Below are 57671 nucleotides of genomic sequence, written 5' to 3'. Positions count from 1 at the left end.
CGGTGGCAGCCTGGCTTGCCTCCAACCAGATGCCGCCTGCCGCCATCGCCTCGCTGGTGGCGACCGCCTATCTGCCGTGGAGCTTCAAGTTCATCGGTGCGGCGCTCATGGATCGTTATGCCTATCTGCCGATGGGGCGGCGGCGCGCCTGGCTGATCGGGTCGCAGGCCGTCATTCTGATCGGCCTCACCGTCGCCGCGATTGCTGCGCCGGAGCCGCAGGATCTCGGCCTCATCACCGTGCTCGGCGTGCTGATCTTCTCCGGCGGCGCCATTCAGGACGTGGCGGTCGATGGCCTCGCGGTCGATATCCTCCCGGATGAAGAGCAGGGAACGGCCAGCGCCTTCATGTTCGGCGGGCAGGCGCTGGGCATGGCCATTGGTGGCGCGATGGGGGGCTATCTGCTCCAGCATTATAGCGCGGCGATCGCCTTTGCCGCCTTCCTTCCCTTCAATGCCGGCTTCCTGCTGCTCGCTCTTGTGCTGCGCGAGCGGCCGGGCGAGAAGCTGCTGCCTTGGACAAAAGGCCGGGCCTCGGCCGAAGCGCTGAGCGCCCACGGCCTGCCTTGGCTGCGCATCCTCGCCATCACCTTCCGCTCGATGATCAAGCGCGACAGTCTGGTGCTGCTCGCCGCCAGCGTGCTCGGCCGCGCGGTGGGCGGGGCGTTCACCGCCTTCTGGCCGGTCTTCGCGACGACACAGGCGAATTTCAGCACCAGCAGCTATTCGGGGATGGTCGCCACGGTCGGCCTGCTGGTGTCCATCTCCTGCATGGGCGTCGGCTCCCTCCTCGTCGGGAAGATCGGCCCGCGCCGCGCCACGGTCATCACCTATGCCGGCTATGCGGTCATGTCGCTGGTCTTCCTGGTCTCGCCGGAGGTCGCGATGATCGGCACCGTCTTCGTGCTGCTCTCCATCGGGCGCGAGGCGACGGACATTCTGACGTCGATCAGCTCCAACCCGCTGCGGATGCGCCTGTCCGACAAGCGGGTCGGCGCCACCCAGTTCACGATCTATAATTCGCTGTCCAACCTGCCGGTCGCGCTGGGCGCCAGCCTTTATGCGTGGATCTATGGCGCGAGCGGCCTTGCCTGGCTGATGGTCATCCTGATCGCGATGACGGTGCTGAGCTGCATCATCTTCGCCATGCTGCGAATCGGTGAAGTGGCCGACACGCCCGCCTCCAATGAGGACGACCTCATCCCGGTGATTAACTAGCCGGCGAGGGACGGGCCCGCTAGATCGTCAGTCGGCCTCGCAAAATGTCCGGTAGGTATGCAGCTCATGCACGCCGGTAACGATGCCGAAGCGGTTCATATACTCTTCCGCCTCGCGCGCCGCCTCGCGGAAATCATAGGTCGCGCCGATGGGCTTGGTGTGTCGGAGCGCCGTTCCGTCGACGACGCCCGTCTTCCAGCCTTCTTTCTCCGCGAGCACCGGCCACACCGGGTCCAACCCCCAGCCATATTTCAGCGAGGGGAAGGGAAAGACGATGTCGAACACTTCGCGGCGAAAGGCGACCAAAGGGCCGACCTCCGTAAAGTTCGTCTCACGCACCAACACGCCCTTGCGCCGCCGCATGATGTCCCACCCCCAATAAGAGTAGGCGCGCTGCGCGGGGCCGCAGATCTTCAGCTCGGCATATTCGGCGAGCGCAAGGAAAGTGTCCATGAACTGGTCGGGCAGTTCGACATCGTCGTCGGTCATTACCACCCAGTCGAATTCGCTAAGGTCATGCCGCGCCAGGAGGACGTTGGTGTTGTCCAGCTTGCCGAGATTATCGACGCCCTTGCTGGCAAAGGTGATGCGGTGTCGCTCGCTCTGCATCCGAGCATAGATTTCGCCCAGCGATTGCGGCGAGCGGTTCGATTGAACGCCAACCACGAGAACCCGCAAGCTCGGCATGGACTGGAAGTGCTGGGAAGCCCGAAAGCGGGCAATTTTGGGATCGATGGCGCGATCGTGGAAAACGTCCACCACCCGGCCTGAGAGATTCCTCGCGGTTCGACTCGCCCGACCCTTGATCCTTTTCAAAATTGCCATGAACGCACTCCCGCAAACCGTCACTCGCCCTACGACATGGGAGTTGACGTTTTATTCACGGCAAAGCGCACAGGATCGTCAGCCCGCCTCGTAAAATGTCCGGTAGGTATGCAGCACATGCACGCCGGTGACGATGCCGAAGCGGTTCATATACTCTTCCGCTTCGCGCGCCGCCTCGCGGAAATCATAGGTCGCGCCGATGGGTTTGGTGTGCCGGAGCGCCGTGCCGTCGACGACCCCGGTCTTCCAGCCTTCCTTCTCCGCAAGCACCGGCCAGACGGTGTTGACGCCCCAACCGTATTTCAGCGAGGGGAAGGGAAAGACGATGTCGAACACCTCGCGGCGGAAGGCGACCAGCGGGCCGACCTCCGCAAAGTTCGTCTCGCGCACCAGCGCGCCCTTGCGACGGCGCATGATCTCGCGGCTCCAATAAGAATAGCCGCGCTGCGCGGGACCGCAGATCTTCAGCTCGGCATATTCGGCGAGCGCCAGGAAGGTGTCCATGAACTGGTCGGGCAGTTCGATATCGTCATCGGTCATCACCACCCAGTCGAACGCGTTGAGATCATGCCGCGCGAGGAGGACGTTGGTGTTGTCCAGCTTGCCGAGATTATCGACGCCCTTGCTGTCAAAGGTGATGCGGTGGCGCTCGCTCTGCATCCGGCCATAGATTTCGCCGAGCGATTGCGGCGAGCGGTTCGATTGAACGCCGACCACGAGAACCCGCAGGCTCGGCATGGACTGGAAGTGCTCGGAAGCCCGAAAGCGGGCGATTTTGGGATCGATCGCCCGATCGTGGAAAACATCCACCAACCGACCCGAAAGGTTCCTTGCGATCCGATTCGCCCGACCCTTGATCCTCTTCAAAATTGCCATGGACGCACTCCGCAAGCCGCCACTCACCTCTAAGCCATGGGAGTTGACGTTTTGTTTCACGGTAGGGCTCGCGGCCCTTATGCGATGGCCATCTCCGCGCCTTCCGTTTCCGCGATCCAGCCGCCACCGAGCACTCGGTCGCCATCGTAGAGCACTGCCGCCTGACCCGGCGCCACGCCAAATTCTTCGCTCTCGAAGATCAGCCGGTCGCCATCCAGGCGGGCGGGAACGGGACGGGCCATGGACCGCACCTTGGCGCTCAAGCTTCCACGGAACGTCCCGCCGAGCCAGTTGATCTCGTCAAGGCGCGCGGCGCGCACGGCCAGTGCCGCCTTCGGCCCGACGATCACCCGGCGCTGCGCTGCATCAAGCCGCACGACATAGAGCGGTTCTGCGAGGCCGCCGATCTCCAGCCCACGCCGCTGGCCGACTGTATAATGGATCAGGCCCTTGTGCGGCCCCAGCACGCGGCCATCGATATGGACGATCTCCCCCGCATCATCGGCTTCGGGCCGGATTTTCCGCACCACGCCGGCATAGTCGCCATCCGGCACGAAGCAGATGTCCTGACTGTCCGGCTTGAGCGCGACGCCCAGCCCCAGTTCTGCCGCGATCTGCCGGACGACCGGCTTTTCCATGCCGCCGAGGGGAAAGCGCAGATAATCGAGCTGATCCTGCGTCGTGGCGAACAGAAAATAGCTCTGGTCCCGCGCCGGATCGACAGCGCGATGCAACTCAGCCCCGGCCGGGCCTTCAACGCGCCGGACATAATGGCCGGTGGCCAGGCAATCAGCACCCAGATCGCGGGCCAGCGCGAACAGGTCGGTGAACTTGACGCCCATATTGCAGCGGACACACGGAATCGGCGTGCGGCCGGCCAGATACTCATCAGCGAAGCGGTCCATCACGCTTTCGCGGAAGCGGCTTTCATAATCGAAGACATAATGCGCGATGCCGAGCTTGTCCGCGACCGCCCGCGCATCGCGAATATCCTGCCCGGCGCAGCAGCTTCCCGTCCGCCCCACGGCGGCGCCATGATCGTATAGCTGCAGCGTGATGCCGATCGTTTCCGCGCCCGAGCGTGCGGCCAGCGCCGCGACGACGCTGGAATCCACGCCGCCGGACATGGCAACGACGATGCGCTTGCCCTGCAGAGGCGTTGGAAGCTGAAAAAGTCCGTCCATTGGCACCATATAAGCGCATTGGGGCGAAGCGACCAGCACCCGCAACCGGTGACCAGCGAGTAAAGACCGTCCGTCGCGGTCTATGCACCGGTAATCTCACCTAACAACCTGTCACCACGGCCTTTACGAGCGCTTATCTTTTGGCTGCTAGCAGGGTGGCCATGGACATAAGTGCCAACCTCGATGATCAGGCCTTGCCTGTCGCCCTGGCAAGTGGACGCAGCCCCCGGATTCCGGATCTGCGCCTGCTGCTCACGGTTCACGCCGCGCGCCAGGATACGACACCGACGGCCCGGGCCATTCGTGAAGCCGATCTTCCGGTCGTGCTTGCGGATGAGCCGTCACGGCTGAGCCTGATCTTTGCATCGAACACACCGAGCCCCGCAACGCTGAGACGCGCGGCGGGATCGTTCAATGCATCCGTGGCGGCATTCATGGCGGTGGGGACCAATGGTGAAGGCGCCGTTCACTCTGGCGGTTAGCCGGAGTGAAAAGCTTTGGGGTCAACATCATGAGCAAGAAGACCGTGTCAGACCGATCCCCGTCGGTGAATGAGGAAAGAATGATCGAGAACCAGAAGATTCGCCCTGCTCAAGTCGTCGGCCCTCTCGGTGAGCCGCTGACGCTTGACTCGCTGCCGCCGCCATCGACCACGCGTTGGGTCGTTCGGCGCAAGGCGGAAGTCGTGGCGGCCGTCAATGGCGGCCTGCTGACAGTGGACGAAGCCTGTGCGCGTTACGATCTGACGCTCGAGGAATTCGCCAGCTGGCAGCGCGCGGTGGACCGGTCCGGCATGCCGGGGCTGCGGGTCACGCGGATCCAGCATTACAAGTCGCTTTACGAGCGCCAACAGCGCTTCTGAGGCAGCGCGGGCTCTCTTCCGCGCTTCCCAAAGAAACAGGCCCGCCCGAGCCATCGGCGCGGGCCTTTCTTTATGGGCGCTTGTGGGACGACTTTGCTTTGAGGCGGCGCCAGCGGCGCCAAAGCCACGCGGCGGTCATCATCGCCAGTCCGGGCAGCCAGATCAGCAGCAGTTCGGAGTAGACCGTCTCCAGCCCGCGTGCCGAAAAAAAGCGCGCGCCGATCGGAGAGACGCGGATCGGCTGCCAGTCGAGGAACAGCCGCTGATGGTCGAACGGCCATAACAGCATCACGCCCTGCCCTCCGTCGGTCAGCATATCGAGCAGAGGATGGGACACTGCGCAGGCGAACAGAAAGGCAAAGGCCGCTGGACGTCGCGCGCGCGGCCAGACCAGCGCGATCAGGCCGACCACGCCGAATGCAAACGCCAGCGAATGGGTAAAGCCTCGATGCCCCCATTTGCTGGCATAGCCGATGCCGAGGGGAAAGCCGATCACATCGAGGTCCGGCAGGGCAGCGAGCGCACCCCCGATGATCGCAAGGGCTGGCGCAATCCGGCGCCGGCCCAGCGCACCGCCGGTGAATAGGGATATGGCGGCATGGCTGAAGATGGTCGGCATGTCGCCTCTCTGCGCGACTTTCGGCTGTCAGCCAACCGCCATCGTCGACGCTCAGTAGCCGACCGTTAGCCCCACGGACACATAACGGTCCCCGACATTGCCCTTCACGGCAACCCGGGGCAGCACCGGCATGGCGACGGTGCCATAGACGCGCGGCTCCTCGCCGCTGATCCGCGCGCCGATGCCGATGCGCAGGGACATGGGGATCTGGTATGCCGCTTCCACCCGGCCATAGGCTGCCGTGCCGCCATCGCGCAGATAGACCCCGGCGCCCGGCGTGAGGCTGAAGCCTGCAAAGTCCACCGCATAACCAGCACCCAATTCGGCACCCCAGCGCCCATTGGCGCGGGCATAATTGCCCTCCGCCCCAAGCCCTTCTGCCTGCGCGGGGACAGCAAGACCCGCCAGCGCAAGCGCTGTGCAGGATATCAGAACGGTGCGAACGGTCATCATCTTGAAAACTCCGGAAACTGGGCTCGCATTGGCTAGGCGTGCGGTTCCGCAGCAGCAACGTTGCAGGGACGAGCCGAGTCGCCGGCGCGGCGGACAGACTTCTGCGCCCCGCGAGCCATCGGGCACAGATCCCCGCGAAAAGTGGGAAGGCTCCGGGCACGCTTTTGCGTTGCAACCGTAATGATAGCCGTTACGCCTCAGGGTTCCGATGGCGATTAAAACGGGGAAAGCATGATCGAAGCAGGCCGCCTACAGCCCCACTCTCGCCAACACGTTGAGGCGGGGGCCGCGGGGAGCGCGCCGGCATGAAGGGCAATTACTGGCGCGCCGCCAAGGCCGCGAAAGCCTGCGTGATCGTCGACGCGGAAGACTATTTCCGGTTCGCGCGGCAGGCCATGATCCGCGCCCGCAAGCGCATCATGCTGGTCGGCTGGGATTTCGATGCGCGGATCGAACTGGCGCACCGGGAAGACGGGCAATCCGATGGTCCGGAACCGACCACCATCGGCGATCTCATATACTGGCTGGTCGAGACCAATCCCGAGCTCGAAGTCTATCTGCTACGCTGGGATCTCGGCGCCATTGGCTCGCTGTTCCGCGGCAAGACCATCTTCACCGTGGCCAAATGGGCCATCCATCCGCGCATCCATGTGAAGCTGGACGCTCATCACCCCACTGGCGGGTCGCATCATCAGAAGATCGTCGTGATCGACGATTGCTTCGCCTTTTGCGGCGGGATCGACATGACCGGCGACCGGTGGGACACGCGCGCGCATCGTGACGAGGAACCCGAGCGGCATCGCCCCGGCAAAGGGCCGGCCTACATGCCCTGGCACGATGCGACGACCGCGCTGCAGGGGCCGGCGGCGGCGGCGCTGGGCGAGCATTCGCGCGACCGCTGGAAGCGGGCGACGGGGCAGACCATTGCCGGCATCCGCAGCAAGCACGACGTCTGGCCGGAAGCGCTGCCCGTGCAATTCGAGGATGTGGAGGTTCTCATTGCCCGCACGGCACCCAAAATGCCGGACCAGCGCGAGGTGACCGAGATCGAGCAGCTTTATATCGAGCAGATCGGCCGCGCGAAGCGGTGGATCTATGCCGAAAGCCAGTATTTCGCCTCCCGCCGCATCGCCGAAGCCATGGCCCGGCGACTGGACGAGCCGGACGGGCCGGAGATCGTGATCGTCAATCCCGAGGCCGCGCAGGGCTGGCTCGAACCGCTGGCGATGGATACCGCGCGCGCCCGACTGGTGGCCGCGCTGCGGCGGCGCGACAAGCATGGCCGCTTCCGGCTCTACCATCCGGTCACCCGCGATCAGGAGCCGATCTACGTCCACGCCAAGGTGATGATCGTGGATGATATGATCCTGCGCGTCGGCTCATCCAACATGAATGCGCGCTCTCTGCGGCTCGACACGGAATGCGACGTGGCCGTGGACTGCTCCCGGCCGAGCAATTCTGGATGCAGCGCCGCCATCGCGGAGGTTCGCAACGATCTGCTGGCCGAGCATCTCGATGCCAGCATCGCACAGGTCGAGAAAAAGCTGGCCGCCAGCGGTTCGCTGATCGAGACGATCGAGGCGCTCCGCTTCAAGGGTCGGAAAAATGCGAAGAGCCGCCGGCGCACGCTGGTGCCCTATGAGATTCCCGATCTCACAGGCGTCGAGGCCTGGCTGGCGGACAACCAGATCCTCGACCCGGAAGGACCGGACGACATGTTCGAAGCCCTCAGCAACCGCGGCCTGCTGCGCCGCCTTTCCGGCTGGCGCCGTAGCAGGGGCTGAGCCTCCCCAACGATCAAGCAGGTAGCGCGGCACAGCCCGATTGTGGGCCTCACCCGGCTTGCTTCCGCGCGCGAAGGGCCTAAACCTGTAATCGATTGCGAAGACATTAGGGCAAGGAGAGGAACATGACAGGTTCGCGTGGAGAGGGCGCAAGTCGTCGGGCGCTTCTGCAAGGGCTTGTCGCCACCGGTGCCTTAGCCAGCGCGGGGCGACCGGCGCAGGCGAGTCCCGGAGCCGTCGGCGGGCGCGGTCCCATTTTTGCCGGCACAGGCATGGCGGATGTCGAGACCGCGAGCGGCCGGGTGCGCGGCTTCATGCGGGGCGGGATCACCATGTTTCGCGGTATCCCCTATGCCGACACGACCGGCGGCGCCAATCGCTTCCTCCCGCCCAAGCCAGCCAAGCCCTGGACCGGCGTGCGCAGCAGCCTCGCCTATGGGCCGATCTGCCCGCAGGACAAGGGCACCGGCCGCCAGAATGACGAAGAGGCCTTCATTTTCCAGTGGAATGACAGCTTCGACGGCGAGGATTGTCTGCGCATAAATATCTGGACGCCCGGCACGGACAATGCCCGACGCCCGGTGATGGTCTGGCTCCACGGCGGCGGATTTGTCGCCGGCTCCGGGCACGACATCCCCGCCTTTGAGGGCTATAATCTCGCCCAGCGCGGCGACGTGGTGGTCGTCACGCTCAATCACCGTCTCAACCTGCTCGGTTTTCTCGACCTTTCCTCCGTGGACCCGGCCTATGCGCAGTCCGGCAATGTCGGCATGCTGGATATCGTCGCGGCGCTGCAATGGGTGAAGCGCAATATCGAGGCCTTTGGCGGCGATCCCGATCGGGTCACGATCTTCGGCCAGTCCGGGGGCGGCGCCAAGGTTTCGACGTTGATGGCCATGCCCGCCGCGCGCGGCCTGTTTCACCGTGCGATTGTTCAGAGCGGGTCCTTTGCAAAGGCCACGCCCCACGCCCAGGCCCGTAAGCTGGGGGAACTCATGCTGGCGGAGTTGGGCATCGGCAAAACCGATCTGCGCGCTTTGTACTCCCTACCCTATGATCGCTTGCTGGCGGCGAGCTCGGCCATCTTCCGCCGGGAGAATCCGCCACTGCCCGAAGGCGGCTCCATGGAGGCTCGAACCCGCGGCCGCTACGGCTTTGCCCCGGTGGTCGATGGCGCGGTGCTGCCCGCCAATCCCGACGCCCCGCAGTCCCTTGCGCTGTCGGCTGATGTGCCGCTGATCGTCGGCACGACCCTCAACGAGTTCACCACCGGGATCAACCAGCCGGACTTTTTCACGATGAGCGAGGCGGAGCTGCTGAACCGGGCTGATCGATACACGGGAGGGCGCGGCGCGGCGGTGGTGGCCGCGTTTCGTCGGACGACGCCGGAGGCCCTGTCCTGCGACATCTGGTCACGCATCGCCACCGCACCGATCCGCCAGACCGCCATCGATCAGGCGAGCGGCAAGGCCGCGCTGCGTCGCGCCCCGGCATGGCTTTACAGCTTTGATCGGAGCACGCCCGTGCTGGACGGGCGTCCGCGCGCCTTCCACTGCGCGGAAATCCCCTATGTCTTCGCCAATGCCGAACGATGTGCCAGCATGACCGGCGGCGATGCCGAGGCCCTCAAGCTGGAGGCCGAGATGGCCGATGCGTGGATTGCTTTCGCGCGGACGGGCAACCCCAATCATGGCGGGCTGGCGCAATGGGACCCTGTGGTGGGCCGTGGCGCACAGACCATGCGGTTCGACACCGTCTCGGCCATGCGAACTGGTTGGGACGAGTCCGAGCTCGCCGCGATGAAAGGCTGACACCCACGCCCGGTCGACGGTAAGGAAAAGGGGGCGACCTTGCGATCGCCCCCGTCTGTGCTGTCCGACCCGTGAGAGCCGGAAGACGCTGTAGATGAAGCTATGGCTTATTTCTCCGGCGTCGCCAGAGCGCGGCGCAGGGCTTCGATGCGGGCCTTGTTGAATTGCTTGGCCTGCGGCGAGTCCGGTGCCATCGCGTCGAAGCCGTGATAGGCGGAGGGGACGACGAGCAACTCGGTCGGCACGCCGGCCTCGGTCAGGCGACGGGCATAGTCGATGTCTTCGCTCACGAAGAGATCGACACCGCCGACAGCGATGAACGCGGGCGGCAGACCCTTGAGCGAAGCAGCGCGCGCCGGCACGGCGGTGGCCGGCACCTTGTTCGTGCCCGGCTGCTGGCCGAGGAACGCCTTCCAGCCGAGCTGGTTCTGCTGCGCGTCCCAGCCGACTGTGGCGATGTGCGAAGGCACCTTCACCACGCCGCCGGTGCGGTCATCCAACATCGGGTAGATGAGCACCTGGAAAGCAACCGGGATTTCGCCGCGGTCGCGCGCAGTCAGCGCCAGCAGCGCCGCATGGCCACCACCGGCGCTCTCGCCCATCACGGCGATCCGCTTGGGATCGAGGCCGAGCTTGGCGGCATTGTCATGCATCCAGCGCAGGCCGGCATAATTGTCTTCGATGGACCCGGCATAGGTCGTTTCCGGCGCGAGGCGATATTCGACGGAAACGATGACCACGTTCAGTTCCTTGGCCATCTCCTGCAGGCGACGCACGTCGGTCGCGGCCGTGCCGAGAATGTAGCCGCCGCCATGGGTGTGCAGGATGCCGCCGCGCCAGGCGCCTTGCTGCGCGTTGATCACATACAGCTTCACCTGCGGCGCGCCGGCCGCACCGGGGATCATCTGCTCGACGACCGGAACGTCGCGGTGATGCGGCGGCGGGGGCGGCCCCATATTGCCCGACTTGCGCGACGCGCGCACCGAGTCCTCGGTCATTTGCCCCATCAGGGTCGAATAATAGAGCGCCATGCGGGCGGCGCCGTGCAGTTCCGGCGCGACGGGCGCGAGCTTGGCTGCGTCCTCAGCGCTCAGCGGGGCCGCCGCGACGGCGGCGGGATCGGGCAGCGGCTGGGCACTGGCCATGTGGGCGGGGCCGGTCGTGGCGAGCAGCGCCGCCACCAGCCAGGCCGAGGATCGGTTCAGAAACTTCATGAATGCGTCTCCTGTCGCATGAGTCAGATCAATGATCGCTGGCGCCGGCGGCGCCGATGCCGGTCTCGGACCGGATGCGCTGGGCAGTGTAGCCCGCGCGGTCCACCTGCGCCCGCGCGCTGCGGTCGAGCGTCGAGATCAGCCAGATGGTGAAGAAGGCCAGCGGCATCGACACCAATGTGGGCGAGGCGAGCGGGAAGATGGGGTGCGTGGCGCCAAGCTGGCCGACCCAAATCACCGGCGAGAGGATCGTCAGCGCCAGCGCAGTCAGCGTGCCGATGGCCGAGCCCCAGGCAACGCCGCGCGTCGTGCAATCCTTCCACAGGATGGAGAGCAAGAGGGCGGGGAAATTGCCCGAGGCGGCGACCGCGAAAGCGAGGCTCACCATGAACGCTACATTCTGCTTCTCGAACGCGATCCCCAACCCCACCGCGATCAGGGCCAGCACCAGCACGGTGATCCGCGACAGGCGCAGTTCGGTCGCCTGGTCGACATTGCCCTTGCGGATGACCGAGGCGTAGAGATCATGCGCGATGGTGGAGGCGCCGGAAAGGGTGAGCCCCGCCACCACCGCCAATATGGTGGCGAAGGCGACCGCCGAAACGAAGCCCATGAACACCTCCCCGCCCACCGCGTCCGCGAGATGGACCGCCGCCATGTTGCTGCCGCCACGTAGCCCGCCGCTCAGTGCGTCGAGATAGGCCGGATTGCTGCCGACGAAAACGATCGCGCCGAAGCCGATGATGAAGGTGAGCACATAGAAATAGCCGATCCACCCCGTCGCCCACAGCACGGAGGCGCGCGCGGTGCGGGCATCGCGCACCGTGAAGAAGCGCATGAGGATATGCGGCAGGCCGGCGGTGCCGAACATCAGCGCCATGCCGAGCGAAATCGCAGACAGCGGGTCCTTGATGAAGCCGCCGGGCGCAAGAATGCCCCGCGCGCTCGCCGCCGCTGCATCGGCGCTGGCGCCTGCGGCCAGCGCGATCGCCTGCTTGGCGGCGACGGCCTGCTCGAACAGCGTGTCGAGCGAGAAGCCGACGCGATACAGCACGGCGAGCGACATGAAGGTGGCGCAGCCGAGCAGCATGACCGCCTTGATGATCTGCACCCAGGTCGTCGCGATCATCCCGCCAAACAGCACATAAGCGGTGATCGCGAGGCCGATGATGCCGACCGCATAAGGATAGGGAATGCCGAACAGCAGTTGGATGAGCTGCCCCGCGCCGACCATCTGCGCGATCAGATAGAACAGCACCACGGTGAGCGAGCTGAAGGCCGAAGAAATCCGCACCGGCGTCTGCGCGAAGCGGAACGCGACGGCATCGACAAAAGTGTAGCGCCCCAGATTGCGCAACCGTTCGGCGAGCAGGAACAGGATGATCGGCCAGCCGACCAGAAAACCTGTGGAGTAGATCAGCCCATCATAGCCATCGGCATAAATCTGCGCGGAGATGCCGAGGAATGAGGCGGCGGACATATAGTCGCCGGCGATGGCCAGACCGTTCTGCCGACCGCTGATGCCGCCGCCAGCCGTATAGAAATCGCTCGTCGTGCGCGTCCGCCGTGCGGCCCAGGCCGTAACGCCCAGAGTGACGATGATGAACAGGCCGAAGGTGACCACGGCCGGCATGTTGGGGCCGGCATTGCCCGGCGTCGCCGCACGGGCGATCCCGGGCATCAACGCGCCGATAGTCACCATGAGGGCGAGCGCCGCCCAGCGCGAAAGGCTCACAGGCGATGCTCCGCCCGCAGCGCATCCAGTTCGGCATCGAACCGGCGGTTGGCAATCCACACATATAGGCCGGTCAGCGCGATGCCCGAGAGGATCACCGCCATGCCCAAAGGCACGCCAATGGTCGTCGTCATGCCCGGCAGCGGTTGGCCAAGGATGGTCCGCCCGAACGCCACCAGCAGGATGAAGCCGAAGAAGATCGCCATCATGACGCCGCTCAGAATCCAGCCGAGGCGGCCACGGGCCTGGACGAGAGCCTGATAGTGCGGATCGCGACTGATGGCCGCAAGTTCATGATCGCCATCCAGATCCATCAGCCACTCCCCTCGCCCGCCGCATTTATGTGCGACAGGCTATTGTCCATCGATTGCAAGTCAATCCCTCATCCGGCGGCTGAGGACTTTATCCGCATGGGTCGCCCAACTCTGCCCGGCCAGGTGTGCAGGATGGCCGGGCAGAGGGTTCGGGCGACCCGAACTCGTAGGTCTGAAAACGATTTTGCAATCGATTGCCATTTAATACACGGGAGTTTCGGCTGTGACAAGCGTGGGTTAGAATCGGCGATGGGGCCAATTTTATTGGAAGGTTCGCGACACGTTCGCCGGGCGATATGAGCCTCGGCTTCATCAACCGCCCTCTTTCAGGCTGATGAATCCATCTGCCCCAGAATTTCGACGGTGCGTTCGTCCGGGCTGCCAAACCAGCGCTCGATTGCCGCGCGGAAGATCGGCCTGTCCTCAACGCTGTTAAACAGCGTCAGCGACGACCTGAGCTTGATCGCGTCGATGGTCCCGAAGACTTGCTCAGCGCTGGAGCCATCCAGCTCCTGTAATGCGATGACGCATTCCTCATAGCGCGGGCCGAGGACCGGGTGCGACAGATAGGCTTTGGCTTCGGCGCGCGAGCGGATCGCGAAGTGCTGCGCCGTGGGGCTGATCCCCAGGCCCGCAATCTGCGGAAAGATGAACCACATCCAGTGCGTTCGTTTTGCACCGCCGCGGATTTCCGCCAAGGCCTGCGCGTAGCGTCCCTGCTGGGCGTCGACAAATCGGTTCAGATCGAATGGATCGCTGGTCATCCCGCACATTGGCAGTGGGAGCCTGTAAAGCCAACCTGTCCCGAGCGGTGCCGAACAGGCCGGGAAGTGCCGCGCCTGTCTGCCACCCACGATAATTTGGAAGCCAATTGGCGGCTGCTGCGTTCGGCCAGCATGGGATTATCCAATCAGCAGGTGCGAAGGACGACGATGCCATGGATCGATCGGAGGAGTGGCACGTCTCTCGACGCGGCGTGCTGGTTGGCGGCTCGGCCACGGCGGCGACCATGAGCCTGAACAACGCCGATGCTCGGCAGCCCCTGCCGCAAGTTCGCGAGGCGATTGCCGAGGTTACCCTGAGCGTAAATGGTCAGCCGCGCAGGTTCAAAACCGACACGCGCACCACCTTGCTCGATGCGCTGCGCGAAGAGCTCAAACTCACCGGCACGAAAAAAGGCTGCGACCATGGCCAGTGCGGCGCCTGCACCGTGCTGGTCGACGGTGTCCGGATCAACAGCTGCCTGACGCTCGCGGTGATGCATGATGGCGACAAGGTCACCACCATCGAAGGACTGGGCACGCCAGACCAGCTCCACCCAATGCAACGCGCCTTCGTCAAGCATGATGGCTATCAGTGCGGCTATTGCACGCCGGGCCAGATCTGCTCTGCGGTGGCCATGCTGGATGAGATTGCCGCTGGCGTGCCGAGCCACGTCACCGATGATCTGTCGGCCAAGCCGCAACTCAGCAACGCGGAACTGCGCGAGCGGATGAGCGGCAATATCTGCCGCTGCGGCGCCTATTCCAACATTGCCGAGGCGATTACCGAAGTCGCGGAGGCCAAGGCATGAGGCCGTTCACTTATGAGCGCGCGACCTCGCCCGCTCAGGCCGCGACGGCCGTCTTGAGCCAGCAGGGCGCGCGCTTCATTGCCGGCGGCACGAACCTGCTGGACCTCATGAAGCTGCAGATCGAAACGCCGACCCATCTGGTCGATGTGCAGGATCTGGAACTCGATCAGATCACGCAAGAGACCGATGGCGGCCTGCGGATCGGCGCGCTCGTCACCAACACGGCGCTGGCGGCGGATCGGCGCGTGCGCAGCGATTATGCGGTCCTGAGCCGGGCCATTCTGGCCGGCGCATCCGGGCAGCTGCGCAACAAGGCGACCACCGGCGGCAATCTGCTGCAAAGGACCCGCTGCCCCTATTTCTACGATACCAACCAACCCTGCAACAAACGTCAGGCCGGGACGGGCTGCGCGGCCATTGAGGGCGCCTCCCGCCAGTTGGCAGTGATTGGCGGCAGCGCTGCCTGTATCGCGACGAACCCGAGCGACATGGCGGTTGCGATGCGGCTGCTTGATGCGCGCGTGGAGACGGTCGATGCACAGGGCAATGTCCGGTCGATCGACATTGCCGACTTCCACAAATTGCCCGGTGAGACGCCGCATGTGGAAACCGCGCTGGCGCCTGGCGAACTGATCACGGCCGTGCTGCTGCCCAAGCCGGTTGGCGGCCAGCATGTCTATCACAAGGTGCGCGACCGGGCCTCTTATGCCTTTGCGCTCGTATCGGTGGCGGCGATCCTCCAGCCGGATGGCACAGGCCGCGTTGCGGTGGGCGGGATTGCGCCCAAGCCCTGGCGCACGGACGCCGCGGATGCCGCGCTCCCGCAAGGGGCGGAGGCAGTGGCCCGGCACCTCCTCGCCGGCGCCGCGCCGACCAGGGACAATGCATTCAAGATCGAGCTGGTCGAGCGGACGCTTGCCGGCATCTTGCACGACGCGAAGGGTTGATGCCGTGAAGTTCGATGCTCCCGCTACCCAGAACCCGATCGACCAGCTCAAGGTCGTCGGCAAGTCCACCGATCGCATCGACGGGCCGCTCAAGACGACGGGGCGCGCACCCTATGCCCATGAGCGGCATGAGGTCGCCGCGAACCAGGCCTATGGCTTCGTCGTCGGCGCGGCCATCGCCAAGGGGACGATCCGGTCGTTCGATCTGGTCGACGCCAAGGCCGCGCCTGGCGTGCTCTCGATCATCACCACGCTGGACCATAAGCCGCTTCCGCTCGGCGGCCAGAACACCGCCAACCTGTTCGGTGGAGCCGAAATCCAGCATTATCATCAGGCGATTGCGCTCGTGGTCGCCGAGACCTTTGAGCAGGCCCGCGCGGCCGCGTCGCTGATTCAGGTCGATTATGTCCGGCAGGACGGCAAATTCGATCTCGAGCGCGAGGCGTCCCGGGCCGAGCCCGTTCCGGACGAGGACGAGACCAACAAAGCCGGCGATTTTGCGGCCAGCTACGCCAAGGCTGAGGTCAAGCTCGACCAGCGCTACAGCACGCCGGACGAAAGCCATGCGATGATGGAGCCGCACGCCACCATCGCCGCGTGGGAGGGCGAGAAGCTCACCGTCTGGACGTCGAACCAGATGATCGCCTGGGGCAAGCGCGACCTTGCAAAGGCCCTATCGCTCAAGCCCGAGCAAGTGCGGCTCGATTCCCCCTATGTCGGGGGCGGCTTTGGCGGAAAATTGTTTCTGCGCTCCGATGTTGTTCTTGCGGCGCTGGGGGCCAAAACGGTCGGGCGGCCGGTGAAGCTGGCCCTCACGCGGCCGATCATCATCAATAACACGACCCATCGACCCGCGACGCTGCAGCATATCCGGATCGGCGCGAATAAGGACGGGCGCATTCTTGCGATCTCGCACGAGAGCATTTCGGGAAATCTGCCGGATGGCGAACCGGAGACCGCCGTCCAGCAAACCAAGCTTTTCTACGCGGGGGAAAGCCGGGAAGTCGCTATGAAGCTGGCGCAGCTCGATCTGCCGGAAGGCAACGCAATGCGCGCGCCTGGCGAAGCGCCGGGGCTGATGGCGCTGGAGATCGCCATGGATGAAATGGCCGAGACGCTGGGGATGGACCCGGTTGAATTTCGTATCCTGAACGATACGCAGGTCGATCCGATGAAGCCCGAGCGTCCCTTTTCGGCGCGTCATTTCGTCGAGTGCCTCAGGACCGGCGCGGAGCACTTCGGATGGCACAAGCGCAAGACGGCCCCCGGCTCCGTGCGTGAGGGCCGCTGGCTCATCGGCATGGGCGTGGCCGGCGGCTTTCGTAACAATCAGCTGACCAAATCCGCGGCACGGGTCCGGCTGTCGGGCGACGGTAAGGTCACCGTCGAGACCGATATGACCGATATCGGCACCGGCACCTACACGATCATCGCCCAAACCGCCGCTGAGATGATGGGCGTGGACCTAGGTGACGTCATCGTGAAATTAGGCGACTCTGATTTCCCCGCCGCAGCCGGCTCCGGCGGCCAATGGGGCGCGGCCAACTCGACGGCTGGCGTCTATGCCGCCTGCATCAAGATGCGCGACCAGGTGGCGGCGCGCTTGGGGCTGAACAATGCGGATGTGACGTTTGCCGACGGCGAGGTCCGCTCGGGCGATCGCGCCGTGCCTCTGCGCGACGCTGCGCGCGATGGGGAGCTCATTGCCGAAGATGGCATCGACTATGCCGACGACTTTGCCGACCGGGCGCAGCAATCCACCTTCGCTGGTCATTTCGTGGAGGTCGGGGTCGATGCCTTCACGGGCGAAACCCGCATCAGGCGAATGCTCGCTGTGTGCGATGCCGGTCGCATCCTCAATCCCAAGTCAGCGCGAAGCCAGGTGATCGGCGCCATGACCATGGGCGCAGGCGCCGCACTGATGGAGGAACTCGTGGTCGACAAGCGGTTCGGCTTCTTCGTCAATCACGACCTCGCGGGTTATGAGGTCCCGGTCCATGCAGACATCCCGCATCAGGACGTCATCTTCCTCGATACCACCGACCCTTGGTCCACGCCGATGAAGGCGAAAGGCGTTGGGGAACTGGGGATTTGCGGCGTGGGAGCCGCGGTCGCCAACGCCATCTACAATGCCACCGGCGTGCGGCTGCGCGATTATCCGATGACCTTGGACAAGCATCTCTCGCGCTTACCGAAGGCGGTTTAGGCGGACGCGAATGAGGTTTAGTGGAGCAGCGCTGGACGGCCTGAGTTGAGCGCGACGAAGAAATGTCGCGGCGGCCAAGCCATGGTTGCGAGGCATTCTGCTCTCATGGAGGCCGCGCTCTGCTCCAACTGAGGATTGGACGATGAGTGTCAATCGTCGGCGCCCAAGATGACTATTGGGCTTCCTATGAGGAAACATGCGGGTGGTTCCTGAGCTTGGATCCGCTAATGACGAATGTTGGTGGTTTCTCAGGCCGGCTGACTATGGGATTTAGCAAAACCGCTGAAATAGGCTTTCAAATTTGCGTCGGTGACAGGTTCAAGCAAGCTTGCCACCTGCTCTTCAAGGGTCGAGCCCTCGTTGACGTCGCCACCCCGCTGAAATCCCATCTCCCAACGCGCGAACGACCGTGCCGCGATTGCCTTGTTATTCAGTTGGACCACAGCATAGTGACGCTGATCCCTAGAAATGCGCGCGAACGTCGAGTTGACGGCATCTTCCGGGCCTTCGAGAACCTGGAGGAAGCGCCGATTCCCGACCACGAGCAAGCCCGTTATATCAGCGAGCCGGTTATTACGTCGGGACGCAACCAAAATTTCATCGAGCTCCGCATCCGAAAGCGTTCGACGGACAGTGCTGATATATAAAATGCGATGCATGGCAGGCTCCTTAGCGACCGGGCTAGGGACGCGATGTTAATCAAATACTTCCAGCGCGGTGAGCCGAGTGGAGACCCCATGATCGGCGGCGATTTAAATGGTGAAAATCCGTGCTCCGCTGGGTCGCACGCTGACGCTGATTGAAGTCCGCGGTGCCCAAATCAGGGTCATTCACCGCGCATGTTGGCTATGTTGGGATTGGGCCGGGTTCGGGCATGAGGCGACCTTAGCTCCTGACCAAGAGGAATTACACTCCCCAAGCTTCTGACCAGCGCCGCAGGCCGGCCACGTGACCGCGCGAAGGGCGTCAAGGCAAGCATTGCTTGACCGATAAAACATGTAAACATATGTTTAAAGTGATCGTGCAACGCTGCGTCGAACCAGCCCAAGATGCAGAGAGATGGCCGTGACAACCGCTCCTGGCCTGACGATCAGAGAGGATACAGATATGAAGATGCGATTGTTGGGTGGCCTTGGCCTTGTCACTGCCTCGGTGGCTGCCGGCGCCGCGCCCGCCTCTCCGCCTATCGCAAGCCGTGCAGAGGCCCCCAACACCCAGGTTCGGGTAGAGCGACGGCTGATCCAATCACAAGCCATTGCCGGCAATCTTATGGGGACCTCCGCCGAGCGCGAGGTCTTTGTCGTTCTTCCCCCGAGTTATGGCCGCGACATCAAGCGGCGATACCCCGTGGTTTACGCCCTGCACGGCTTCTCCATCGATGCGGCAAGCTGGATGCAGAAACTCGATGCGGCCAGGCGGATCGCTGCAGCTTTTGCTGCGGGAGTGCCGGAGGTCATTGTCGTGTTCCCCGATGGGAGCAATGAGTATGGCGGATCTTTCTATGGCAGTTCTACTGTCACCGGCGACTTCGAGACATTCATTGCGGATGAATTGCCTGCCTATATCGACCGGGAGTTCCGCTCGATTCCAGAGGCGGCCGCGCGTGGCTTGATGGGGCATTCCATGGGCGGCTACGGCGTCGCGCGCATTGGCATGAAGCGCCCAGGGCGGTTTGGCGTTCTCTACATGATGTCGCCCTGTTGCCTGAGCGCTCTCGGAACGCAGGGATTGACCGCAAAAGAAGTGAGGGAGATCAACGATCTTGCATCCCCTCAGGCAGCCCGGGGGCTTCCCTTCAAATATGCAGGGCCACTTGCGACCGCGGCGGCCTTCTCGCCCAATCCGGCGAAGCCGCCGCTCTTTGTCGATCTGCCGATTACGCAACAGGGCGAGTCGCGCGAGGCGATCATGGCCAAGCGCGCAGCCAATGCCCCGCTCAGTTTCATCGACCAGTATGTCGCTGCTCTCAGGACCTATCGCGCCATTGGCATCGACGTCGGCGATCAGGACACGATCGTCACCGCAGCAACCGAGCTCCATAAAAACCTAGATAACTATGCTATAAGCAATCAACTGGACATTTATCCGGGCGATCACAGCAGTAAAGTTCCGGAAAGACTGCAAAAAGAAGTCCTCCCATTCTTCGGAAAACATCTGAAAATTGTCGTAGATCGATAAACATATACATGAACTCTCTCAGCGAGATCATACATGTATACAAGACATATCTGTAGTTGATCACTTATTTTATCGCCCGACTCATCGCACTCCTGTCTCATTTTTACAAAATAGATACATCGCACCTCCACCAAATTCCTCTGGAATTCGCCGATTATTAGGATTGCAGCTGCCGAAAATGCGCGCTAGATCGCTAACCGGAAAAATATCCGGAAATATGGCGAGCATCGCGAGGGGCGGCGAGAGGGTCTCCGTTTCGCTAGAATTCGCCCGAGGGAGACTGAGATGAAAAACCTGGAATTGGCAACCATAAGCTCGGCAGCGCTGGTTCTCGCTTTGTTAGCAGGGCCGGCAAGCGCGCAGGTTGGATCGGCATCGGCCGCCCCGCAAGCGACGCCACAGGACAGCCGGGCAGGCGGCCTTGAGGACATCGTGGTTACTGCCACGCGCCAGTCGACGAACTTGCAGGATACGCCGATCGCCATCACCGCGGTCACGGCCGAGGCGATCGAGCAGAAGGGCATCACCAGCGTCGGCGAACTGACCGCTGTGGTTCCCAACACGCAATTCCGGAAGTCGCAGGGTGCATTCGGGCCCGGTATCGACGCGACGATCCGGGGGATCGGCAATCGGGACACGAGCCTCGCCAGCGAGCCTGTCGTCGCTTTCTATCTCGACGACGTCTATTTCCCGACGCTGCTCGGGTCGAACTTCGATCTTCTGGATATCGAGCATATCGAGGTGCTTCGGGGCCCGCAGGGCACCCTGTTTGGGCGGAATTCGCTTGCCGGTGCCGTCAACATCATCAGCAAGCAGCCCTCCACCAGCGATGTTTATGGGCGTATTCAGATCACGGCGGGATCCTATGACCGCATGGACTTCCGCGGCTCGCTGAATCTGCCGTTGAACGAGCAGCTCGCCCTCTCCGTTTCTGCGCTTTCGAAGAAACGGACGGGCTATCAGAAGATCCTCGATTTCACCTGCGAGATGCGCGCGCGCGGCACGCCTGCGCTATCGGGCTCCTTGCCTTATGCCTCGACCCTCAACATGCCGACCGCCGGGTTCACGCCCAAGGATTGCGTCGTCGGCCATCAGGGCGGCGAAGATGTGCAGGCGTACCGGGGGTCCTTGCTCTGGAAGCCATCCGAGGATCTGCGGTTCACGGTGACGGGCGACTATATCCGCGATACGAGCGAGAACAACGCCGATAGCATCGTCGGGATCATCAACAACCGGGTGTCCGGGACGGTCGTGTCCGCCGCCAACACCTTGGGTCTGGCCTATGACACGCGCTTCCTGACGGGCGATCCCTATAGCACCTATGCCAGCTTCAGCGATCCCATCGCCGCAGGCACGGTCATCCCAGGCAACACATTCTATAATGGCTTGCGGATCAATGGTGTGGCCGTACGCGGCGGCGCCAGCTTTTCGCCGTTCATCGACCTCAAGAACTGGGGCGTCTCAGCCAAGATGAGCTGGGACATCAATCCCGACATCAATTTCCTCGCGGTGGTCGCCCATCGTGAGATGGTCGAGACCCATTCCTATGACGATGATGGCTCGCCGCTCAATGTCGTGTTGCGGTCCAATACCTTCTCGGAGGAATATTGGACGGCCGAAGCGCGCCTGTCCGGCAAGTCATCGTTCATCGACTGGGTCGTGGGCGGCTTCTACTTCACGGCCGATGGTTCACAGCACGCCGCCTTCATCTCGCCCCAAAGCTCCTTCCAGCGGCTGATCGATTCTGAGTTCAACCCGACGAGCAAGGCAGTCTTCGCCAACGCCACGATCCGGCCATTTGGCGAAGCGCTGAGCTTCGTGGGCGGCCTGCGCTATTCAGACGACAAGAAGGTCGTCGACTTTTATAACGTCCTCGACACCTCGCCCAGCGCCAGCGACACGGTCTTTTACGTCGTTCCGCAGCAGACGCGGTTCGACTGGAAGGCCGGCGTCAATTATCAGCTGGCGTCCAACGCGCTCATCTATGTGTCCGCTGCGACCGGCAACTCGCTTCCCGGCTTCGATCCGCGCCCGCAACAGCCCTCGCAGATCGCGCAATATGATGGCAATGACGACATCGCCTACGAAATCGGCGCCAAGCTCGATCTCTTCGATCGTCGTGTGCGCCTGAATCTCGCGGCCTTCTATACCGACTTCAAGAACCGCCCGACTTCGATTTCAGGATCCGAGGCCCTGCTGGACGCAAATGGTCAGCCCGTGCCCGGAAATCGCACGCTCGTCCCACTCGCGGGAGGCCCTGCGGGGTCGACCACCTGCGGTGCGGTCGTGGCGGCAGGCACCGGCATTACCTGCCTCGGACGGACCTATTATCGTAATCAGGCCGCAAAAATCCGCGGCTTTGAAGCCGAGTATACCATCAATCCCGTCGATGGCCTGCTCATCAATGGCTCGGTGGGGTACACCAAGCTGACGGCGCCCGACATTCGGGAGCGCGCAGTCAACCGTCGGCAGAATTCGCCGTTCTGGACGGCGAATGCGGGCGTGCAGTACACGGCGGAGCTTCCGTCACTGGCCGGATCGATCACGCCCCGGGTGGACTGGATCTATGAATCGAGCCAGGTGGTGTCCGGCACGTCGACCACCTTTGATGACCTTATGCCGGCGCGTTCGGTCTTCAATGCCCGCCTGACCTACGACAACGACGAATATGACTTCTCGATTGCGGTGGGAGCCACGAACCTGTTCGACAAGGTTTATTATTATAACGTGTTCGACTCCCAGGCGTTGGGCGCGGCCTACACCAACGCGCAGCCGGCGGCGCCGCGCCAGTTCTACCTGACTGTGGAGAAGAGCTTCTAATAATGCGCTGAGCCGAGCATTCGGCTTACCCCAAAGCGACACAGGGCTGTCGGCAGGCGCCGGCGGCCCTGTCTGCTTCTGGCTCTGTCCGCCATGCAGGATCGGCTAAGGGCGTCAGCTTGATTCTGACCGCCAGCCGTGGAAAGCAGAGCAGCATCATTCCCCGCGAAAAAGTCGGAATATTGAACATGGCCAAATCGAAAACGCAGACCGGGGAGCAGGAGGGCGCGCGCGCGGTGGATGACGACTTCATTCCCTCGCTGGAAAAAGGGCTAGCCGTCCTGGAGTTGTTCGGATCGGACAATCCTGACTGGACCTTGAGTCAGATTGCACGGGAGCTCAAGCTCACGCCGGGAACCACCCGCCGTATTCTGCGGACCCTGGAGAAGCTCGGTTATGCCGTAGCCGACGAAGGCCGGTTCTGCCTCACCCCCCGGGTTCTCAAACTCGGCTTTTCCTATCTCTCGTCGCAGCCATTCGCCGCCATCGCGAAACCGCTTCTCACCCAGCTTGCGCGCAGGCTGAATGCAACGTGCTGCATCACGGTGCTGGACGAGCGCGACGTGGTCTACATCGCGCGGGGCACGCATAAGCCGATCGAGCCCTTTTACGTCCATGTCGGCGCGCGACTGCCGGCCTATGCGACGGCGCCCGGCAAGGTCCTGCTCGCCGGATTGGCGCCGGACGTCTTGGCAGAGCGCCTGAAGGGCTGGGACTTCCAATCCTTCACGCCTAACACCCTTTCCAGTGCCGCAGCGCTGAAGGCCGATGTGGAAGAGGCGCGGAGCAAAGGCTATGCCTTGAACGATCAGGAGATCTTCCTCGGCCAACGCTCCATTGCCGTCCCCCTGTCGCTGGGCGGGGTTCAGGCGGCTTCGATTGTCGCAGCCGCCTCGGTCAGCAGTGCGTCCCTGGGCCGGCTGGTGGCCGATCTGCTTGGCCCATTGCAGGAGGCTGCGATCGAGATCGAACAGGCGGCGTCTTCGCTGCTCTGACGGCAGCCGCACCGGCGCGACTAGTCCTTCCAGGAAGCTTTCCAGGTCGCGCAGACTTTGTTGCCGTCGGGATCGCGCAGATAGGCGATATATGGCTGGCCGTAACTGCCCGGCCGCGTGCCAGGCGCGCCATCGTCCACCCCTCCATTGGCCAATCCGGCACGATGAAACGCATCGACATGTTCCGGGCTTGGCGCCCGAAAGCCGATCGTGCCGCCGTTCGCGAAGGTTGCCGGATCGCCATTGCGGGGCGCCCTGACAGCGAAGCCCTGCTCGCCGCAGCGATAAGAAAGCAGCAGCGCGTCCGGGGCGGCGGCATTGGCGTGCCCCAGTGCCCCCATCACGGCATCGTAAAACTGCCGCGCTCTCTCCAGGTCATTCGTTCCGACAAAGATGTGATTGAACATCATGGCTGGGACACGCAGGCCGCTGCTGTGCACCCCGCCCGATCGAGGCGAATGCCCGAAACGGAGACCCGCTGCATGACCCGCCGCTCACCGTGATAATCATTGACGGCATAGTGCAGGACCTGGAGATTATCCCAGAACGCCACCGTTCCCGGGCGCCACTTGAGACGGACCTGATATTCCGGTCGCTCGCACTTCTGGAACAGATATTGGAGCAAGGGCGCGCTCTCTTCCTGTGTCCACCCCTCAAAGTGGGTCGTGTAGCCGCGGTTGACGAACAGCGATTTACGGCCCGTGATCGGATGCCGGATGACCACGGGATGGGTCGCCTTCACGACTTTCGCCTTGGCGCCTGCATATTGGGGCAGCAGGGACATCGACGTGATGACCCGCTCGTTATTATGCTCTGCGCGCATCGTTTCGAGCTGAGTCTTCATGCCCTCGGAGAGATCATCATAAGCGGCAGCGAGGCTCGCAAACACAGTGTCGCCGCCGGCTGACGGCAGCACCTTCGCCGCGAGGATCGAACCCCAAGACGGAACCTCGTTGAACGTCTGGTCGGCATGCCAGCCGCCGCCCACATTCTTGAGCTGCTGCTCTTCCTTCTCGATCATGGTGATCTGGGCGTCCGCCACCGGCGCGCGCTTTGCACCCGGCAAGGCAAAGCGGCGTGCAAATGCGCGTTGCCGGTCGGCGCTGAGATCCTGATCGCGGAAAAAGATGACGCCATTCTCAGCGAGAGCTTTTGTGATCTGCTCGATCGTCCGGTCATTGATATCCTTGGACATGTCCACATTGCCAATTTCGGCGCCGATAAGACCGTTGATCCGCGTGACTGAAATGTCGTCCAAATTTCCTCTCCGAACCCCGCGATGCATCGCTCTCGTCTGGGCGGGCGCCTGCTCAAGACGCCGCTGGGACGCTGCTGAAACCTGCCCGCGCCGCAATAAGCCGGAAAATATTCCGGATTCACAAATTGCATGGCTTTGTCTGCGGCGCAAGCCATCCTCCGGCCTTGAGAAGCGGAAATTTCTCCGGTAGCATCTGCGGATCAATGGATGATGCAAGACCGGCGGTGGGAAACTGCCTCCGCGCCCTGCGAGCCTCCTGACATTCTTCATCTGCCTTTCCGGGGAAGACCGAAACCATGAGAAGATCACTGCGCCGATTGCTAACGTTCGCGAGCATCGGCAGCTTCTGCGTCGCCGCGAGTCCGTTCACGGCAACTCCCGCATTCGCTGCGCCCATCGTCCTTGAGCGGCAAGGTTCGTTTTCGGTCGGTGGTGCGCTGCTGGGTGACGCCGCATCGGGACATCTGTCGTGCGATCATGGTTTCGTGGAATATCAGATCCCCCGGCGGGCGCGGAAGACAGCGCTGCTGCTGTGGCACAGTTCCAGCGTGGCCGTGTGGCAAAACCGGTGGGATGGCGGCGAAGGCTTCCAGAGCATCTTCCTGCGCCGCGGTTTCCCGATCTACCTCTGGGATGGCCCGCGCGTTGGCCGCGCGAACTGGGGCTGCGAGGATTATACCTACAAGGCGGTGCCCGGTCGAGATGAGGGGAATTTCAAGGCCTGGCGCCTGGGGGAAGCCTACCCCAACTGGTTCCCGGGCATCCAGTTTCCCAAGGACGACCCGCAAGCCTGGGATCAGGCGATGCGCGCGCGTTATGATGAGTTCGACACTGTGCCGAACGCCCAGTTGCAGAGCGCGGCAGCGGCGAAGGCTGTCGACCGGATCGGCCCAACGGTGCTTGTCACCAATTCCGGCGGCGGTTTCCGGGCCTTCATGACCGCGCTCGAGAGTGACAATGTCAAAGGCATCGTCGCTTACGAGCCGCCCGGGTTCGTGTTTCCTGAAGGGGAAGGCCCGCCGGCCGGAAAGGGACCGTTCGGCCCGGTCAAGGTGTCCGCTGAGCAATTCAAGCGGCTCACGCGCATCCCGATCCAGATCGTGTTCGGCGACCACATTGCGCAGTCGACGAACTGGAGTGCGGCCTATCGCGCAGCGACGACCTTTGTGGCGATCGTCAACGCCCATGGCGGCAAGGCGGAAATCCTGTCCTTGCCGACCGCCGGCCTCTCGGGGAACACCCACCTCCCCTTTGCGGACCTCAATAATGTGGCCGTGGCCGACCTCCTCTCGGCCTTCCTTCACCGGCACGGGCTGGACGAACGCTGACAGCTGCTGCCGTGGGAGAAGCCGGCCTTAGGACGGGCGAGGCGGCATGGTCAGCCCGCGCTGAACTGCGGGCCGCGCCAGTCCTTGTTCGAGCCATCGCGCGACGTGGGGCATTGATCCGAAGTCAACCAGTTCCGCCGCGTCGAACAGGCCGACAATATTGCGGATCCATCCAAGCAGCGAGATGTCGACGATCGAATAGTCCTTGCCAAGAAACCACTCCCGATCTTTGAGCCGCGTGTTCATGACGCTGAGCAGCCGAGCCGTTTCCGCCGCGTACCGGTCTCTGGGTCGCTTGTCCTCCCAGTCCTTGCCCGCGAATTTGTGGAAAAATCCCAGCTGGCCGACCATCGGACCAACGCCCCCGACCTGGAACATCAGCCACTGCAGCGCTACCCAGCGACCGGATGCATCGGTAGGCATGAACTGCCCGGTCTTCTCCGCAAGGTAGAGCAGAATGGCACCGGACTCGAACAGCGCGATCGGGTCTCCTCCCGGGCCGGAGGGATCGACGATGGCCGGAATCTTCCCGTTCGGGCTGATCGAGAGAAACTCCGGGCTCTTTTGCTCGTCCGTCGAAAAGGCGACGAGATGCGCTTCGTAAGGCAGCCCCGTCTCTTCAAGCATGATAGAGACCTTTACGCCATTAGGCGTGGGGACGGAGTAGAGCTGAATCCGATCGGGGTGTTCGGCCGGCCAACGGCGGGTGATTTCCATCTCAGACAGGCTGGGCATCGCAATTCTCCGCTATGTTGGGGCATGGGAAGCATCAACGCTCGAAAAGTAGGTTCTTGCCGCATCCATCAGGTGATCGATGACCGCCTGCCGCGCTTCGAATGTGAAGCTTGCGGCGTGCGGTGTCAGGATCACATTCTCGAGGCGGGCCAAGCGCGGATCGAAGTCCGGCTCCTTGTCGAATACATCGAGCGCAGCGCCGGCGATGGTGCGATCTTGCAGGGCGTCTATCAATGCCTCCTCATCGATCACAGCGCCGCGCGCGATGTTGACGACGATGCCTTGGGGGCCAAGCGCGTCCAGGACGTCGCGGGTGACCATGCGCCGCGTCTGATCCGTCACCGCGCAGGCCAGCACCAGAATGTCGCACGCGGCAGCGAGCGCGGTTACGTCGGAATGATAAGTGTAGGCGCAATCCGCGACCGGGGCGCGCGCATGGTAATCGACAGACATGCCCAGGCTGGCACATTTCTGGGCGAGCCTCCGCCCGATCCGACCCAGTCCGACAATGCCGACCCGCCGGGCGCTCACGCGACGGCCATTCATGAAGCGGTTCTCCGCCCAACGTCCGCTGCGCATGAACCGGTCCGCCGCGACGATGTTGCGCTCGGCGGCGTAGATGAGCCCGAGTGCAAAATCGGCGACATCCTCGGTGAACTGGTCTGGGGTGTGCGCGAGGACGATCTGGCGTGCGGCCAGCGCCTCGACGTCGATATTGTCCAGACCAGCGCCGAGGGAGAGCACCAATCCTAAATCCGGCAGCGCTTCCAGAAGGCCCGAGGGAATGCCAAGGACCGCCCGCGTGGCCACAGCGCGCACAGTCGATGGAATTGCCGTGGCGGGCTGCGCATTCGCGCCTTCGAGCGGGACGGGGATCAACCGAAAATCGCGTTCGAGCGCGGCTCGCAAATCTGCGGGCAGCTCGGCGATGACAGCAATTTCGGGTCGCTCGTTCATAGTCGCTCCTTCTGGCCGACTTGCATGACCTAAAGAATTAGGTCAATAGCGCTAGCCCCGGCCGTCGTCCGACGGTGAAAGCACGTCAGGAGGCAGAAGCATGACCAGCAACTCCGGAATGTCCGGCGACGGTCGTCCTCCGCACATCCTGCCGGCCAGCGCTTGGGATTTCCACACCCATGTTTTCGGGCCGCGTCCGCACTTTCCGCTCGCACCAGGCGGCGCTTACGAGCCTCCGTCCGCCGACCGCGACCTGCATCTTGCGACGCTCGACCGGCTGGGGTTCGATCATGCGCTTCTCATCCAGCCCTCCCTCTATGGCGACGATCATAGCGCCCTGCTGGATGCTTTGCGCCACGGCCAGGGCCGGCTGCTGGGAGTCGGCTCTGTCAGCGCGACGATCGATCGAGATAGACTGGCAGCATTAAGAGACGCAGGCCTCGTCGCCCTTCGTTTTGTCGGCGTGCCGGGGCCGGACGGCGGTCGCTATCCGGGGACGCAAGGCTTTGATCAGCTTGAGGATCTGCGCAGCGACATGCGCGCTCTCGGGCTTCACGCCCATGTGTGGGGAAGTTTGGAGCAATGCGCTGATCTGGCGCTTGGCGACGCTGGGAGCGATATGCCGTTGGTGTTCGATCACCTGGCCGGTCTCTCCCCGGATGACCGTCCGGGCACCTATCGCTTCGACCGGCTACTGGATGCCATCGCCACCGGCATGGCCTGGGTCAAGCTGACCTATTTTCGGCGGTCGGCACTGCCGGGCGCCTATAGCGACATGCAGCCGGTCGTATCCGCACTTGTAGACGCGGCACCCCACCGGGTGATCTGGGGATCGGACTGGCCCTTTGTACGGACCGCTCAGGTGCCCGACCCGTCAGCCCTGCTCAATCAGCTCCGGTCCTGGATGGGAGAAGAGGCTTTCCGTCGCTGCCTTTCAGACAATCCTGCCGCCCTTCTCAGCATGAAAATGCCTTGACCGTGCCAATCCCGACTCCTAGAACTAAAACCTAGTTATATGGGTATTCTCTTGTCATGATTACCGAGGATCTGGTCCAGGAGATATCGGAATCCCTCTACTCAGCCGCATTGCGGAGGGTTCCGCCGGATACGATCCAGGCGCTGGAAGCAGCACGGGAACATGAGGCGCAGGAGAGCGCCAGGGCAACGCTCGATCTCATGGTGCGAAGTGCGCGTCTCGCAGAGGCGAGAGACACATTCGTCTGCTCGGACAGCGGCGTGCCGACCTATTGCGTCGAAATCGGCGGGGCGGCACAGTGGCAGGGCGACCTCAAGGCCGCCATTACCCGCGGCTTCGATCATCTTGTCGAGACCATCTCACCGCCCCTTCTCAAACACGTCAATAATCCCCTGACGAACGAGCGCGGCGGCCCGGGCAAGGACATGCCCGCCATTACCGTCGATCTGCTCGGCAATGCCGATTATATCGACATCACCTGCGTGCCCAAGGCGCTCGGGTCCGGACGCTGGGCATCCTTGCGCACGTTGATCTCACCTTCGCTGGAAGACATCGAAGCCTGCGTGCTGGATGCCATCATCGAAGCGGGGTCTCAGCATTGCCCCCCCGTCGTTGTTGGCGTGGGAATTGGCGGAAATTTCGACCTGACGGCCAAGCTCGCCAATCGCGCGACCTATCGTGAGATCGGCTCTCTCAACCCCAATCCAACGCTCGCGGCCATGGAAGAGCGGCTGACCGAGGCGGCCAATGCAACGGGTTTCGGCCCGATGGGGGTTGGCGGCAGCACCACGGCGCTTGCCGTCCACATCGATTACGCTTTCGGCCATGGCTACACGCCGGTCGCGGTCTGCTTCAATTGCTGGATCAACCGGCGCGCGAAGGCGCGGCTCCATAGCGATGGCCGCGTGGAACGACTGTTCTGATGGCGGTCGTCTCGATCACATGCCCGCCTTCCCGGGAAGCGGTGGCCGCGCTCAATGTTGGCGATCTGGTCTTTTTGAGCGGCGATATCGTCGTCACCGGCGGCCTGCCGGCCCACAAGCGGATGATCGACTGTCTTGATCGCGGCTTACCACTGCCGCTCGCGATGGAGGGCGTTTTCATCCATCTCCCGCACATGATCGAGGCGCGGCCCGACGGCGGTTATGATGTGCAGTACGTCAATCCCACGACCAGCCGCCGCTTCGATGCCTATATGCCGCAGCTTATCCGGGATCTGGACCTGCGCATCGTTGGCGGCAAGGGCGGCCTGGACGCGGACGTCGCCAAGGTCATGGCAGAAACAGGCTGCGTCTACCTGTCGCTGCTTGGCGGCGGGAGCCCGATCCTGTCCGAAGCGATCAAAGAGGTTCTCGCCGTCGAATGGCGCGATTTTCCATCGCATTTCAGGCTGAGCAAGATGAGGGTCGAAAATCTCGGCCCTCTCACCGTCGGCATCGATGCCCGGGGCCGCTCCATCTACCAGTCTCTTGAAGATCAGGCGCGCAGTCGCCTGCCCGCAATCATGCAGACGCTCAAGCAGCGTCGCGTAGCAGCCGAAAGATCGGAATAATCATGGCCAACATCCAGCCCCTCTTTTTCGATCCGAAGGACAGCGCGTCGTTCAAACGCGGTATCTTCAATGCCATCGTGGCCCCCCGGCCCATCGGCTGGCTGAGCACGGTGGACGAGCACGGCAAGTCCAATCTGGCGCCCTTCTCCTACTTCAATATCGTCTCGAACCTGCCGCCCATCCTCATGTTCTCCTGCAACACGCCGGAGGATCGGCCGGCCAAGGACACGTTGGCGAATGTCAGAAAGACCGGCGAGTTCGTCTTCAATCTCGTCGCTGCCAGTCAGCTCGAAGCGATGAACGATACCTCCTCGCCGGTGCCTTACGGCGTCGACGAATTCGAGCATTTCGGGATCGAAAAAGCGCCTTGCCGGGTCGTCGCCGCGCCCCGCGTTGCCGCCTCGCCCTGCAGCTTGGAATGCCGGGTCATCAAGGTGATCTCGTTCGGCGGCGGCGATCTGGGCCCGGAGACGAATGTCACGTTCGGCGAGGTGGTGGGGATGCATATTGCGCCCGGCTATCTGCACGAAGACGGGCATTTCGACACGCTCGCCGCCCGTCCGGTGTCGCGACTGGGCGGCGCCGAATATGCGGTGACGCAGGAGAGCTTCGAACTGGCGCGCAAGTTCAAGCGCGCCAACGAAGCAACCTATTGAGGGCCGAACACATGAACAAGCCAGTGCGAACGCCCATGCTCGTGGACCTGATGCCCGCTCCTGCCGATGAGCTTGGCCGCACCGCTGCCAGAGCGCAGAATTTCTCCATCGAGCGGGTCGAGAGCGGCCCCGCCGCATCGCATCGCTTCGCTTCGGAGCGGGAGATCATCCTGCTTCTTCCGCATGCCGGGGGAACGCTGAGCGGAGATCGGGCCATGGCGCTGCCTGACCACAGTGTGGTCATCATCCCGGCCGGCGCCTATGCCTTCGAATTGGACCGGCCCGCGGCCTTCTATCTTCTCGCGACCCATCGTGAGCAGGCCGACATGGCGATGCCCCGCAATGCCGACGCCTATGCTTCGCATGACGCGCGGGTGCGTCCCGTGGGCAAGGCTTATGAGCGCATCGCGCATGGGGGGGATGTCCGCATTCACCGGATCGAAGATGTGACCATTCCGCCCGACAATGGCAGGCTGCGTTTCCTTCAAAGCGAAACCATGAGCATCAACTGGGTCGAATATGACGGGCTGCGGGACAATAGCGCGCTAAGCCCCCATGCCCATGCCGATCTGGAGCAGGCAAGCCTGGCCATCGAAGGCCAGTTCACCCACCATCTTCGGACCCCTTGGGGCCGCGATGCGCGGCTCTGGCAGGAGGATCAGCATCTGCATGCCGGCCCTGCCAGCGTGGTCGTCATTCCGCCCGAGATCATCCACACCACGGAAGGCGTGGGGGATGGCAAGCATGTGCTGGTCGACGTGTTCGCGCCCCCTCGCGCCGACTTCATTGCGAAGGGCTGGGTGTTCAACGCGCACGAATATCAGGCCCATGCGGAGCTGGCGGCATGAGCCGGGAAGCGCCTCGCGGGCTGTTCATCAAGACTCCGGCGCCCCAGATTGTCGAAATCCTGGCACTGGAGAAGCCGGACTTCGCGGTGATCGATGCGGAGCATGGCCCTTTCGACCGTGGCATGCTCGATCTCATGATGCTGGCAGGACGCGCGGCACAGTTGCCCTTGTTGGTGCGGGTTGCCGACGCCCAGAGCAGCTCGATCTGCAGCGCTCTGGATCTTGGCGCCGCCGGGATCATGGTTCCCCATGTCGCGTCGGTCGAGATGGCACGCGCGGTGGTCGCGAGCGCCCGCTATAAGGGCGGCAAAAGAGGCTATTCGAGCGCACCGCGCCACGCAAATTACGGCTCGGGCTCGATGCGCGACGTCATCGATGCCGCGGACGATGTCCTTGTTCTGGTGCAAATCGAACATCCGGACGCGGCACTTGAGGCGAAAGCGATTCTGGAGCTTGAGGGCGTCGACGGGATCGTAATCGGTCGGGCGGACCTCGCCGTCGCCTTGGGCGAAAGCGACGCTTCCTCCCCTGCTGTCGAAGCGATCGTGACCTCGATTTTTCAGGCCGTGGCAGACAGCGAAAAGATCAAGGGCGTCGTCGTCTCCAGTGAGGCGGAGCGCCGTTACTTCTCGGACATGGGTGCCAATTGGTATATCATGGGGAGCGATCAAAGCCTTTTACGGAAGGCAGCCCGGCAGCTAATGGCGGACTCTTTGTAACGGAGACAGGCTGTGAGCACGCATTCAACCCGGTCCAATCCGAAAGGCCCCGGTGGCCGGCCCGCAGGAGCCGCCGACCCCGGCAGCCGGGGCATCGCGCGCTATCATCAACTCGCGGCCGTCTTCCGCCGCCATATCGAGACGGGTGTGTGGGAGGTCGGCAGCCAGATACCGACCGTCGTTGAGCTGGCCCTGTCCTATGACGTGGCGCGGGAGACGGTCCGGCAGGCCCTCGGCATGTTGGCCGAGGAAGGTCTGATCCGCCGATACCGCGCCAAAGGCACGTTCGTCACCGGCGCACCGCGCGATCAGATCTGGTGCCAGTTGGAGACCAACTTCCTCGGCCTGCTCCAGGCGCGCGAAGGCGCGCAGATCGAACTGATCGGCGAAGAACGCAAGGTCGGCATCGCTGGAACGATCGAGTTTGGCGTTGCCGACGGGGCCTATCGCAAGCTCAGCCGCCGGCATTGGCGCGATGACCAGCCCTATATGATCGCCGAGGTCTTCATTTCCGAGCGCTGGGCGAACAAGATTCCGCGCGCGGCGTTCACAAGCAAGACGGCGTTGAAGCTGGTCGCCGACATCGATGGCCTCGCCATTGCCGATGTGGAGCAGATCATGACCATCGGCGTAGCGGATCTCGACGCGTCGGTCTCTCTCCAGATCCCGCTCAACGCCCCTGTCGCGCAGATCGAGCGCTATGTGGTCGATGCGGACGGCATTCTCGTGCTGTTTGCGCGGAACACTTATCGAGGGGACGTCGTCCGTCTCAACATCAAGTCCAAATAGGCTTGAAACGGACCTTTTGTGGCCATTTCCTCCCAATCTCCGCTTTACTAGGCCGTTAATCTGGATATATAGGTTTTATGTGAGGGAGAGCGTGCGCTGATGAGGGCGCGCTGTCGAGCCGGAGGGATGCAATGAACTGGCCACAGTTGATCGGCATAGGTTGCGCAGTGACATCGTCATGCGTCGGCGCCTTCGGGCTCTTCACGCTCAAGCCATTACCGCCATCGGCCCGGCTGGGCGCCCTCGCGACGCTGGATAGCGACGGGAACGGCCAGCTTTCGCGGGCGGAATGGGCATCCGGCGGTCGAAAGGCTGCCGCTTTCGATGCCCAGGATACCAACCGCAACGGCATACTTGAACCCGCCGAGGTCCGGTCTCGGCGCGGCGCTGCTCGGAAGGATTGATTATGGATGCTCGGCCGGGCCTTGCCGGTGGCGCTCTCAAGCCAGCCGCCACCAAATTCTCCAGTCACCAGCTCTGGGCACTGACGATCCTGGGGATTTTCAGCGGCTTTAACATGGTCGATCGCGGCTTGCTGGCGCTCAATCTGGAGCCGATCAAACTCGAGCTCGGTGCGACCGATACCCAGATGAGCCTGGCCGCGGGCATCGGCTTCTTCCTGCTGAATGCCGTCGCCGGCGTGCCCCTGGCGCGTCTGGCCGATCGCTACAGCCGTCGCGACATCATCGCCATCGGTTTCGGCTTTTACAGCCTGATCATCGGCTTGATGGGGATGGTCACCAGCTTTGTCGGCCTGCTGTTCACGCGCATGCTGCTCGGGATCGGCGAGGCATCGGGTAACGCCCCTTCCAGCGCGATGGTCAACGATCTGGTGCCGCCTCAAAACCGCCGGATGGCCCTTGCGAGCCTGCGGATTTTCGGCGCGATCATCGTTCTCGTGATGATGAGCAGCCTCGGCTACGTCACGGATCGCTACGGCTGGCGTGCGTCTTTCTACGTTCTGGCTTTGCCGGCGATCATCCTCGTGCCGTTGGCCATCTTCACCGTGCGCGAGCCGGAGCGCGAGAAGGATGCCCAAGGCAAGGCCATTGCGCCTGTCAGCCTGAAAGCGGCCTGGGCTCAGTGGCGCCGCTCGCCGGCTTTCCTGCTCGTGATCACCGGGTTCGCGCTGGCTGGCGTGACGTTGCAGGCCAACAGCGTTTGGGCGCCGGCCTTCCTCGTTCGCGTTCGGGAACTGTCTCCCACGGAAATTGGCGTGCTTTCGGGAATTTCGCGCGGCCCGGCCTTGCTGATCGGCGCACTGGTCGGCGCATGGGTCACCGACCGACTGGCCCGGCGGGACCATCGCTGGCGCTTCTGGGTGCCGGGGATCATGCTGATGCTTGGGGCGCCAGCCGAAATGACCTATCTGATGGCAGACGACTATTGGGTGTGGATGCCCGCCTATCTGCTGACCGGAATGCTGATCATGGGGTCGCAAGCGTCGACGGTTGCCATCTGCATGGACGTATCGGGCGCCGGTCTGCGCGCGACAGGGTTGGCCTTCGCGCTCCTCGCCAGCAATTTTCTGGCCGATCTCATCGGGCCCACCAGCATCGGCCTGATGAACGATACGATCTTCGCCGATCTTGGCGTCCACGCGTTGCGCTATTCGATGGGAATCGTGGCGTGCTCGGCGGCCGTTGGCGGCTTTCTGATCTTTGTCGCCTCCCGGTTTGAGACGGAGCAAACCCGCTCCGGCTAGCCGATGGCGGCGGGACATGGGCGCCTTGGGCGGATCGGCGTTCGCCCCCTGCCCTACCCCGCGTGATCCACTCGGTTTTTGCCTCCTGGATTTAACATCATGATCGACAAGACCTTTGCATCCCTGATCGAGGCGACAGCGGATATTCCTGATGGCGCCTCGGTGATGATCGGCGGGTTTGGAACCGCTGGCATGCCGGACGACCTCGTCGACGCGCTGATTGCGCGGGGCGCGGGCAACCTCACCATCATCAGCAACAATGCGGGCAATGGCGAAACCGGCCTCGCAGCTTTGATCCGGGCCGGATGCGTCGCGAAGATCATCTGCTCCTTCCCGCGCCAAGTGGATTCCCACCATTTCGACGCGCGCTATCGGGCCGGAGAGATCGAGCTCGAACTCGTGCCGCAAGGCAATCTCGCGGCGCGGATACAGGCCGCCGGTGCGGGCCTTGGCGCCATCTTCACGCCCACCGGCTTTGGCACGCAACTCGCAGAGGGCAAGGAAACCCGCCGCATCGGCGAGCGCGATTATGTGCTGGAATATCCGATCTCGGCGGACTTCGCGCTGATCAGGGCACACCGCGGCGACCGCTGGGGCAATCTCGTCTACAGCAAGACGGCCCGCAACTTCGGCCCGATCATGGCGATGGCGTCCAGAACGTGCATCGCTCAGCTGTCCGAAATCGTCCCGCTGGGCGCCCTCGATCCTGAAGCGATCGTGACGCCCGGCATCTTTGTCCAGCGGGTGGTGCAGGTCGATCGCCGGCGCGTGGCCGCCGCATGAGGAGAATCCTGCCATGAACCGACGCGATCGCAATCAGCTCGCCCAGCGCGTGGCGCAGGACATCCCGGAGGGCGCCTATGTCAATCTCGGCATCGGACTGCCAACCAAGATCGCGGACTATCTGCCAGCAGACCGCGACATCTTCCTGCAAAGCGAAAATGGACTGCTCGCCATGGGGCCTGCGCCAGCGCCGGGCGAGGAGGATTGGGAACTGATCAACGCGGGCAAGCAGCCGGTCACCCTGCTGCCCGGCGGCGCCTATTTTCACCATGCAGACAGCTTCGCGATGATGAGGGGCGGCCATATCGATATATGCGTGATGGGCGCCTATCAGGTGTCCGTGACCGGCGATCTTGCCAACTGGCACACCGGCGAGGAAGGCGCGATCCCGGCTGTCGGAGGCGCGATGGATCTCGCGATCGGCGCCCGGCAGACCTTCGTGATGATGGACCTGCTTACCCGGCAGGGGAAAAGCAAGCTGGTGGCCGAGTGCAGCTATCCGCTGACAGGGCTGGCCTGCGTGTCCCGGGTGTATACCGATCTTGCGACCTTCGAGGTCGGGCAGGCAGGCGCCCGCGTCATCGACATGGTGGATGGCCTCGGCCTTGACGATCTCCGTGCGCTCACCGGGGTCCCCTTGGAGCTCGCGGCCGGAGCGCGAGGCTTCTGCGGACCGGGGCAAGAGGCATGAGAGAGGCCTTCATCTGCGATGCCATCCGTACACCGATCGGGCGCTATGGCGGGAGCCTCTCCGGCATAAGGGCGGACGATCTGGGCGCGCTGCCCATCAAGGCGCTGCTCGAACGCAATCCGCAACTCGACCCAGCCGCGATCGAGGAGGTGTTCTACGGATGCGCCAATCAGGCGGGCGAGGACAATCGCAATGTCGCGCGGATGAGCCTCTTGCTTGCCGGGCTACCTGTCACGGTGCCGGGCGTCACCCATAACCGCCTGTGCGCTTCGGGTCTGGAGGCCGTCAGCGCGGCCGCGCGCGCGATCGGCACAGGCGAGATGGAACTTGCGCTGGCCGGCGGTGTGGAGAGCATGAGCCGCGCGCCGCTTGTCATGGGCAAGGCCACAGGCGCTTTCGACCGCGATCAGCAGTTGATGGATACCACAATGGGCTGGCGCTTCATTAATCCAGCGCTGGATGCCGCCTACGGTACGGAGACGATGCCGCGAACGGCCGAGAATGTCGCATCGGCATACCAGATCAGCCGCGCGGATCAGGATGAATTTGCGCTCCGCAGCCAGCAGCGTGCCGCCGCGGCCAAGAGCAGCGGCTTTCACGATGGGGAAATTCTGCCCGTCGCGGTGCCGGGAAAGGTGCGTGGAGAGACGGATCTCATGTCCTTCGACGAGCACCCGCGCCCTACCACCTCCCTTGAAACGCTCTCGCGGCTGAAGCCCTTGTTCGGTGCGGAGGGCACCGTCACCGCCGGCAATGCGTCCGGCATCAATGATGGCGCGGCGGCGATGATCATCGCGACCGAGCAGGCTGCGAAGACCTTCGGGCTGACGCCGCGTGCGCGCATCCTCGGCGCGGCGGCGGCGGGCGTAGAGCCCGGGCTAATGGGAATCGGCCCGGTGCCGGCCACGCAGAAGCTGATGCAGCGTCTCGATCTCACCATCCGCGACTTCGACGCGATCGAACTGAACGAAGCTTTTGCCAGCCAGAGCCTGGCGGTCCTCCGGTTGCTCGGGCTGGAGGACGATGTGGCGCACGTCAATGCGCATGGCGGCGCCATCGCGCTGGGGCATCCGCTCGGCATGTCGGGCGCCCGCCTCGCGCTGACATTGGTGCGTCAGTTGGAAGAGACCGGTGGCAAACGCGGGCTCGCCACCCTTTGCGTGGGCGTGGGCATGGGTCTGGCGCTGGCGGTGGAGCGCGTCTGAACAGGCGGTTTCAGAACTTACACGAAACAACCCACGCTAGGCGCCGGCCTTGAACGGGAGGGCCGAAAACCGACCCTCCCTCAGCATCAGTATCTCACCCGAACACCGGTCTGGAAGCGAGCGCCCAGCGTGTCGAAGAACACCGGGTTCGTGGGGTAAGGCGAGCCGCCGCTCCCGCCGGTAGCAACCGCAATCGGCGGAGATTTATCGAACAGATTTTCGATCTTTCCGAAAATCTCGAAGTTCTGATCGCCCGAGCCGAAGGGGATGCGATAGGTCATCGCCAGATCCACATAGGTCGCACCGTCGAAACGATTGACGCTGATGCTGTTGGGAAGAGAAGGATCATAGCCCTCATCCTCAGGGCCGACCTTGGTCACGTCGCCAATGCCGGAGCCGATCCGCCGCACCTGCAAGACACTCGTAAAGCCACCCTGATTGTAAGTGACCGATGCATTCCACCGCCACGCCGGCGCCGGATTGAAGTCCGCCCGGCCCACAAGAGGCCCTGTCATGCCGGCATAGTCGAGGGCGCGGACATTGGGGTCTGGTTGGACCTTGAGATCATATTGATGCGCCGCAAGTACCCGCAGGGTGAGCGCGCCGTCCCAATTGCTTGCCACGTCGGACAGCGGAAGATTGTACTCCAGCTCGAAATCAAGACCGCGATAAGTGATCAGGCCCAGATTGACCTGACGGGCATCGATGAAGCTGATGTCGGCCAGATTGCCGCCGTTGAATGTTATGCGGTCGCAGAAGGTGTCGAACTGATCGCACAGGTCGACAATCGACTGGCCCGACAGCGTGGTGACCGCATCCTTGAGCTTGATCTCGAACCAGTCCGCCGAAAAGCGCAGACCTGGGACGAAGGCAGGTTGCAGCACGATCCCGGCCGTCGTCGTATCGGCCTTCTCGGCGCCCAGCTGGAAGCTGCCGCCGCTCAGGATCGGCGTGGCATCATTGGCGTTGCCGCCAGGACCATTGGGATTGCGGACGGTGCCCTGCGAGGTGCCAGGATCGGTCGGCACCTGCTGCAGGAACAGCTCCCGGAAGCCCGCAGCGCGGATATCGCGGGACCGCGATCCACGAAACCGCACGCCCCGCACTGGCTCGTAAATGGCGCTGAGCTTCCAGCTGGTGGCGGTCGTCGATTTCGCTTCGTCGGTGATGCGGTTCTTGGCGCTGTTGCGCGTGTACCGGATTGCGCCGTTCAGATCGAGCCGCTCGGCTCCTGGCAGCCCGGCCAGCAAAGGCGCGTTGAGTTCCGTAAAGCCTTCAAGCACCTTGATGCTTCCGCCGTAATCGAGGCCGAAGGTGAAGGCGTAATCAAGATAGTTGGGAATGTCGCCATGGGTGACATTGCCGCTTTCCGTCCGGTACTCGCCGCCCGCCGCAAAGCCGATCGGCCCCGCGCCGATGCCGCCAAACAGATCGCCGGTGATGCTCGCGGCCAGGACGTGCTGATCATAGACGAAGTCCTCGAACACCGGCCGATAGACATAATCGATCGCGGCTTGCGTCAGATTGTCGAGGCCGAAGAAGTTTGCCGGAGAGCAACCGACCGCAATGGGGTTGGGGTTCGGCTTCAACAACTCGGCGCATACGATCGTGCCAGGAGCGGCCCCCAACACATTGCCCGCCGGCGCGCGAACGGCATCGAGAGCGAAGGTGAAGGGCGTGTTGACGCGCGAGCGATTGCGCATCTGATTACGCTCATTATGCCCATATTGATAATAGGCGTCCCATTTCCAGCTGCCCCCGAGATCGCCCGAGAGGGCAATCACGCCCCGGTACACTTCCACCTCCGCGCGGCTGTAGGACGGGATCTGACCGTCAAGATCCTTGCCGAAACTGAATGAGGCACCGCCCAGCAGAGCGGCAAGCTCCGGCGGAACATAAGGGTTGGTGGCTTTTACGAAGAAGGTGGATCGCGGACCTGCCGTCAGCGTGGCGGCTCGGGCGATCCGCTTGCCATAGTTGAACTCTCCGGAAAGCGTCAGGCTATCGCTGAGGGCAAATTCCGCGGCCGTATAAGCGACAATGCGCTCCAGCCCGGCCTGAAGGCTGGCATCGTCATAGTTCGAAATGCCATCGCTGCCTTGGACCTGGCCGATGGTGCTGTTGTTGACGAACTCGCCCTGATCGAAGGGCACGATTCCCCTGCCATCAGCCGTGAACCGATAGTTGCGTGCCGCGAGCGGGGCGGGCGCGCGATTGCGCACGACGCCATAAGGTGTGTTGAATGCCAGCGCGGAATCCCGGCCCAAAACATAGTTGGGCAGCCCGAAGCCCGGCGAGCCCGGAACATTGTATCCCGACGGTTGGCCATTGGGCAGGATATTGTTGGCGTTCTCGAAGATATCCCAGCCGGCCTGACACCAGCGACGGGCATTGAAACAGCTCTCGATCTCGTCCTGATCCTGATATTCGACCCCGACGATGATGTGACCGCGATCCCCCGCGAAAGAGGTGCCATAGGCCAGCGACCCATGGATCTTGCGCCCGTCGCCACGAAAGGTGAGGCCGGAATCAACCTGCGCGCGCAGGCCCGTCATCTTATTGTCGAGGATGATATTCACGACCCCCGCGACAGCATCCGAGCCATAGGCGGCCGAGGCGCCACCCGTCACGGTCTCCACCCGCGCAATCAGGGCGCTGGGAATGAGGTTGAGGTCAACGGCCCCGCCGTCCCCGGTCGGCACGAAGCGGCGGGTGTTCACCAGCGTGAGCGTGCGGGTTCCGTAAAAAGGGTTCAGGCCACGGAGGTTCGCCGTCGCCGACCCCACCTCCGCGCCAGACGCATTGCCCGGGTTGGTGTCGGAAATGGCACTGGTGATCTGAGGGATGCTGTTGAGAACATCCTGCGAATTGGTCTGCACGAGGTTCCTGATCTGCTCGGCGCCAATCACGGTAAGCGGCTGAGGGGAGTTGAAACCGCTGGTACGGATGCGTGATCCGGTGACGACGATCGACTCCTGCTCCGCGGCGGCCCGCGCTTCAGGGGACCCGGCCCCCTCCCCATCTTGCGCATGCACAGGTGCTGCTGAGCAAATGCATCCCAGGGCGACCGCCCCAACAGATGCCATCAAGTGATTCCGCGATATGTTGTGCCGCACCGTCTATCTCTCCCCATCGCCCGATTAGATTACCGGTAACTTTTCCGGTAAATCCTAGGATGGAGATTAGGTCTTGGCAAACCAACTATCGGCAATTGGGTCAGTATGCCTTTTTAGGCAAGCAACTGAGCCGTTCGGATCAAAGCAGGTAACCGCGTCGGGAGCGCCACCTATCGCGGCCTTGTCAGAACCCGCACTCTCCTGGAGTGCCAGCTCCACCGTGGCAACCTCGTGACGTCCCACATGGTCGAGCGCTTAAAGCGGCCCGTCTGCGGCAATAATTCACCGCTTCGATGAAGCCATGTGCGCATATTGATCAATGAAGTGATCGTCGGCGAGAGTAGCGAATCCCACGTCATCGGGCATGGCGCACACGCTGCCATCGAAACGGCAGCGATTTCCGCCGCCGCCTCAAAGAAGGCCTAAATGCTCATCTTTGACTGGGAATGGTGCGGTCGAGAAGACTCGAACTTCCACGGGCTTTCGCCCACAACGACCTCAACGTTGCGCGTCTACCAGTTCCGCCACGACCGCACATCAGGGAGGTGGGAGCCGATGGCCCCCGGGTAGGCGGCGGCCTTTAGCAAAGGGATTCGGGGCATGCAACCATCCTTCGCACTTCATCGTGATATAGCGTGAAACGCGCCGCGGGATCGGGCTGTTGGCTTGACTTGCGCGGCCCTGCAGGCGATCCAGCAGGGCGCTGACGTGCCCAATGCACGCGCTTTTATCACGATTTTTGCAGTCCTTGTGTCGCGGGCGCCAAAAGCCCGGTCCTGGCTGCGCCGGAAGGACCGATCCGATGCCACGCGGCTGTGCTGACTATGCGTTCCGTCACTTCGATGCTCCACAGCCTGCGCCGCGCGAATCAGTATGGCCGATGCGTGCGCGGAATGCATAACTTCTCCCGGTCTCGTTTCCTCTCTCCCCTCCTCTCCTGACCAAGCAGCCTCATGTCCGACACTGACACCATCCTGCCGCCCCGCCACACCGGCCTGCTGAGCGAGGCCCGCCACATCGCGTGGCTAGCCTGGCCGATCGTCCTCACCAATCTCAACTGGACGATCATGCACCTCGTCGATGTGACGGTGGTTGGCTATGCGGGCACGAGCGAACTCGGGGCATTGGCGGCCGGCCGGGTGGTGATGTTCGTCATCCTGATGCTGCTTCTGGCCGGCATGTCCGGCGTGATCGTCTTCACCAGCCGCGCCGATGGCGGCGGCGACCTGCACCGCACCGGCGCGCTATGGCGGGAAGCGGTGCTGACCGGCCTGCTGCTCGGCGTGCCCAGCGCCGTCGTCATCGCGCTGTTCGCCCGGCCCCTGCTGGCGCTGACCGGCGTCGCCGATGCGCTGGTCGATCCCGGCGCGCATGTGCTCGCCGCGATGATGCTGGGCCTGCCCGGGCAGATGCTCTCGATCGGCTGCGCTTATTTTCTGGAAGGGGTGAGCGCGCCACGCAGGGTGCTGATCGTCAACCTCGCCACCCTGCCGGTCAATGCCGTGCTGACGTGGGCCATGGCGCTCGGGCATCTGGGTTTCCCGGCGATGGGCGCGTTCGGCGCCGCGCTGGCGACATCACTGACCTCGCTGGGCGGCGGCCTGGCCATGGCCTATATGGCGTGGACGCTGCCAAGCGCGCGCGAGCGCGGATTGCGCCGGCTCGATGTCGCGGCCTGGCGCAGCGCGCTGAGCGGCATCGGCGCCATCGTCCGCTTCGGCGCCATGCCCGGCATTGGCGCCGCCATGGAAGTGCTCGGCTTCTCGTACCTCATGATCCTCTCCACGCAGATGGGCGAGATCGTGGCCGGCGGCTTTCAGGTGATGCTCTCGCTGCATAATCTCGGCTTTGCGCTGGCGCTCGGGCTGGGTTCTGCCGCGGGCGTGCGGGTCGGCAATGCGGTGGGCGCGGGCGAGCCATGGGAGGCGCGCAGCCGCACCATGATCGCGTGCGGCCTCTCCATCCTGTTCATGGGTGCGGTGGTGCTTGCCTATCTGCTCTTCGGCCGGCCGATCGTCGCCGGGCTCACCGCACAACCCGCCGTCGCGCGGGAAGCGCTCATCATGCTGCTCATTCTGGCCCCCTTCATCCTGTGCGACGGCATCCAGGCGATCTTCGTCGCCGCGCTGCGCTCACTGGGGGATCAGGTGGTGGCCAGCGTCAATGGCATCATCGCCTTCTTCGGCGTGATGGGCGTCATGGGCTGGTACGGCCATGCGCAGGGCTGGGGATCGGCCGGGCTGGCGTTCGCCGCCGCGCTCGGCATGGCGGCGGCGATGGTGCTGCAGGCAGCGCGCTTCTGGCAGGTCAGCCTGCGTTATCGGCGAACCTGAGCTCAAGGTTGCGCGCGTTCTTGGGGATGTCCAGCCGGCTCTCGGACACGCGCGCTTCCTCATTGGGCTTGAGCGTGGACTTGTCCGCCTTGGTCATCCAGCTGAACACCAGCCTGCCCTGATCGTCCCGCAGTTCGACCACCACCGGCGGAACGGTCTGTTCCTGGTCGCTATCGTTGAGGATGCGGGCGCTGAACGCGAAATATTCCTCGCCGGTTGGCAGGTTGCGGCGCTCGGGCGGCTTGGGCAGGTAGAAGTTGAGGCCGGAGGTCGCCGGCGCTCCGCCAAAACCGAGCGCGACGGCCCAATTGGGCGGGCCGAAATAAGCGAGTGCGCCACCGGCAAGGCTCACCGCGACGAAGAAGGCGAGCGCCGCAGCCGTCCAGAGCCTGGCGGGATTGCGACGCGGACGGGTGGGCGCCTCGGCTGGCTCGTCGGGATAGTGGACGAACTCCTGCGCCGGCGCGGCAGCAGGCGGCGGATCGATCGGGTCGTGACGCGGTTCAGCCGGGGGCGCTGCGGCGGCGGTTTCCTCAGTGCCGACCGCGACCGGCGCCACAGGAGCCTGCGCTTCTGCACTCTCGACGGGTGCGGATGCGGGGGCCTCATGCGGCGCAAGGCCGGCGTCCGCCGTAGCATCGGCCATCGCCGGCTCGGGGCGCTCCACTGGCGCGCCCTCCTGAAACCAGCTGTGGCGGCAAGACGCGCACCGGACCTGACGGCCCGCAGCACCAATCGCGCTATCGGGCACAACATAGCGTGTGGCGCATTGAGGGCAGACGAGGATCATCGCGCTCCATAAACACCGGTTTCCCGCAGAGGGCAAGCGGGCGTTTGAACGTGGCCGGGGATATCCCCACAGCGACGGACGACAGGGCCCGCGGGACGCGCGCGAGGCCGGCGCACCATCCGCCACCTTGCCCGCAATGGGGGCCTGTGCCATGCACGGCGCGGCAGATCATCGGCGGGCGTGGCCGCGCGCCAATAATGGGGACATGCAATCGCGGCGATGGCTAGAATAGTCCAGTTCGAGAATGTCGGGCTGCGGTACGGGCCCGGCCCGGAGACGCTGTCCGACCTCAGCTTTTCGCTCGACGAAGGGGCCTTCTATTTCCTCACTGGCGCGTCCGGCGCGGGCAAGACCTCGCTGCTCAAGCTGCTCTATCTCGCCCAGCGCCCCAGCCGTGGCGCGATCCGGCTTTTCGATGCCGATATCGTCACCCTGCCCCGCGCCCGTCTGCCGAGTTTCCGCCGCCGCATCGGCGTGGTGTTTCAGGATTTCCGGCTGGTCTCGCACCTCTCGGCCTTCGATAATGTCGCGCTGCCGCTGCGCATCGCCGGCGTGAACGAAGACCAGATCCGTCCGCCGGTGGAGGAAATGCTGCACTGGGTCGGCCTGTCCGACCGCGCCCATGCCTTGCCTGCCACGCTCTCGGGCGGGGAGCAGCAGCGCGTCGCCATCGCGCGTGCCGTGATCGGCCGGCCTGAACTGCTGGTGGCCGACGAGCCGACCGGCAACGTGGACCGGGACATGGCGACCCGGCTCATCACCCTGTTCGAGGCGCTGAACAAGCTCGGTACCACTATCGTCGTCGCCACGCACGACACTGCCCTGCTGGGCAAGGTCTCCGGCGCGCGGACCATGCGGCTGGAGGGCGGACGCATGGCACCGATCGAGGGGCAGGACGGCGTCAGCGCGCTCTCCTCACCCCATCGCCCCGCGCCCCACCAGCCGGGACAAGCCTGAGCCATGGCGCGCAATCCGCTCGAAGGCATGAGCCGCCCTTATCGCCCTGGCCCGCTGCTACCGCAGGGACGGCTGACCGGGCCGATGCCGTGGGTGATCGCGATCATGATGTTCCTGACCGTGCTGGCAACCGCCGCCGGCCTCGCCCTCAATCAGGGCGCGCGAGCCTTGGTGGATGAGGTCTCCGGCCGCGTGACCGTGCAGGTGGCCGAGGCCGATCCGCAGGCACGCGGCCAGGCGGTGCGCCGCATCGTGGGCCTGCTCGATCAGGCTGACGACGTGGGCACGGTGCATGTCGTGCCGGAGAGTGAACTGGCGGCGCAACTCGCGCCCTGGCTCGGCAATGACCTCAAGCTGGCCGATGTGCCGCTGCCGGCGCTGATCGATGCCGAACTGCTGACCCCGGAGAGCGCGCGGACCGAGCGCCTCGCTGTTCTCGACAAGGCAGTGAAAGAGATCAACGCCCATGCCCGCGTCGAGCCGCATGGCGATTATCTCTCGCCCCTCGCCCAGCTTGTCTGGTCCATCGGCCTCGTCGCCTTCGCCGTCGTCGCGCTGATGGCCTTTGCGACCGGCGCCGTGGTCGTGCTGGCCGCGCGGGGCGCGCACGCCACCCATCGCGGCACCATCGACATCATGCACATGCTGGGTGCCACCGATGCGCAGGTGGTGCGCCTGTTCCAGCGGCGGATGATGCTCGATGCGCTGTTCGGCGGCGTGGTGGGCTATGCGGCGGCGACGCTCGTCATCATCCTTGTCGGTCGCTCGATGGCGGCGGTGGCGTCCGATCTCATGAGCAGCGCCTCGCTGCCCGGCATCGCGTGGATCATCTTCCCGCTGCTGCCGGTGGCGGGCGTGGGCGTCGCCTCGCTGTCCGCGCGTCTCACCTTGCGGCGGGCGCTGGAGCGCTCCTTGTGATCCGGCGGTTTCTCTCGATCATCCTGCTGGTCTGGGCGTTCGGCTTTGCCTGGTTCGCCCTGCTGCTGCCCCAGCCGCACGACGATGAAAAGACCGATGCGATCGTCGTGCTCACCGGTTCGGCAGGCCGCATCGAGCGCGGGCTGGCCCTCCTCCGCCGCGACCAGAGCCGTCATCTGCTGGTCTCCGGCGTGGACCGGGACGTGCGGCGCGGCGAATTTGCCGCGCTCTACAGGGTTTCGCCGGCACTGATGAGCTGCTGCATCACCTTGGGCCGCGAGGCGATCGACACGCGCTCCAATGCCATCGAGACGGCGCAATGGCTGCGCCGCAACCGTTACACCTCCGTGCGGATCATCACCACCGACTGGCACATGCGTCGCGCGCAGTATGAACTCTCGCGCCAGATCGATCCTTCGGTTCGCATCGTGCCTGACGCCGTGCGGTCTCATCCGAGCCTGACGGTGCTGTTCCGCGAATATCACAAATTCGCCCTGCGGCGAATTGCCGGTCTGCTCGGCATTTGAGCGGGAACGGACAGCCCATGCCGCCCCTGTCCCCGCTCGGCACGCTGGTCACGGCGCTGCGCTCGGCGCTGTTTTCGGTGCTGTTCTACGGCATGACCGTCTTCCTGCTGCTCGCCTGCCTGAGCGTGATGCCGTTCGGCGCACGCAAGGTCGTGCCGCTCGCGGCGGTGTGGTCGCGGATTCACCGGTTTCTGGCGCGCTGGGTGCTGGGCCAGAAGATCGTGGTGGAGGGCGCCTTCCCTGACGAACCGGTGTTCATCGTCTCCAAGCATGAATCGATGTTCGAGACGCTGGACGCGGTGATCCTCTTCCATCGCCCGGTGATCGCCGCCAAGCGCGAATTGGGGGACATCCCGGTCTGGGGCGCGGTGGCGCGGGCTTATGGGCTGATGATCGTCGACCGGGCAGGCGGTGCCAGCGCGCTGCGCGGCATCCGTGCCGAAGCGCGCGCCGCCTTTGCCGAGGGCCGCCCCGTGCTGCTCTACCCGGAAGGGACGCGCGTGCCGCATGGCGAGCGTGCCCCGCTCAAGGCTGGCTTTGCCGGGCTCTATACCATGCTCGGCGTGCCCGTGCTGCCGGTGGCGCTGGATACGGGCCGGCTTTCCCCTCGCAACAGTTTCCTGAAGCGCTCCGGCGTCATCACCTATCGACTGGCGCCGCTCATTCCGCCCGGCCTGCCTCGTGCAGAAGCGGAACGCCAGCTGTTCGAGGCGATCAACAGCCTCAATGGACCAGCGGCCGAGCGGGAAATCGATTCGGTTTGACGCGAAATCGATTCGACTCACCGTTCGTTCATTGTCGTTTCATCCGGGCGAACGGATAGCTAAGCTCGAGCGGGGGTCTGATCGTGCCAGCGATATTGCGGCACGACCGCTGGCCGATCTGCGATTGCGGGAGACATTTGAATGAACCGGACGAGAGCACCGATCCAGCCTCTCATCACTTGGGCGATCGGGCTGGTGGCCAGCGCGGCACTGGTGGCGGCGCCTGCCGCGGCCCAGATCAACACGGTCGATCCCAACACGCAGATCGACGCAGATCTCGCGCCTGGCGCGCCGGCGAACCAGACGCCGTTGCCATCCGAGCCTGCGCCCTCTTACCCGCCAGCCGATCCGGTCTATAACGATCCGGCCACCAGCCCGCCGCCCGCGCCCCCAGCGAGCACCACGGCCCAGACCGCAACCACACCGACCGAGGCCGCCGGCGTGCCGGAGAACGCCGCCGCAAACACCTACAAGAAGGACGATCTGATCGGCGCGGCCGAGGGCGTCTTCGGCAAGGGCGCTGAAGGGCTGGCCGGCATCATCGAGAACATCCTCAAGGATCAGGGCGAGCCGATCGCCTACATCGCCGGGCGCGAGGCCTCGGGCGCCATCGGTATCGGCCTGCGCTACGGATCGGGGACGTTGTTCCACAAGATCGAGGGCCAGCGCGACGTCTACTGGACTGGCCCGTCCATCGGCTTCGACCTTGGCGGCAATGCTGCGAAGACCTTTGTGCTCGTCTACAATCTCTATGACAGCCAGGAGCTGTACAAGCGCTTCCCGGCCGGCGAGGGCGCCGCTTATCTCGTGGGCGGTTTCAACGCGAGCTACATGCGCTGGGGCGATATCGTGCTCATCCCCATCCGGCTGGGCGTCGGCTATCGGCTCGGCGTCAATGCCGGCTACATGAAGTTCACCGAAAAGCGCAACTGGCTGCCCTTCTGAGCATCCACGCGAGCGGCGCTCGACCGATCGGGTAAAGCGCCGCTTTGCGCGGGCAGAGACAAACTCATCCCACGCAGCGCTGGTCTGTGCGCGCGCAGGCGCTAGATTGGCGGCATAACACCGCGCACAGGAGACAAGACCATGGCCGACAGCGACCCCGCCAACAATCTGCCCGCCGGATATGTTCCGCCCAAGGTGTGGCGCAACGAGACGGAGAATGGCGGGCAGTTCGCCAGCATCAATGCGCCGACGGCGGGCGCGCGGCAGGACATCACCCTGCCCATCGGCGAACATCCGCTCCAGCTCTATTCGCTGGGCACACCCAATGGCCAGAAGGTCACGGTGATGCTCGAGGAGCTGCTGGCCGCGGGCTATGACGCGGAATATGATGCCTGGCTGATCAAGATCTACACCGGCGAGCAGTTCGGCAGCGATTTCGTAAAGATCAACCCGAACAGCAAGATTCCGGCGATGATGGATTACAGCCAGAACCCGCCGCTGCGCCTGTTCGAGAGCGGTTCTATGCTGGTCTATCTGGCCGAGAAGTTCGGCGCCTTCCTGCCGACCGACGTGCGCAAGCGCGCCGAGACGTTCAACTGGCTGATGTGGCAGATGGGCTCCGCGCCGTTCGTCGGCGGCGGCTTCGGGCACTTCTATGCCTATGCGCCGATCAAGATCGAATATGCCATCGACCGCTACGCCATGGAAACCAAGCGCCAATTGGACGTGCTCGACAAGCAATTGGCCGACAATGAATTCATCATCGGCGACGAGATCACCATCGCCGATTTCGCGATCCTGCCCTGGTATGGATCGATGATGCGCAGTGCCTATGATGCGCAGGAGTTCCTCTCGGTCCATGAGTATCGCAATGTCGACCGCTGGGTGACGCAGCTCCATGCCCGCAAGGGTGTGAGCCGCGGCCTGCTGGTCAATGCTGCAGGACGCCCCGGCGGTGGCATTGCCGAGCGACACAGCGCCAAGGATCTCGACGACGCCATCGCCGCAGCGGCGGAAAACGCGCCCGCGTGACGCGGCTTTAAATGTATAACGCACATGGCCGGGCCAGCCAGGCCCGGCCATGTGCGTCATCCTGCCCTTCCCGGATTCCCCGGTGATCAAGGCGCAGAACCGCACCGCCGAGAAATTTCTTCACGCATTTAAACGGTGCGGGAACCAAAATGCCCGATTGGCGTTCCCCTCGGGGGTCTGAGCTATCTGCCCTTTTGGCATCTGAAAGGGCGGGCATTAAGTGCTTCATAATAATCGCGAAGTGTTTCTCTATGCCGCCATCGCCTTCCTTCTGGCGATCCCGTTCGCCGGAGACCTGATCTTTCCGCTCGGCACCGCTGTCTGGGTCATCTACCTCCTCCCCACCGTTCTCGCCTTCCTGGCGTCCGCTCCCCTCGCGCCGCTCGTCACCGCGTCGCTGGCAACGCTGCTGACGATCATGGGCTTCTTCTTCGCGCGCGATGGGGTCGATCCGAACATCGCCATCGTCAACCGCGTCATCGGCGCCTCCGTGAACTGGCTGCTGGCCGCTGTTGGCGTCATGTTCATCCGCAGCAAGCTGGAAATCGCCCGGCAGGATTGGCTGCAGGCCGGGCAAGTCGGACTTGGAAACGCCGTTGCTGGCGACCTGTCGATTGAAGAGGTCTCCCAGCGTGCCTTGCGCTACCTGGCCGAATATCTCGGCGCGCAAGCGGCTGCCCTGTTCGTGCGCGAGCAAGCGACCTTTCAGCGCCGTGCCGTCTATGGCGTTCCGCAGGACGCCCCCATTCCGCAGGAGATCACGCCCGATGATGGGTTGCTCGGTCAGGCCGTACGCGACAAGCGCGGCTTTCTGCTGACCGAGGTGCCGGAAAATTATCTCTATTACGGCTCGGCCTTCGGCCGGGCGGTCCCGCAGCAGATTCTAGTCGCGCCCGCGCGCGCCGATGGCGAAGTCAACGCCGTGATCGAACTGGGATTGACCGGCAAGGCCGCCCATGATGCCGAAGCCTTCATGACGCGGATCGCCGCGCAGCTTGGCGTCTCGATCCGCTCGGCAGCCTATCGGTCGCAGCTTCAGGCGCTGTTGGAAGAAACCCAGCATCAGGCCGAGGAACTGCAGGCGCAGGGCGAAGAACTGCAAGCCAATAATGAGGAGCTGGAAGCGCAGAGCCAGCGGCTGCTGGAATCGCAGGCGCGGCTGGAAGCGCAGCAGGCCGAGCTTGAGGAGAGCAACGCCTCGCTGGAAAATCAGGCCCATGAGCTTGAGGCCCAGCGCGACGAGCTGGAACAGGCCCAGGCCTCGCTTGAGGAGCAGACCGCCGAGCTTGAGAAGGCCAGCCGCTACAAGTCCGAATTCCTCGCCAACATGTCTCACGAGCTGCGCACGCCGCTCAATTCGCTGCTCATCATGGCGCGGCTGCTCGGGGAGAACCGGGCGGGCAATCTCTCCGCGGATCAGGTCAAGCACGCCCGCACAATCGAATCCTCCGGCAATGATCTGCTGGCGCTGATCAACGATATTCTCGACATTTCGAAGATCGAGGCCGGCAAGGTGGAGCTGGACATCCGCCCGGCGAAGCTCTCGACCATGTTCGAGCGCCTGAGCGCGACCTTTTCCGCAGGCGCGACCTCGAAGGGGCTGGCGCTGCGGACGGACATCGACCCCGGCCTGCCAGCCGAAATCCGCACCGACGCCCAGCGCGTCGAGCAAGTGCTCAAGAACTTCCTCTCCAACGCGATCAAGTTCACGGCCGCCGGTGAGATCACGCTGCGGGCATCGGCCGCACCGGGCGGCGGCGTTGCGCTGAGCGTGCGGGATACCGGCATCGGCATCCCGGCGGAGAAGCTCGGCATCATTTTCGATGCCTTCCGTCAGGCGGATGGGACAGTCAGCCGCAAATATGGCGGGACCGGGCTTGGCCTGTCGATCTCCCGCGAACTCGCCGGGCTGCTCGGCGGCTCGGTCGGCGTCGAGAGCGCCGCCGGCGAAGGCAGCGTGTTCACGCTGACGCTGCCGCTCGAGCTGGAGCCATCCGCGCTCGATCAGGGCCGCTCGCAATCCCGCCCTGCCCTGCCCGAACCCGCGCGTGGGCCGGCGCTGCCAGCCTTGCCGCGCCAGTCGCCGGTCGCGGATGATCGCGAGGTACTTTCGGGCGATTCCCGCTTGATCCTCGTCGTGGAGGATGATGCGCGTTTTGCGGAAATCCTCGCCGACCTCTCGCACGAACTCGGTTTCCAGTGCCTCGTCGCGGGAACGGCGGACGAAGGCGTATTGCTGGCCCGGCAATATCTGCCCCACGCCATCATCCTCGACATGAACCTGCCCGACCACACCGGCCTCTCCGTGCTCGACCGGTTGAAGCGCGACGTGCGCACGCGGCACATCCCGGTGCATATCGTTTCGGTCAGCGAGGATGCGCAGGCGGCGCTGGCCAATGGCGCGGTGGGCTATCTGCTCAAGCCGGTGCGGCGCGAGCAACTGGTCGACATGCTCGAAGCGCTGGAGACGCGCATTTCGCAGCGCGTGCGCCGGGTGCTGGTGGTGGAGGACGATGCCCGCCAGGCCGAGAGCATCGGCCTGCTCTTGGGCTCGCGCGATGTCGAGACGGTGGCCGCACACAGCGCGGCCGAATGCCTCGACCAGCTGGGCACGACCAGCTTCGACTGCATGGTGCTGGACCTCAATCTCCCCGATACGCCGGGCCTCGATCTGCTCGAACGGCTGAGCGAGGATGAGACGATCGGCTTCCCGCCGGTGATTGTCTATACGGGCCGCGACATCTCCCCCGAGGAAGAGCTGCGCCTGCGCCGCTACTCCAAGTCGATCATCGTCAAGGGCGCAAAGTCACCCGAGCGGCTGCTCGATGAGGTGACCTTATTCCTGCACCAGGTCGTTTCCGAACTGCCCGAGGCGCAGAAGGAGATGGTCGTCCGCTCGCTCAACCGGGATGTCGCGCTGGATGGCAAAACCATCCTCGTGGTCGAGGACGACATTCGCAATGTCTACGCGCTGACCAGCATTTTCGAGCCGCATGGCACCACCATCCGCATCGCCCGCAACGGCCGGGAAGCGCTCGACGCGCTGGACCAGTCCGCAAAGGGCGAGGCGCCGATGGTCGACTTGGTGCTGATGGACGTGATGATGCCGGAGATGGATGGCCTGACCGCCACCCGCCACATCCGCGGGCAGAGCCAATGGCGCAACCTGCCGATCATCGCCCTGACCGCCAAGGCCATGGACCGCGACCAGCAGGAATGTCTGGCAGCCGGCGCCAATGATTATCTCTCCAAACCGCTCGACGTGGACAAGCTGCTGTCGCTGGTGCGCGTGTGGATGCCGCGATGACCCCCGAAGCCGAGCTTGCCCCGCTGGACGTGCTTGAGGCCGATCTGCTGATCGAGGCGATCTGGCGGCATTATCATTATGACTTCCGCGGCTACTCGCGCAATTCGCTCCACCGCCGCCTGCTGCGCGCCCAGCCGCATCTTGGCTGCGAGAGCTTCTCCCAGATGCAGCACATTGTGCTGCGCAGTCCCGCCGCCTTTGGCGAGCTGATGCGCTACCTGACCATCCAGGTGAGCGAGATGTTCCGCGACCCCGATTATTTTCGGGCCCTGCGCGATCAGGTGATCCCGCATTTGCGGACCTACCCCTCGATCAAGGTCTGGATCGCCGGCTGCGCCAATGGCGAGGAATTTTACTCCATGGCCATCCTGTTTCGGGAAGAAGGGCTGGAGGAGCGCACGATCTTCTACTGCACGGACATCAGCCCCGGCGCGCTCAACAACGCGCAGAGCGGCGTCTACGAGCAGAGCCGCATCGCGAAGTTCACCGAGAACCACCGGCTGTCCGGCGGACACACATCCCTCTCCGATTATTATACTGCAGCTTATGGCGGCGTGGTGTTCGACAAGTCGCTGCGGTCGCGCGCGGTGTTCGCCGAGCACAGCCTCGCGACGGATCAGGTGTTTGCCGAGGCGCATCTGATTTCCAGCCGCAACGTGCTCATCTATTTCGACCGCGATCTGCAGGACCGCGCGATCGATCTCTTCGCCAATTCGCTGGTGCGCGGCGGGTATCTCGGCCTAGGCTCGCGTGAGACGCTGCGCTTCTCGCGGACGTCCGGCTGCTTTGATGACTTCGTGCCTCAGGAAAAAATCTATCGCCGCAACCTCGTCCCGTCACAGGAGCCCGGCCATGTCGCCTGATCCGGTCCGCATCCTCATCGTCGATGACGTGGTGGAAAATCTCGAAGCGCTCGAAGCGCTGCTGGCTCATGACGGCGTGGAAACGGCCCGCGCCGGTTCGGGCGCCGAGGCGCTGGAGCTGTTGCTGGTGAACGAGTTCGCCCTTGCCCTGCTCGATGTGCAGATGCCGGGGATGGACGGGTTCGAACTGGCCGAGCTGATGCGCGGCACCGAGCGGACCCGCCGGATCCCGATCATTTTCCTCACCGCCGTGGCCACCGACGAGACCCGGCGGTTCCGCGGCTATGAAGCCGGCGCCGTCGACTATCTGCTCAAGCCGATCGATTCGCTCGTGCTGCGCAGCAAGGTGGAGGTGTTCGTCGAGCTTCACCGGCATCGGCAGGCCCTGGCGCGCCATGGCGATGAATTGAGCCGCGCTCTCGGTCGGCTCCAGGCGCACCGGGACAACAGCCCGCTTGCCATCGTGGAGTTCGATGACAGCGAGCGGATCGTCGGCTGGTCGAAGGGCGCCGAGCGCATGTTCGGCTGGAGCGAGCGGGAGATGCTGGGCGGCGACCTCGCCACGACAGCCTGGAGCGATGCCGATGGCACTGCCCCCCTGCACAGCCTGTTCGCGGACTTCCGCGCCGGCGTGAAACAGCGCGACATGCTGAGCCTCGTGCTGCACAGCCGCCAGGGGACGGACATCGACACGGAATGCTATTGTTCCGCAGTTCATGGCGCCGGCGGCCGGCTGCTCTCGGTGGAAGTGCAGATTCTCGACGTGACCGAGCGGCGCCGGGCCGAAAAGACCCAGCGGCTTCTGGTGGGCGAGCTCAACCACCGGGTGAAGAACACCATGGCCTCCGTGCAGGCCATCGCCTCGCAGACGCTCCGCCACTCGGCCGATCCAGCCGATTTCGCGCCGACCTTCATCGGCCGCATCCATGCGCTGAGCAAGGCGCATTCGCTGCTGAGCGAAGCGACATGGAAGGCCGCGAGCCTGCGGGAGCTGATCCATGGTCAGTTCGATATGGGCGTGGTCGGTCCCGACCGCCTCTCCGCGACCGGGCCGGACGTGGACCTGGAACCCGAGCCGTCCCTGCATCTCTCCATGGTCCTGCACGAGTTGGTGACCAACGCCCTCAAATATGGCGCGCTATCCACCGCAGAAGGCCACGTCGCGCTGAACTGGACGCTGGAGGATAGGCAACTGCATCTGGAATGGGTAGAGCGCGGCGGGCCGCCGGTCTCGCCCCCATCGCGCACCGGTTTCGGCAGCATGTTGATCGAGCGCAGCCTGCGCAGCGAGGGCGGGGCTTCCACCGCCACTTACGAGCCGGAGGGGCTGCGCTGGACCCTGACCCTGCCCTGCGCCGTCGTGAGGAAGTCCGCCCCCGCCGCGATCCCACGGACGGCGCCCCAGCCCGTCCTCCAGGTTACCATCGAAGGCTCGCTGGACGGCAAGTCCGTGCTGGTCGTGGAGGACGAGCCTCTGGTCGCGCTGGATATCCTGACGGTGCTGGGCGAGAGCGGCGCGCGGGTCATCGGGCCGGTCACCACGCATGACCAGGCACTGGAGCAGGCCCGGACCGGCCAGTTCGACCTCGTGCTGCTGGATGGCAATCTGCAGGGCGAGACGGTCGAGGACATCGCAGCGCTGCTGCAGGCCCGCGCCATCCCGTTCCTGATGGTCAGCGGCTATGGTGCGGCGCAATTGCCGGACCTGCTCGCGCGCCAACCGATCGTGACCAAGCCGTTCAGTGCGGAGGAATTGCTCCGGGCTGCACGATCCCTGCTCGCGCCCAGCCCCGCCATGGATATCGCGGTCTAGCGCCGCGATCAAAGGAATGCCTCGGGACTGGGCAAGGTTGGTGAAATCTCCCACACGTCGGGAAAATTTTCACACCTTTCTGCCATGTCCGTTCCGCTGACGTTCAGCGAAATGGCGTAAAAGCAGCCCCAGCCACAAATTGGCACGACACATGCTTTGGAGAGGACAGCGGGTCGAACGGATCGGCCCGCCTTCAAGGAGCCTACCGATGTCCGCCTCACACCCCTCGATGCTCGCACGCCCCGATACGCTGCTGGGAATCTGCCAGGCCATTGGCGAGGATCTCGGCATCAACCCGACCTGGGTCCGGGCGGCGCTTGCCTGTGGTGTCTTCTTCAATCTCGCTGCGACGGTGGCCATCTATCTCGGCCTCGGGCTTGTCGTGGCCGTCAGCCGCTGGCTGTTCCCTGCGCCATCGCGCCCAGTCGCGGATGTTGTGGTGGTCGACGCAGACGCCGCGCAGGCCGAGCCGGCTGCAGAGACCGTCGATCAGGACACCCAAGCGCCACAGCCCCTGCCGCTGGCCGCCTGAGCCTATTCGGCTCCCGCACCTGCCTGACGATCAGTGCAGGCGCTGGCTGCCCTGCCCGTCGCCCCGCCGCGCGAACTGCATGAGCTGGATGATCAGGTCGTTGCGGTCGCGCAGCGCATCGGCTTCGAGCAGGGCCTGTTTGGCCGCCGGATCGAAGGGCGCGATCTGCGCGATGGCATTGACCAGCATCTCGTCGTCCAGCGTCTCGACCGCATCCCACTCGACCTCATAGCCAAGCGACGCGGCGAACGCCCGGGCCTCATCCTCCAGCGCGGCCCGCTCGCTGGGCGCCAGCACGCCGGGTTCATCCTCGACGCCTTCGATCATCTCGACTTCAACCTGACGGAAGGCGGTGGGGACATCCAGTTCTCGCTGCACGCGAAAGCGCGCCTCCCCGGCCAGAATGATGTTGAAGCGCCCGTCATCCAGCGCCTCGATCTCGGTGATCCGCCCCATGCAGCCGATAGAGAAGAGCGGCGCCGGCTCGCCCGGTCCGCTCGGCTGGATCATGCCGATGCGCTGGTCCTTGGCCATCGCCTCCGAGACCATCGCCCGATAGCGCGGCTCGAAGATGTGCAGCGGCAGGTGCATGCGGGGGAACAGCAGCGCCCCGCCCAGCGGGAAGATGGCCAGCCTGCGCTGCATCACAGCCTCAGGCGAAGAGAATTTGCGAAAGGCGACGGCGCTGGCCGGCAACCCAGGGATCTTCCAGCCCGACCACCTCGAAGAGCTGGAGCAACTGCGTCCGCGCCTTGCCCTCCTCCCAACTGCGGTCGCGCGCGATGCTGGTCAGCAGCGCCTCGGCGGCGGCATCCCGGTCGCCATTGGCCATATGAGCGGCCGACAGCTCGAACAGCGCGTCATGATCATCCGGATTGGCCTGGATGCGGGCCTGCAGCGGTGCCACGTCCACGCCCGGCGTGGCGGACCGCGCCAGCGCGATGGCCGAGCGTCCGCGCTCGATGGCCTTGTCGTGCGCCAGTGCCTCGGGCAGGCTGGCCACGAGCCCGTCCGCCTCATCGAGATGCCCGGCGGCCACCAGGGCGCGGATCTGCCCGCCCAGAGCCTCTGCATTGTCCGGCGCCATCTCGCTGATCTGCGCGAAGATGGCGATCGCCCGCTCCGCGTCGCCGCCCGCAAGCACGTCCTCCGCCATGGCCAGCAACGGCGCGATATCCTGCGCACGCTGCCCCGCCTCGCTCTCGACCGGCAATTGCGCGAGGATCTGGTCGAGCATCTGGCGATACTGGCTCTCGGTGCGCGCCTGGGTCAGGTCCGCGACTGGCTGGCCCTGGAACACCGCGTAGACGGTGGGGATAGACTGGACGCGGAACTGGCTGGCGATGAACCGGTTCTCATCGACATTGATCTTGACGAGCAGCACGCCCCGGTCGGCATATTCGGCCGCGATCTTTTCGATGATGGGCGAGAGTTGCTTGCAGGGCCCGCACCATTCCGCCCAGAAGTCGACCATGACGAGCTTCGTTTGCGAAGGCTCGACAACGTCGCGACGGAACGCCTCGACGGCCTGCTTGTCCTGCTCGCTCAACCCGAGGGTGGCCACGTCATATCTCCTGCTGCCTGTCGGTTCGATCAGACCATATGGGGTGGAACGCCGATGCTCTGCAAGGGTGACTGGGAATCTTTGGAGAAAGCGCAAAAGGGGCTTGCCGCCTTCCAAAGGCGATGCTAGTTGCCCGCCTCACCCGACCGGAAGGCACTGCCCCGGTCCGCCAGAGCGGGCGTAGCTCAGGGGTAGAGCACAACCTTGCCAAGGTTGGGGTCGAGGGTTCGAATCCCTTCGCCCGCTCCAGTTTTTTCAAGAATTCGATGATCTAACGGCCTTCGGGCTGGCCTGTCTTTACGGCGGGGCGATCTGGTCGCTCGGCGCTCGGAAGCGCTCTGTTTAGGGCGATCGGACATCGAGATTTGAAAAGGCGCTCGGTCGCGACCACGGCC

The 57671-nt window shown here is 64.0% G+C and carries 52 protein-coding genes and 2 tRNA genes (1 of these 54 only partly in view); 35 read left to right on the top strand and 19 right to left on the bottom strand.

The window, feature by feature from the left end; all coding sequences use genetic code 11:
• Positions 1-1217, top strand: partial view of an MFS transporter gene (locus M2339_RS16035; protein ID WP_264571889.1) — the 3' portion only. Its footprint begins 85 nt before the window's first position; the window shows 1217 of its 1302 coding nt (coding positions 86-1302); the start codon falls outside the window, past its left edge; its stop codon occupies positions 1215-1217.
• Positions 1218-1244: 27 nt separating this feature from the next.
• On the opposite strand, the gene M2339_RS16030 is transcribed toward M2339_RS16035, so the two are convergent.
• The 3 genes from M2339_RS16030 to mnmA all read right to left on the bottom strand — a co-directional run bounded on the left by M2339_RS16030 (position 1245) and on the right by mnmA (position 4102).
• Complete coding sequence (locus M2339_RS16030) at positions 1245-1976, bottom strand: hypothetical protein (RefSeq protein WP_264587953.1); 732 nt, start codon at positions 1974-1976, stop codon at positions 1245-1247.
• 144 nt (positions 1977-2120) lie between these two features.
• Positions 2121-2852, bottom strand: coding sequence for a hypothetical protein (locus M2339_RS16025; protein WP_264571887.1), 732 nt, complete (start codon positions 2850-2852; stop codon positions 2121-2123).
• A 143-nt stretch (positions 2853-2995) separates the two neighbouring features.
• Entirely contained in the window at positions 2996-4102 is a 1107-nt protein-coding gene (gene mnmA, locus M2339_RS16020; RefSeq protein WP_264587954.1) for a tRNA 2-thiouridine(34) synthase MnmA, read from the bottom strand.
• A gap of 161 nt (positions 4103-4263) precedes the next feature.
• On the opposite strand from mnmA, the gene M2339_RS16015 reads away from it, so the two are divergent.
• A complete protein-coding gene (locus M2339_RS16015; protein ID WP_181558526.1) occupies positions 4264-4584 on the top strand; it encodes a hypothetical protein in 321 nt (106 codons plus the stop codon).
• 80 nt (positions 4585-4664) lie between these two features.
• Positions 4665-4964, top strand: coding sequence for a DUF1153 domain-containing protein (locus M2339_RS16010; RefSeq protein ID WP_181561284.1), 300 nt, complete (start codon positions 4665-4667; stop codon positions 4962-4964).
• 70 nt (positions 4965-5034) lie between these two features.
• Here M2339_RS16010 and M2339_RS16005 read toward each other — a convergent pair whose 3' ends face one another.
• Together M2339_RS16005 and M2339_RS16000 are read right to left on the bottom strand one after the other, a co-directional pair.
• Positions 5035-5583, bottom strand: a complete 549-nt coding sequence (locus tag M2339_RS16005; RefSeq protein WP_264587955.1) for a metal-dependent hydrolase — start codon at positions 5581-5583, stop codon at positions 5035-5037.
• A 51-nt stretch (positions 5584-5634) separates the two neighbouring features.
• A complete protein-coding gene (locus tag M2339_RS16000; RefSeq protein WP_264588398.1) occupies positions 5635-6033 on the bottom strand; it encodes a hypothetical protein in 399 nt (132 codons plus the stop codon).
• A 308-nt stretch (positions 6034-6341) separates the two neighbouring features.
• On the opposite strand from M2339_RS16000, the gene M2339_RS15995 reads away from it, so the two are divergent.
• Positions 6342-7820 carry a phospholipase D-like domain-containing protein gene (locus M2339_RS15995; protein WP_264606468.1) on the top strand — a complete coding sequence of 493 codons (1479 nt, stop codon included), beginning with the start codon at positions 6342-6344 and terminating at the stop codon, positions 7818-7820.
• Positions 7821-7945: 125 nt separating this feature from the next.
• Positions 7946-9631, top strand: a complete 1686-nt coding sequence (locus M2339_RS15990; protein WP_264587957.1) for a carboxylesterase/lipase family protein — start codon at positions 7946-7948, stop codon at positions 9629-9631.
• Positions 9632-9738: 107 nt separating this feature from the next.
• On the opposite strand, the gene M2339_RS15985 is transcribed toward M2339_RS15990, so the two are convergent.
• The 4 genes from M2339_RS15985 to M2339_RS15970 all read right to left on the bottom strand — a co-directional run bounded on the left by M2339_RS15985 (position 9739) and on the right by M2339_RS15970 (position 13658).
• Positions 9739-10845: an alpha/beta hydrolase gene (locus M2339_RS15985; protein ID WP_264587958.1), complete on the bottom strand. Its 1107-nt coding sequence runs from the start codon at positions 10843-10845 to the stop codon at positions 9739-9741.
• 28 nt (positions 10846-10873) lie between these two features.
• The gene (locus M2339_RS15980; protein WP_181561282.1) at positions 10874-12547 is read right to left on the bottom strand and encodes a cation acetate symporter; all 1674 of its coding nucleotides are present in this window, start codon (positions 12545-12547) and stop codon (positions 10874-10876) included.
• Between the two features lie 29 nt (positions 12548-12576).
• Complete coding sequence (locus tag M2339_RS15975; RefSeq protein WP_181558521.1) at positions 12577-12894, bottom strand: DUF485 domain-containing protein; 318 nt, start codon at positions 12892-12894, stop codon at positions 12577-12579.
• A gap of 326 nt (positions 12895-13220) precedes the next feature.
• Positions 13221-13658, bottom strand: coding sequence for a DUF1810 domain-containing protein (locus tag M2339_RS15970; RefSeq protein WP_264587960.1), 438 nt, complete (start codon positions 13656-13658; stop codon positions 13221-13223).
• A gap of 173 nt (positions 13659-13831) precedes the next feature.
• Here M2339_RS15970 and paoA point away from each other — a divergent pair, with 173 nt between their 5' ends.
• The 3 genes from paoA to paoC are packed head-to-tail and all read left to right on the top strand — an operon-like array spanning position 13832 to position 17620.
• Positions 13832-14467, top strand: a complete 636-nt coding sequence (gene paoA, locus M2339_RS15965) for an aldehyde dehydrogenase iron-sulfur subunit PaoA (RefSeq protein ID WP_264587961.1) — start codon at positions 13832-13834, stop codon at positions 14465-14467.
• Positions 14464-15414, top strand: a complete 951-nt coding sequence (locus M2339_RS15960) for an FAD binding domain-containing protein (RefSeq protein WP_264587962.1) — start codon at positions 14464-14466, stop codon at positions 15412-15414. Before paoA ends, M2339_RS15960 begins: the two co-directional genes overlap by 4 nt.
• A 4-nt stretch (positions 15415-15418) precedes the next feature.
• Complete coding sequence (gene paoC / locus M2339_RS15955) at positions 15419-17620, top strand: aldehyde oxidoreductase molybdenum-binding subunit PaoC (RefSeq protein WP_264587963.1); 2202 nt, start codon at positions 15419-15421, stop codon at positions 17618-17620.
• A gap of 248 nt (positions 17621-17868) precedes the next feature.
• Here paoC and M2339_RS15950 read toward each other — a convergent pair whose 3' ends face one another.
• Entirely contained in the window at positions 17869-18279 is a 411-nt protein-coding gene (locus tag M2339_RS15950) for a BLUF domain-containing protein (protein ID WP_264587964.1), read from the bottom strand.
• 448 nt (positions 18280-18727) lie between these two features.
• On the opposite strand from M2339_RS15950, the gene M2339_RS15945 reads away from it, so the two are divergent.
• From M2339_RS15945 to M2339_RS15935, 3 genes are all read left to right on the top strand, one after another.
• The gene (locus M2339_RS15945; RefSeq protein ID WP_264606467.1) at positions 18728-19798 is read left to right on the top strand and encodes an alpha/beta hydrolase; all 1071 of its coding nucleotides are present in this window, start codon (positions 18728-18730) and stop codon (positions 19796-19798) included.
• 285 nt (positions 19799-20083) lie between these two features.
• Positions 20084-22618 (top strand): TonB-dependent receptor, encoded by a 2535-nt coding sequence (locus M2339_RS15940; protein ID WP_264587966.1) that lies wholly within the window; start codon positions 20084-20086, stop codon positions 22616-22618.
• A 188-nt stretch (positions 22619-22806) separates the two neighbouring features.
• Entirely contained in the window at positions 22807-23613 is an 807-nt protein-coding gene (locus M2339_RS15935) for an IclR family transcriptional regulator C-terminal domain-containing protein (protein ID WP_264606466.1), read from the top strand.
• Between the two features lie 20 nt (positions 23614-23633).
• Here M2339_RS15935 and M2339_RS15930 read toward each other — a convergent pair whose 3' ends face one another.
• Together M2339_RS15930 and M2339_RS15925 are read right to left on the bottom strand one after the other, a co-directional pair.
• Complete coding sequence (locus tag M2339_RS15930; RefSeq protein WP_264577582.1) at positions 23634-24020, bottom strand: VOC family protein; 387 nt, start codon at positions 24018-24020, stop codon at positions 23634-23636.
• Complete coding sequence (locus tag M2339_RS15925) at positions 24020-25141, bottom strand: TauD/TfdA dioxygenase family protein (RefSeq protein WP_264606465.1); 1122 nt, start codon at positions 25139-25141, stop codon at positions 24020-24022. Before M2339_RS15925 ends, M2339_RS15930 begins: the two co-directional genes overlap by 1 nt.
• Positions 25142-25167: 26 nt before the next feature.
• On the opposite strand from M2339_RS15925, the gene M2339_RS15920 reads away from it, so the two are divergent.
• Positions 25168-26199 carry an alpha/beta hydrolase gene (locus M2339_RS15920; RefSeq protein WP_264587969.1) on the top strand — a complete coding sequence of 344 codons (1032 nt, stop codon included), beginning with the start codon at positions 25168-25170 and terminating at the stop codon, positions 26197-26199.
• 27 nt (positions 26200-26226) lie between these two features.
• On the opposite strand, the gene M2339_RS15915 is transcribed toward M2339_RS15920, so the two are convergent.
• Together M2339_RS15915 and M2339_RS15910 are read right to left on the bottom strand one after the other, a co-directional pair.
• On the bottom strand, positions 26227-26934 hold the full coding sequence (locus M2339_RS15915) for a glutathione S-transferase N-terminal domain-containing protein (protein WP_264587970.1): 708 nt from the start codon (positions 26932-26934) through the stop codon (positions 26227-26229).
• A gap of 12 nt (positions 26935-26946) precedes the next feature.
• A complete protein-coding gene (locus M2339_RS15910; RefSeq protein WP_264587971.1) occupies positions 26947-27891 on the bottom strand; it encodes a 2-hydroxyacid dehydrogenase in 945 nt (314 codons plus the stop codon).
• 100 nt (positions 27892-27991) lie between these two features.
• On the opposite strand from M2339_RS15910, the gene M2339_RS15905 reads away from it, so the two are divergent.
• The 11 genes from M2339_RS15905 (at position 27992) to pcaF (ending at position 37815) form a co-directional block, all read left to right on the top strand.
• Entirely contained in the window at positions 27992-28867 is an 876-nt protein-coding gene (locus M2339_RS15905; RefSeq protein ID WP_264587972.1) for an amidohydrolase family protein, read from the top strand.
• 56 nt (positions 28868-28923) lie between these two features.
• The gene (locus M2339_RS15900) at positions 28924-29790 is read left to right on the top strand and encodes a fumarate hydratase (protein ID WP_264587973.1); all 867 of its coding nucleotides are present in this window, start codon (positions 28924-28926) and stop codon (positions 29788-29790) included.
• Entirely contained in the window at positions 29790-30419 is a 630-nt protein-coding gene (locus M2339_RS15895; protein ID WP_264587974.1) for a fumarate hydratase C-terminal domain-containing protein, read from the top strand. The genes M2339_RS15900 and M2339_RS15895 overlap by 1 nt, the downstream gene beginning before the upstream one ends.
• Positions 30420-30421: 2 nt before the next feature.
• Positions 30422-31075, top strand: coding sequence for a flavin reductase family protein (locus M2339_RS15890; RefSeq protein WP_264577242.1), 654 nt, complete (start codon positions 30422-30424; stop codon positions 31073-31075).
• An 11-nt stretch (positions 31076-31086) separates the two neighbouring features.
• Positions 31087-31923 carry a hypothetical protein gene (locus M2339_RS15885; protein WP_264587975.1) on the top strand — a complete coding sequence of 279 codons (837 nt, stop codon included), beginning with the start codon at positions 31087-31089 and terminating at the stop codon, positions 31921-31923.
• The gene (locus M2339_RS15880; protein WP_264587976.1) at positions 31920-32642 is read left to right on the top strand and encodes an HpcH/HpaI aldolase family protein; all 723 of its coding nucleotides are present in this window, start codon (positions 31920-31922) and stop codon (positions 32640-32642) included. Before M2339_RS15885 ends, M2339_RS15880 begins: the two co-directional genes overlap by 4 nt.
• Before the next feature lie 12 nt (positions 32643-32654).
• Positions 32655-33431: a GntR family transcriptional regulator gene (locus M2339_RS15875; RefSeq protein ID WP_264587977.1), complete on the top strand. Its 777-nt coding sequence runs from the start codon at positions 32655-32657 to the stop codon at positions 33429-33431.
• Positions 33432-33837: 406 nt separating this feature from the next.
• Positions 33838-35136, top strand: a complete 1299-nt coding sequence (locus tag M2339_RS15870; protein WP_264587978.1) for an MFS transporter — start codon at positions 33838-33840, stop codon at positions 35134-35136.
• Between the two features lie 99 nt (positions 35137-35235).
• Positions 35236-35919, top strand: a complete 684-nt coding sequence (locus M2339_RS15865; protein WP_264587979.1) for a 3-oxoacid CoA-transferase subunit A — start codon at positions 35236-35238, stop codon at positions 35917-35919.
• Positions 35920-35932: 13 nt separating this feature from the next.
• Positions 35933-36610, top strand: a complete 678-nt coding sequence (locus tag M2339_RS15860; protein WP_264587980.1) for a 3-oxoacid CoA-transferase subunit B — start codon at positions 35933-35935, stop codon at positions 36608-36610.
• A complete protein-coding gene (gene pcaF, locus M2339_RS15855) occupies positions 36607-37815 on the top strand; it encodes a 3-oxoadipyl-CoA thiolase (protein WP_264587981.1) in 1209 nt (402 codons plus the stop codon). The genes M2339_RS15860 and pcaF overlap by 4 nt, the downstream gene beginning before the upstream one ends.
• Positions 37816-37901: 86 nt before the next feature.
• Here pcaF and M2339_RS15850 read toward each other — a convergent pair whose 3' ends face one another.
• Both M2339_RS15850 and M2339_RS15845 read right to left on the bottom strand, forming a co-directional pair.
• Complete coding sequence (locus M2339_RS15850) at positions 37902-40901, bottom strand: TonB-dependent receptor domain-containing protein (RefSeq protein ID WP_264606464.1); 3000 nt, start codon at positions 40899-40901, stop codon at positions 37902-37904.
• A gap of 477 nt (positions 40902-41378) precedes the next feature.
• Positions 41379-41465 (bottom strand) — tRNA-Leu (locus tag M2339_RS15845).
• Between the two features lie 419 nt (positions 41466-41884).
• Here M2339_RS15845 and M2339_RS15840 point away from each other — a divergent pair.
• Complete coding sequence (locus M2339_RS15840; RefSeq protein WP_264587983.1) at positions 41885-43264, top strand: MATE family efflux transporter; 1380 nt, start codon at positions 41885-41887, stop codon at positions 43262-43264.
• On the opposite strand, the gene M2339_RS15835 is transcribed toward M2339_RS15840, so the two are convergent.
• On the bottom strand, positions 43239-44054 hold the full coding sequence (locus M2339_RS15835; RefSeq protein ID WP_264587984.1) for a zinc-ribbon domain-containing protein: 816 nt from the start codon (positions 44052-44054) through the stop codon (positions 43239-43241). The genes M2339_RS15840 and M2339_RS15835 overlap by 26 nt on opposite strands.
• A 219-nt stretch (positions 44055-44273) precedes the next feature.
• On the opposite strand from M2339_RS15835, the gene ftsE reads away from it, so the two are divergent.
• The 10 genes from ftsE (at position 44274) to M2339_RS15785 (ending at position 55712) form a co-directional block, all read left to right on the top strand.
• Positions 44274-45011, top strand: a complete 738-nt coding sequence (gene ftsE, locus M2339_RS15830) for a cell division ATP-binding protein FtsE (protein ID WP_264587985.1) — start codon at positions 44274-44276, stop codon at positions 45009-45011.
• 3 nt (positions 45012-45014) lie between these two features.
• Positions 45015-45929: a cell division protein FtsX gene (locus M2339_RS15825; protein ID WP_264587986.1), complete on the top strand. Its 915-nt coding sequence runs from the start codon at positions 45015-45017 to the stop codon at positions 45927-45929.
• Positions 45926-46456, top strand: coding sequence for a YdcF family protein (locus tag M2339_RS15820; RefSeq protein ID WP_264587987.1), 531 nt, complete (start codon positions 45926-45928; stop codon positions 46454-46456). The genes M2339_RS15825 and M2339_RS15820 overlap by 4 nt, the downstream gene beginning before the upstream one ends.
• Positions 46457-46473: 17 nt before the next feature.
• Positions 46474-47220 (top strand): lysophospholipid acyltransferase family protein, encoded by a 747-nt coding sequence (locus tag M2339_RS15815; protein WP_264587988.1) that lies wholly within the window; start codon positions 46474-46476, stop codon positions 47218-47220.
• Positions 47221-47361: 141 nt separating this feature from the next.
• Positions 47362-48165, top strand: coding sequence for a DUF1134 domain-containing protein (locus M2339_RS15810; RefSeq protein ID WP_264577230.1), 804 nt, complete (start codon positions 47362-47364; stop codon positions 48163-48165).
• 141 nt (positions 48166-48306) lie between these two features.
• Complete coding sequence (gene yghU, locus M2339_RS15805; RefSeq protein ID WP_264587989.1) at positions 48307-49197, top strand: glutathione-dependent disulfide-bond oxidoreductase; 891 nt, start codon at positions 48307-48309, stop codon at positions 49195-49197.
• A gap of 220 nt (positions 49198-49417) precedes the next feature.
• Complete coding sequence (locus tag M2339_RS15800; RefSeq protein WP_264587990.1) at positions 49418-52504, top strand: response regulator; 3087 nt, start codon at positions 49418-49420, stop codon at positions 52502-52504.
• Positions 52501-53367 (top strand): CheR family methyltransferase, encoded by an 867-nt coding sequence (locus tag M2339_RS15795; protein ID WP_181558443.1) that lies wholly within the window; start codon positions 52501-52503, stop codon positions 53365-53367. Before M2339_RS15800 ends, M2339_RS15795 begins: the two co-directional genes overlap by 4 nt.
• Positions 53357-55180: a response regulator gene (locus M2339_RS15790; RefSeq protein WP_264587991.1), complete on the top strand. Its 1824-nt coding sequence runs from the start codon at positions 53357-53359 to the stop codon at positions 55178-55180. Before M2339_RS15795 ends, M2339_RS15790 begins: the two co-directional genes overlap by 11 nt.
• Positions 55181-55388: 208 nt before the next feature.
• A complete protein-coding gene (locus tag M2339_RS15785; RefSeq protein ID WP_264587992.1) occupies positions 55389-55712 on the top strand; it encodes a PspC domain-containing protein in 324 nt (107 codons plus the stop codon).
• Positions 55713-55742: 30 nt separating this feature from the next.
• Here the strand turns inward: M2339_RS15785 and M2339_RS15780 are convergent, their stop codons facing one another.
• Positions 55743-56357: an LON peptidase substrate-binding domain-containing protein gene (locus M2339_RS15780; protein WP_413714875.1), complete on the bottom strand. Its 615-nt coding sequence runs from the start codon at positions 56355-56357 to the stop codon at positions 55743-55745.
• 7 nt (positions 56358-56364) lie between these two features.
• Positions 56365-57276 carry a tetratricopeptide repeat protein gene (locus M2339_RS15775; RefSeq protein ID WP_264587993.1) on the bottom strand — a complete coding sequence of 304 codons (912 nt, stop codon included), beginning with the start codon at positions 57274-57276 and terminating at the stop codon, positions 56365-56367.
• Between the two features lie 174 nt (positions 57277-57450).
• Between M2339_RS15775 and M2339_RS15770 the strand changes: the two genes are divergently transcribed.
• Positions 57451-57525 (top strand) — tRNA-Gly (locus tag M2339_RS15770).
• Positions 57526-57671 lie beyond the last annotated feature (146 nt).

This window comes from Sphingobium sp. B2D3C (assembly GCF_025961835.1).
Taxonomy (GTDB): Bacteria; Pseudomonadota; Alphaproteobacteria; order Sphingomonadales; family Sphingomonadaceae; genus Sphingobium.
The sequence above is the reverse complement of the archived record's forward strand: the minus strand, read 5'-3'. Positions and strand labels throughout refer to the sequence as shown.

Coding starts and splice junctions, on each gene's coding strand:
- mnmA (WP_264587954.1), bottom strand. CDS start 4,102: ATGGACGGACTTTTTCAGCTTCCAACGCCTCTGCAGGGCAAGCGCATC.
- M2339_RS16015 (WP_181558526.1), top strand. CDS start 4,264: ATGGACATAAGTGCCAACCTCGATGATCAGGCCTTGCCTGTCGCCCTG.
- M2339_RS16010 (WP_181561284.1), top strand. CDS start 4,665: ATGATCGAGAACCAGAAGATTCGCCCTGCTCAAGTCGTCGGCCCTCTC.
- M2339_RS16005 (WP_264587955.1), bottom strand. CDS start 5,583: ATGCCGACCATCTTCAGCCATGCCGCCATATCCCTATTCACCGGCGGT.
- M2339_RS16000 (WP_264588398.1), bottom strand. CDS start 6,033: ATGACCGTTCGCACCGTTCTGATATCCTGCACAGCGCTTGCGCTGGCG.
- M2339_RS15995 (WP_264606468.1), top strand. CDS start 6,342: ATGAAGGGCAATTACTGGCGCGCCGCCAAGGCCGCGAAAGCCTGCGTG.
- M2339_RS15990 (WP_264587957.1), top strand. CDS start 7,946: ATGACAGGTTCGCGTGGAGAGGGCGCAAGTCGTCGGGCGCTTCTGCAA.
- M2339_RS15985 (WP_264587958.1), bottom strand. CDS start 10,845: ATGAAGTTTCTGAACCGATCCTCGGCCTGGCTGGTGGCGGCGCTGCTC.
- M2339_RS15980 (WP_181561282.1), bottom strand. CDS start 12,547: ATGGTGACTATCGGCGCGTTGATGCCCGGGATCGCCCGTGCGGCGACG.
- M2339_RS15975 (WP_181558521.1), bottom strand. CDS start 12,894: ATGGATCTGGATGGCGATCATGAACTTGCGGCCATCAGTCGCGATCCG.
- M2339_RS15970 (WP_264587960.1), bottom strand. CDS start 13,658: ATGACCAGCGATCCATTCGATCTGAACCGATTTGTCGACGCCCAGCAG.
- paoA (WP_264587961.1), top strand. CDS start 13,832: ATGGATCGATCGGAGGAGTGGCACGTCTCTCGACGCGGCGTGCTGGTT.
- M2339_RS15960 (WP_264587962.1), top strand. CDS start 14,464: ATGAGGCCGTTCACTTATGAGCGCGCGACCTCGCCCGCTCAGGCCGCG.
- M2339_RS15950 (WP_264587964.1), bottom strand. CDS start 18,279: ATGCATCGCATTTTATATATCAGCACTGTCCGTCGAACGCTTTCGGAT.
- M2339_RS15945 (WP_264606467.1), top strand. CDS start 18,728: ATGAAGATGCGATTGTTGGGTGGCCTTGGCCTTGTCACTGCCTCGGTG.
- M2339_RS15940 (WP_264587966.1), top strand. CDS start 20,084: ATGAAAAACCTGGAATTGGCAACCATAAGCTCGGCAGCGCTGGTTCTC.
- M2339_RS15935 (WP_264606466.1), top strand. CDS start 22,807: ATGGCCAAATCGAAAACGCAGACCGGGGAGCAGGAGGGCGCGCGCGCG.
- M2339_RS15930 (WP_264577582.1), bottom strand. CDS start 24,020: ATGTTCAATCACATCTTTGTCGGAACGAATGACCTGGAGAGAGCGCGG.
- M2339_RS15925 (WP_264606465.1), bottom strand. CDS start 25,141: ATGAAGAATGTCAGGAGGCTCGCAGGGCGCGGAGGCAGTTTCCCACCG.
- M2339_RS15920 (WP_264587969.1), top strand. CDS start 25,168: ATGAGAAGATCACTGCGCCGATTGCTAACGTTCGCGAGCATCGGCAGC.
- M2339_RS15915 (WP_264587970.1), bottom strand. CDS start 26,934: ATGCCCAGCCTGTCTGAGATGGAAATCACCCGCCGTTGGCCGGCCGAA.
- M2339_RS15910 (WP_264587971.1), bottom strand. CDS start 27,891: ATGAACGAGCGACCCGAAATTGCTGTCATCGCCGAGCTGCCCGCAGAT.
- M2339_RS15905 (WP_264587972.1), top strand. CDS start 27,992: ATGACCAGCAACTCCGGAATGTCCGGCGACGGTCGTCCTCCGCACATC.
- M2339_RS15900 (WP_264587973.1), top strand. CDS start 28,924: ATGATTACCGAGGATCTGGTCCAGGAGATATCGGAATCCCTCTACTCA.
- M2339_RS15895 (WP_264587974.1), top strand. CDS start 29,790: ATGGCGGTCGTCTCGATCACATGCCCGCCTTCCCGGGAAGCGGTGGCC.
- M2339_RS15890 (WP_264577242.1), top strand. CDS start 30,422: ATGGCCAACATCCAGCCCCTCTTTTTCGATCCGAAGGACAGCGCGTCG.
- M2339_RS15885 (WP_264587975.1), top strand. CDS start 31,087: ATGAACAAGCCAGTGCGAACGCCCATGCTCGTGGACCTGATGCCCGCT.
- M2339_RS15880 (WP_264587976.1), top strand. CDS start 31,920: ATGAGCCGGGAAGCGCCTCGCGGGCTGTTCATCAAGACTCCGGCGCCC.
- M2339_RS15870 (WP_264587978.1), top strand. CDS start 33,838: ATGGATGCTCGGCCGGGCCTTGCCGGTGGCGCTCTCAAGCCAGCCGCC.
- M2339_RS15865 (WP_264587979.1), top strand. CDS start 35,236: ATGATCGACAAGACCTTTGCATCCCTGATCGAGGCGACAGCGGATATT.
- M2339_RS15860 (WP_264587980.1), top strand. CDS start 35,933: ATGAACCGACGCGATCGCAATCAGCTCGCCCAGCGCGTGGCGCAGGAC.
- pcaF (WP_264587981.1), top strand. CDS start 36,607: ATGAGAGAGGCCTTCATCTGCGATGCCATCCGTACACCGATCGGGCGC.
- M2339_RS15850 (WP_264606464.1), bottom strand. CDS start 40,901: ATGGCATCTGTTGGGGCGGTCGCCCTGGGATGCATTTGCTCAGCAGCA.
- M2339_RS15840 (WP_264587983.1), top strand. CDS start 41,885: ATGTCCGACACTGACACCATCCTGCCGCCCCGCCACACCGGCCTGCTG.
- M2339_RS15835 (WP_264587984.1), bottom strand. CDS start 44,054: ATGATCCTCGTCTGCCCTCAATGCGCCACACGCTATGTTGTGCCCGAT.
- ftsE (WP_264587985.1), top strand. CDS start 44,274: ATGGCTAGAATAGTCCAGTTCGAGAATGTCGGGCTGCGGTACGGGCCC.
- M2339_RS15825 (WP_264587986.1), top strand. CDS start 45,015: ATGGCGCGCAATCCGCTCGAAGGCATGAGCCGCCCTTATCGCCCTGGC.
- M2339_RS15815 (WP_264587988.1), top strand. CDS start 46,474: ATGCCGCCCCTGTCCCCGCTCGGCACGCTGGTCACGGCGCTGCGCTCG.
- M2339_RS15810 (WP_264577230.1), top strand. CDS start 47,362: ATGAACCGGACGAGAGCACCGATCCAGCCTCTCATCACTTGGGCGATC.
- yghU (WP_264587989.1), top strand. CDS start 48,307: ATGGCCGACAGCGACCCCGCCAACAATCTGCCCGCCGGATATGTTCCG.
- M2339_RS15795 (WP_181558443.1), top strand. CDS start 52,501: ATGACCCCCGAAGCCGAGCTTGCCCCGCTGGACGTGCTTGAGGCCGAT.
- M2339_RS15790 (WP_264587991.1), top strand. CDS start 53,357: ATGTCGCCTGATCCGGTCCGCATCCTCATCGTCGATGACGTGGTGGAA.
- M2339_RS15785 (WP_264587992.1), top strand. CDS start 55,389: ATGTCCGCCTCACACCCCTCGATGCTCGCACGCCCCGATACGCTGCTG.
- M2339_RS15780 (WP_413714875.1), bottom strand. CDS start 56,357: ATGCAGCGCAGGCTGGCCATCTTCCCGCTGGGCGGGGCGCTGCTGTTC.